The 57,671-nt window shown below is 67.7% G+C and carries 47 protein-coding genes (2 of these 47 cut by a window edge); 5 read left to right on the top strand and 42 right to left on the bottom strand.

Annotation, left to right across the window (positions count from 1 at the left end; translation table 11 throughout):
* The 5 genes from ABD687_RS02575 to ABD687_RS02555 all read right to left on the bottom strand — a co-directional run.
* Positions 1 to 124, bottom strand: partial view of a helix-hairpin-helix domain-containing protein gene (locus tag ABD687_RS02575; RefSeq protein WP_310287504.1) — the 5' end (the start) only. The gene continues 659 nt to the left of window position 1, outside the view; only the first 124 of its 783 coding nucleotides appear in the window; the start codon lies at positions 122 to 124; its stop codon lies off the left edge, out of view.
* 102 nt (positions 125 to 226) lie between these two features.
* Positions 227 to 1,417: a DegV family protein gene (locus tag ABD687_RS02570; RefSeq protein ID WP_310287506.1), complete on the bottom strand. Its 1,191-nt coding sequence runs from the start codon at positions 1,415 to 1,417 to the stop codon at positions 227 to 229.
* A gap of 22 nt (positions 1,418 to 1,439) precedes the next feature.
* Positions 1,440 to 3,956, bottom strand: a complete 2,517-nt coding sequence (leuS, locus tag ABD687_RS02565) for a leucine--tRNA ligase (RefSeq protein ID WP_310287510.1) — start codon at positions 3,954 to 3,956, stop codon at positions 1,440 to 1,442.
* Between the two features lie 261 nt (positions 3,957 to 4,217).
* The gene (glpK, locus tag ABD687_RS02560; RefSeq protein ID WP_310287512.1) at positions 4,218 to 5,732 is read right to left on the bottom strand and encodes a glycerol kinase GlpK; all 1,515 of its coding nucleotides are present in this window, start codon (positions 5,730 to 5,732) and stop codon (positions 4,218 to 4,220) included.
* Between the two features lie 74 nt (positions 5,733 to 5,806).
* Positions 5,807 to 7,513 (bottom strand): glycerol-3-phosphate dehydrogenase/oxidase, encoded by a 1,707-nt coding sequence (locus ABD687_RS02555; protein WP_310287515.1) that lies wholly within the window; start codon positions 7,511 to 7,513, stop codon positions 5,807 to 5,809.
* 198 nt (positions 7,514 to 7,711) lie between these two features.
* Here ABD687_RS02555 and ABD687_RS02550 point away from each other — a divergent pair, with 198 nt between their 5' ends.
* Positions 7,712 to 8,716 (top strand): alpha/beta fold hydrolase, encoded by a 1,005-nt coding sequence (locus ABD687_RS02550; RefSeq protein ID WP_310287518.1) that lies wholly within the window; start codon positions 7,712 to 7,714, stop codon positions 8,714 to 8,716.
* A 67-nt stretch (positions 8,717 to 8,783) separates the two neighbouring features.
* Here the strand turns inward: ABD687_RS02550 and ABD687_RS02545 are convergent, their stop codons facing one another.
* The 13 genes from ABD687_RS02545 to pyrR form a co-directional block, all read right to left on the bottom strand.
* Complete coding sequence (locus ABD687_RS02545) at positions 8,784 to 10,832, bottom strand: primosomal protein N' family DNA-binding protein (RefSeq protein ID WP_310287521.1); 2,049 nt, start codon at positions 10,830 to 10,832, stop codon at positions 8,784 to 8,786.
* A gap of 177 nt (positions 10,833 to 11,009) precedes the next feature.
* Complete coding sequence (gene metK, locus ABD687_RS02540; RefSeq protein ID WP_310287524.1) at positions 11,010 to 12,215, bottom strand: methionine adenosyltransferase; 1,206 nt, start codon at positions 12,213 to 12,215, stop codon at positions 11,010 to 11,012.
* Between the two features lie 160 nt (positions 12,216 to 12,375).
* Positions 12,376 to 13,665 (bottom strand): bifunctional phosphopantothenoylcysteine decarboxylase/phosphopantothenate--cysteine ligase CoaBC, encoded by a 1,290-nt coding sequence (coaBC, locus tag ABD687_RS02535; protein ID WP_310287526.1) that lies wholly within the window; start codon positions 13,663 to 13,665, stop codon positions 12,376 to 12,378.
* A 113-nt stretch (positions 13,666 to 13,778) separates the two neighbouring features.
* Complete coding sequence (gene rpoZ, locus ABD687_RS02530) at positions 13,779 to 14,042, bottom strand: DNA-directed RNA polymerase subunit omega (protein WP_217387924.1); 264 nt, start codon at positions 14,040 to 14,042, stop codon at positions 13,779 to 13,781.
* 87 nt (positions 14,043 to 14,129) lie between these two features.
* Positions 14,130 to 14,708 carry a guanylate kinase gene (gene gmk, locus ABD687_RS02525; protein ID WP_310287533.1) on the bottom strand — a complete coding sequence of 193 codons (579 nt, stop codon included), beginning with the start codon at positions 14,706 to 14,708 and terminating at the stop codon, positions 14,130 to 14,132.
* Positions 14,709 to 14,719: 11 nt separating this feature from the next.
* A complete protein-coding gene (gene mihF, locus ABD687_RS02520; RefSeq protein ID WP_264268953.1) occupies positions 14,720 to 15,055 on the bottom strand; it encodes an integration host factor, actinobacterial type in 336 nt (111 codons plus the stop codon).
* Between the two features lie 403 nt (positions 15,056 to 15,458).
* The gene (gene pyrF, locus ABD687_RS02515) at positions 15,459 to 16,322 is read right to left on the bottom strand and encodes an orotidine-5'-phosphate decarboxylase (protein WP_310287537.1); all 864 of its coding nucleotides are present in this window, start codon (positions 16,320 to 16,322) and stop codon (positions 15,459 to 15,461) included.
* A complete protein-coding gene (carB, locus tag ABD687_RS02510; RefSeq protein WP_310287540.1) occupies positions 16,315 to 19,659 on the bottom strand; it encodes a carbamoyl-phosphate synthase large subunit in 3,345 nt (1,114 codons plus the stop codon). Before carB ends, pyrF begins: the two co-directional genes overlap by 8 nt.
* Positions 19,659 to 20,852, bottom strand: a complete 1,194-nt coding sequence (gene carA, locus ABD687_RS02505; RefSeq protein WP_310287541.1) for a glutamine-hydrolyzing carbamoyl-phosphate synthase small subunit — start codon at positions 20,850 to 20,852, stop codon at positions 19,659 to 19,661. The genes carB and carA overlap by 1 nt, the downstream gene beginning before the upstream one ends.
* The gene (locus ABD687_RS02500; RefSeq protein WP_310287545.1) at positions 20,849 to 21,406 is read right to left on the bottom strand and encodes a PH-like domain-containing protein; all 558 of its coding nucleotides are present in this window, start codon (positions 21,404 to 21,406) and stop codon (positions 20,849 to 20,851) included. Before ABD687_RS02500 ends, carA begins: the two co-directional genes overlap by 4 nt.
* A complete protein-coding gene (locus tag ABD687_RS02495) occupies positions 21,407 to 22,741 on the bottom strand; it encodes a dihydroorotase (protein WP_310287548.1) in 1,335 nt (444 codons plus the stop codon). It abuts the gene before it with no gap.
* Positions 22,742 to 22,772: 31 nt separating this feature from the next.
* On the bottom strand, positions 22,773 to 23,753 hold the full coding sequence (locus ABD687_RS02490; RefSeq protein ID WP_310287551.1) for an aspartate carbamoyltransferase catalytic subunit: 981 nt from the start codon (positions 23,751 to 23,753) through the stop codon (positions 22,773 to 22,775).
* Positions 23,750 to 24,340 (bottom strand): bifunctional pyr operon transcriptional regulator/uracil phosphoribosyltransferase PyrR, encoded by a 591-nt coding sequence (gene pyrR, locus ABD687_RS02485; RefSeq protein ID WP_310287554.1) that lies wholly within the window; start codon positions 24,338 to 24,340, stop codon positions 23,750 to 23,752. The genes ABD687_RS02490 and pyrR overlap by 4 nt, the downstream gene beginning before the upstream one ends.
* Positions 24,341 to 24,434: 94 nt before the next feature.
* On the opposite strand from pyrR, the gene ABD687_RS02480 reads away from it, so the two are divergent.
* On the top strand, positions 24,435 to 25,658 hold the full coding sequence (locus ABD687_RS02480; protein ID WP_310287557.1) for a PrsW family intramembrane metalloprotease: 1,224 nt from the start codon (positions 24,435 to 24,437) through the stop codon (positions 25,656 to 25,658).
* A gap of 124 nt (positions 25,659 to 25,782) precedes the next feature.
* Here the strand turns inward: ABD687_RS02480 and ABD687_RS02475 are convergent, their stop codons facing one another.
* From ABD687_RS02475 to ABD687_RS02395, 17 genes are all read right to left on the bottom strand, one after another.
* The gene (locus ABD687_RS02475; protein ID WP_310287558.1) at positions 25,783 to 25,935 is read right to left on the bottom strand and encodes an MFS transporter small subunit; all 153 of its coding nucleotides are present in this window, start codon (positions 25,933 to 25,935) and stop codon (positions 25,783 to 25,785) included.
* Complete coding sequence (locus ABD687_RS02470) at positions 25,936 to 27,333, bottom strand: OFA family MFS transporter (RefSeq protein WP_310287560.1); 1,398 nt, start codon at positions 27,331 to 27,333, stop codon at positions 25,936 to 25,938.
* A 249-nt stretch (positions 27,334 to 27,582) separates the two neighbouring features.
* Positions 27,583 to 27,993 carry a transcription antitermination factor NusB gene (gene nusB / locus ABD687_RS02465; RefSeq protein ID WP_264268964.1) on the bottom strand — a complete coding sequence of 137 codons (411 nt, stop codon included), beginning with the start codon at positions 27,991 to 27,993 and terminating at the stop codon, positions 27,583 to 27,585.
* Positions 27,993 to 28,553 (bottom strand): elongation factor P, encoded by a 561-nt coding sequence (efp, locus tag ABD687_RS02460; RefSeq protein WP_310287564.1) that lies wholly within the window; start codon positions 28,551 to 28,553, stop codon positions 27,993 to 27,995. The genes nusB and efp overlap by 1 nt, the downstream gene beginning before the upstream one ends.
* A gap of 179 nt (positions 28,554 to 28,732) precedes the next feature.
* Positions 28,733 to 29,404: a hypothetical protein gene (locus ABD687_RS02455; RefSeq protein WP_310287566.1), complete on the bottom strand. Its 672-nt coding sequence runs from the start codon at positions 29,402 to 29,404 to the stop codon at positions 28,733 to 28,735.
* Positions 29,401 to 30,492, bottom strand: coding sequence for a 3-dehydroquinate synthase (gene aroB / locus ABD687_RS02450; protein WP_264268967.1), 1,092 nt, complete (start codon positions 30,490 to 30,492; stop codon positions 29,401 to 29,403). The genes ABD687_RS02455 and aroB overlap by 4 nt, the downstream gene beginning before the upstream one ends.
* A gap of 194 nt (positions 30,493 to 30,686) precedes the next feature.
* Positions 30,687 to 31,229: a shikimate kinase gene (locus ABD687_RS02445; RefSeq protein ID WP_310287570.1), complete on the bottom strand. Its 543-nt coding sequence runs from the start codon at positions 31,227 to 31,229 to the stop codon at positions 30,687 to 30,689.
* Complete coding sequence (gene aroC, locus ABD687_RS02440) at positions 31,226 to 32,428, bottom strand: chorismate synthase (protein WP_310287573.1); 1,203 nt, start codon at positions 32,426 to 32,428, stop codon at positions 31,226 to 31,228. The genes ABD687_RS02445 and aroC overlap by 4 nt, the downstream gene beginning before the upstream one ends.
* 32 nt (positions 32,429 to 32,460) lie before the next feature.
* Positions 32,461 to 33,375: a shikimate dehydrogenase family protein gene (locus ABD687_RS02435; protein ID WP_310287575.1), complete on the bottom strand. Its 915-nt coding sequence runs from the start codon at positions 33,373 to 33,375 to the stop codon at positions 32,461 to 32,463.
* Complete coding sequence (gene mltG / locus ABD687_RS02430; RefSeq protein ID WP_310287578.1) at positions 33,372 to 35,480, bottom strand: endolytic transglycosylase MltG; 2,109 nt, start codon at positions 35,478 to 35,480, stop codon at positions 33,372 to 33,374. Before mltG ends, ABD687_RS02435 begins: the two co-directional genes overlap by 4 nt.
* A gap of 172 nt (positions 35,481 to 35,652) precedes the next feature.
* Positions 35,653 to 36,165 (bottom strand): Holliday junction resolvase RuvX, encoded by a 513-nt coding sequence (ruvX, locus tag ABD687_RS02425; protein ID WP_310287580.1) that lies wholly within the window; start codon positions 36,163 to 36,165, stop codon positions 35,653 to 35,655.
* A 17-nt stretch (positions 36,166 to 36,182) separates the two neighbouring features.
* Positions 36,183 to 38,864 carry an alanine--tRNA ligase gene (gene alaS, locus ABD687_RS02420; RefSeq protein ID WP_264268973.1) on the bottom strand — a complete coding sequence of 894 codons (2,682 nt, stop codon included), beginning with the start codon at positions 38,862 to 38,864 and terminating at the stop codon, positions 36,183 to 36,185.
* 150 nt (positions 38,865 to 39,014) lie between these two features.
* A complete protein-coding gene (locus ABD687_RS02415; RefSeq protein WP_264268974.1) occupies positions 39,015 to 39,248 on the bottom strand; it encodes a hypothetical protein in 234 nt (77 codons plus the stop codon).
* Positions 39,249 to 39,358: 110 nt separating this feature from the next.
* Positions 39,359 to 39,730 carry a DUF948 domain-containing protein gene (locus ABD687_RS02410; RefSeq protein WP_264269198.1) on the bottom strand — a complete coding sequence of 124 codons (372 nt, stop codon included), beginning with the start codon at positions 39,728 to 39,730 and terminating at the stop codon, positions 39,359 to 39,361.
* 158 nt (positions 39,731 to 39,888) lie between these two features.
* A complete protein-coding gene (gene rpsD / locus ABD687_RS02405) occupies positions 39,889 to 40,515 on the bottom strand; it encodes a 30S ribosomal protein S4 (RefSeq protein ID WP_264268975.1) in 627 nt (208 codons plus the stop codon).
* Positions 40,516 to 40,757: 242 nt separating this feature from the next.
* The gene (locus ABD687_RS02400; RefSeq protein WP_377700324.1) at positions 40,758 to 42,326 is read right to left on the bottom strand and encodes a replication-associated recombination protein A; all 1,569 of its coding nucleotides are present in this window, start codon (positions 42,324 to 42,326) and stop codon (positions 40,758 to 40,760) included.
* A 263-nt stretch (positions 42,327 to 42,589) separates the two neighbouring features.
* The gene (locus ABD687_RS02395) at positions 42,590 to 44,296 is read right to left on the bottom strand and encodes an HNH endonuclease signature motif containing protein (protein WP_310287583.1); all 1,707 of its coding nucleotides are present in this window, start codon (positions 44,294 to 44,296) and stop codon (positions 42,590 to 42,592) included.
* 190 nt (positions 44,297 to 44,486) lie between these two features.
* On the opposite strand from ABD687_RS02395, the gene dtd reads away from it, so the two are divergent.
* Positions 44,487 to 44,927, top strand: a complete 441-nt coding sequence (dtd, locus tag ABD687_RS02390; protein ID WP_264268977.1) for a D-aminoacyl-tRNA deacylase — start codon at positions 44,487 to 44,489, stop codon at positions 44,925 to 44,927.
* Positions 44,928 to 45,056: 129 nt separating this feature from the next.
* Here the strand turns inward: dtd and ABD687_RS02385 are convergent, their stop codons facing one another.
* The 3 genes from ABD687_RS02385 to hisS form a co-directional block, all read right to left on the bottom strand.
* Complete coding sequence (locus ABD687_RS02385; protein WP_264268978.1) at positions 45,057 to 45,383, bottom strand: PadR family transcriptional regulator; 327 nt, start codon at positions 45,381 to 45,383, stop codon at positions 45,057 to 45,059.
* A gap of 454 nt (positions 45,384 to 45,837) precedes the next feature.
* Positions 45,838 to 47,640: an aspartate--tRNA ligase gene (gene aspS, locus ABD687_RS02380; RefSeq protein WP_264268979.1), complete on the bottom strand. Its 1,803-nt coding sequence runs from the start codon at positions 47,638 to 47,640 to the stop codon at positions 45,838 to 45,840.
* 226 nt (positions 47,641 to 47,866) lie between these two features.
* Positions 47,867 to 49,213, bottom strand: coding sequence for a histidine--tRNA ligase (gene hisS / locus ABD687_RS02375; RefSeq protein WP_264268980.1), 1,347 nt, complete (start codon positions 49,211 to 49,213; stop codon positions 47,867 to 47,869).
* A 264-nt stretch (positions 49,214 to 49,477) separates the two neighbouring features.
* Between hisS and ABD687_RS02370 the strand changes: the two genes are divergently transcribed.
* Positions 49,478 to 51,130: a DUF349 domain-containing protein gene (locus ABD687_RS02370; RefSeq protein ID WP_310287588.1), complete on the top strand. Its 1,653-nt coding sequence runs from the start codon at positions 49,478 to 49,480 to the stop codon at positions 51,128 to 51,130.
* 175 nt (positions 51,131 to 51,305) lie between these two features.
* Positions 51,306 to 51,950 carry a type IV toxin-antitoxin system AbiEi family antitoxin gene (locus tag ABD687_RS02365; protein ID WP_310287590.1) on the top strand — a complete coding sequence of 215 codons (645 nt, stop codon included), beginning with the start codon at positions 51,306 to 51,308 and terminating at the stop codon, positions 51,948 to 51,950.
* 24 nt (positions 51,951 to 51,974) lie between these two features.
* Here the strand turns inward: ABD687_RS02365 and ABD687_RS02360 are convergent, their stop codons facing one another.
* The 4 genes from ABD687_RS02360 to yajC all read right to left on the bottom strand — a co-directional run.
* Positions 51,975 to 54,266 carry a RelA/SpoT family protein gene (locus ABD687_RS02360; protein WP_264268983.1) on the bottom strand — a complete coding sequence of 764 codons (2,292 nt, stop codon included), beginning with the start codon at positions 54,264 to 54,266 and terminating at the stop codon, positions 51,975 to 51,977.
* 243 nt (positions 54,267 to 54,509) lie between these two features.
* Complete coding sequence (gene secF, locus ABD687_RS02355) at positions 54,510 to 55,493, bottom strand: protein translocase subunit SecF (RefSeq protein WP_264268984.1); 984 nt, start codon at positions 55,491 to 55,493, stop codon at positions 54,510 to 54,512.
* Positions 55,486 to 57,219, bottom strand: coding sequence for a protein translocase subunit SecD (gene secD, locus ABD687_RS02350; RefSeq protein WP_264268985.1), 1,734 nt, complete (start codon positions 57,217 to 57,219; stop codon positions 55,486 to 55,488). Before secD ends, secF begins: the two co-directional genes overlap by 8 nt.
* A 228-nt stretch (positions 57,220 to 57,447) precedes the next feature.
* Positions 57,448 to 57,671, bottom strand: partial view of a preprotein translocase subunit YajC gene (gene yajC / locus ABD687_RS02345; protein WP_310287594.1) — the final stretch only. It continues 232 nt past the right edge of the window; 224 of the gene's 456 nt are visible here — the last part of the coding sequence; its start codon lies off the right edge, out of view — the gene reads right to left on this strand; its stop codon occupies positions 57,448 to 57,450.

Raw genomic sequence — 57,671 nt, 5'->3', positions numbered from 1 at the left:
TCCAGGTCAGGGCTCCGAGGATCAGGACAATCGCGGCGGACCTGCCAATGAGCACGCGCAGGCGGCCCGGGACCGGAGCCAGGTTGCTCCGTTCGGCATGATCCACCCACTCGTGAGAGCCCATGTCCTCCAGTGCACACGACCCCCGGTGCCGTGCGGGACGGGAACCGCCGGGTTGTGGAGAACCACGGCCCGCGACAGCCAAAGGTCTGAGGCGGGGAATGCGCTAAGGGGTTCCGGAAGCCTCGGGATTGGCCGGCTCGTCCGGTGACGCCGAGGTTGGCGTGACGGGCGTACCCTGGGCCGAGGGCGAGGCTGTGCGGCGGCGCGATTCCCGACGCGGCTCAATGTTGCGGGGCCTAGCCACCGGTTTCGCTTTTGGTTCGGGCCTTGGTTTCGGTTCCGCTTTTGTCTTGGGTTCGTGCCGTACAGGTCCGGGCACCGGGGGTGCGATGCCTCCGGAAATCGCCACGGCCAGCACGCCGGCCCCGGTGTGGGCGCCAAGCACTGCGGGGACCGGGACCGCCAGCACTTCCAACAGCGAGGCCCCGGCCAGTTCCTGCACGATCTCCTCGGCGGCGTCCTGGTTCCCGAAGTAGTGCACCGCCAGGCGCGCTTCGGGCCCCCGGGCGGCCGCCTCGTCGCGGGCAATGGCCACCAGTCGGGCCAGCGTGCGCGAATGCGTGCGCACCTTTTCGTGGGCGACGATCTGCCCGTCGCGCACCGAAAGGATCGGCTTGACGTTCAGCAGCGTGCCCAGCACCGAGGCCAGGGTGCCGATGCGCCCGCCGCGGCGCAGCTGCTCCAGTGAGGGGACGGCGAAGTACACGTGGTTTTCGGCGGCGCGGTTGGCCACTGCCTCAAGCTCGGCCAGCGGCGCACCCGCGGCGGCAAGTTCCACGACGTCCATCACCGTGAAGCCCTCTGCCAGGGCCACGGTGAGTGAATCGACGACGGTGACGGGTACCGGCGAGGACTCGGCCGCCAGGCGTGCGGCGTCCACCGTCCCGGAGAGCGCCGAGGAGAGGTGGATGGAAATGATTTCCTTCACCCCGGCATCGGCGAGTTCCCGGTAGGCGCGCAGCATCTGTCCCGGCGCCGGGCGCGAGGTGCGCACCGCCTTGCCCATCGCCAGGCCCAGGGCCAGTTCGGTGGGCACATCGTCGGTGCCCTCGGAGAAGATCTGCTCGTCGACCATCACCGGCATGGGCACCACGCGCAGGAAGCGCGCGTGCTGCCGCACCCAGTCCTCCGGCAGCGCCGCGGCGGAGTCGCTGACCACGCCCACCGGAACCAGGCCCCGGGCGGGGCGGGCACGGTGGGCGGGATCCGCAACGCGCTGCTTCCAGAGCCGCCCCATCCAACCGCCGGTGCGGGTGGGCCGCTGCGGATTGGGGGGTGGCTGGGAGGCGTCCATATCTGTAGGCTACCTGCCGCCCCTAGGAGGCAGGAACCACGTTCACCAGTTTCGGCGCACGCACGATGACCTTGTTGATGGCGGCGCCGTCAAGGTAGCGGACGACCGCCTCGTCGGCCAGGGCCAGGGCCTCGAGTTCCTCGGCGGTGATGTCGACCGAGACCTCCAAGCGTGCCCGGACCTTGCCCTTGATCTGCACGACGGCGGTGACGGTGTCCTGGACCAGTAGGGCCTCGTCGACCGTCGGCCAGCCGGCGTTGGCGACCGAGGGCTCGTGGCCCAGCGCCGCCCACATGTCCTCGGCCGTGTACGGGGCGAAGAGCGAGAGGATGACGGCCACGGCCTCCGCTGCTTCGCGGACCGCCGGATCCGACGCGCCGGCGCCGGAGTCGATGGTCTTGCGGGTCGCGTTGACCAGCTCCATCAGCTTGGCGACGACGACGTTGAACTTGCCCCCCTCGAGCATGCCGGCCGCCTCGTGCACCGCCTTGTGGGTAACCTGGCGCAGCGCCTTGTCGCCGCTGGCCGGATCGGTTCCCGGGGTGCTGTCGACGTCCTGGGCCATGCGCCAGGCTCGGGCCAGGAACTTCGCCGATCCGCCCGGGGAGACATCGGCCCAGTCCACGTCGTCCTCCGGCGGGGATGCGAAGATCATGGTCAGGCGCACGGCGTCGACGCCGAACTTGTCCAGCTGCTCGCCCAGGTCCACGCCGTTGCCCAGCGACTTGCTCATGGCCTTGCCGCCGTTGAGCACCTGGCCCTGGTTCAGCAGCGCGCTGAAGGGTTCCTTCACGTCGATCAGCCCCAGGTCGAAGATGACCTTGGTGAAGAAGCGCGAGTAGAGCAGGTGCAGGATGGCGTGCTCGACCCCGCCGACGTACTGGCCCACCGGCATCCAGTCGCGCACGGCCTTCGGGTCGAACGGTCCCTCGGTGTAGTGCGGGGAGACGAAGCGCAGGAAGTACCAGGAGGAGTCCACGAAGGTGTCCATGGTGTCGGTGTCGCGCTTGGCGGCGGCCCCGCACTTCGGGCAGGGAACGTTGACCCAGTCCTCGGCCGCGGCCAGGGGGGAGGTGCCCTTCGGGGCGAGCTGTTCGCCGCGCAGGTCATCGGGCAGGCGCACCGGCAGCTGGTCGTCGGGAACCGGGACCTCGCCGCAGTGTGCGCAGTGGATGATCGGGATCGGGGTGCCCCAGAAGCGCTGGCGGCTCAGCAGCCAGTCGCGCAGTCGGAAGTTGACGAACTTCTCGCCGGTTCCGGCAGCCTCGACGATCTCGATGGCGCGGGCGATGCCCTCGGCCTTGGGCAGGCCGTCCAGCTCGCCGGAGTTCACCAGGGTTCCCTCGCCGGCGGTGGCGACACCGGTCTCGGCCGGGTCCTCTTCGCCGGTGTCAAGCACCACGCGCACCGGCAGGTCGAAGGTGCGGGCGAAGTCAAGGTCGCGCTGGTCGTGTGCCGGGACGGCCATGATCGCGCCGGTTCCGTAGTCGGCCAGCACGTAGTCCGCGGCCCAGACCGGCAGCTTCTCGCCGTTGAGCGGGTTGGTGGCGTAGCGGCCGGTGAACACGCCGGTCTTCTCGCGCTCGGTGGCCTGGCGCTCGATCTCGCTCAGCGCCTTGACCTGCTCCTGGTAGGCTTCCAGGACTTCGCGGTGTTCCTCGGTGACCAGTTCGTTCGCCAGCTCGGCGTCGGCGGCGACCACGAAGAACGTGGCGCCGTGCAGGGTGTCCGGGCGGGTGGTGAAGACCGTGGTCTTGTGGGCTTCCTTGCCGCCGGCGGCCTCGATGACAAAGTCGACGTGGGCACCCTCCGAGCGGCCGATCCAGTTCTTCTGCATGGCCAGCACGCGCTCGGGCCAGTGGCCCTTGAGCTCTTCCATGTCATCGAGCAGGCGGTCGGCGTAGTCGGTGATCTTGAAGTACCACTGGTTCAGCGACTTCTTGGTGACGACGGTTCCGCAGCGTTCGCAGGCGCCGTTGACGACCTGCTCGTTGGCCAGCACGGTCTGGTCGGTGGGGCACCAGTTCACCGGGTGGTTCTTGCGGTAGGCCAGGCCCTTTTCGTAGAAGCGGGTAAACAGCCACTGGGTCCAGCGGTAGTATTCCGGGTCCGAGGTGTGGATGCGGCGGTCCCAGTCGGCGGAGATCGCATAGCGCTTGAAGCTGGCGGCCTGCGTGTCGATGTTCTTGTAGGTCCACTCGGCGGGGTGGGCGTTGCGCTTGATGGCAGCGTTCTCGGCCGGGAGCCCGAAGGAGTCCCAGCCGATCGGGTGCATCACGTCATAGCCCTGCTGGCGCCAGTAGCGGGAGACGACATCTCCCATGGCGAAGGCCTCGGCGTGGCCCATGTGCAGGTCGCCGGAGGGGTAGGGAAACATGTCAAGCACATAGCGGCGTTCGGCGCTGCCGTCGTCCTTGGGCGTGAAGACCCCGAGTTTGTCCCACACCGGGGCCCACTTGGCTTCCATCTCCTGGAAGCTGTAGGCCGCTGCGGCGGACTCGTTGTCAGCGGTTTCGGTGCCGGTCGGCTGGGTGCTCACTATCGGGTTTCGCCTTCTTCTGTTCATGCGCCTGTGGGTGGAACGTGGCTGTCCTGCTGGTTGCTGGCGTGCATCGGCGGCGTAGGCCCCCTGACACACAAAAGCCCCTTGCATGCAAGGGGCGGCCGCATGGGGGGTGTTTATCCCATGCGGCTAACTTAGCAAGAGCACTGCGTTCATGCCCCATATTCTACCCCACAAGGCGCCGGCCCCGCGGGCGCGCCGGATGCACGCCCGCCCCCGGGGGCCAGCCGCAGTGGCCTACAGCACGTCCTGATCGACCCAGTCGAAGGTGCGGGTGACGGCCTTCTTCCACAGGCGCAACTGCCGATCGCGCTCCGCCGGTTCCATGGCCGGTTCCCATCTCTTGTCCTCGGACCAGTTGGCGCCCAGCTCCCCGAGGTCCTTCCAGAAGCCGACGGCCAGCCCGGCGGCGTAGGCGGCCCCCAGCGCGGTGGTCTCGGTGACCTTGGGGCGGATCACCGGAACCCCGAGCAGGTCCGCCTGGAATTGCATCAGCCCGTCGTTGGCGACCATGCCGCCGTCGACCTTGAGTTCGGTGAGCGGGACCCCGGAGTCGGCGTTCACGGCATCCAGCACTTCCCGGGTCTGGAAGGCGGTGGATTCCAGCGCCGCACGGGCAATGTGGTTCTTGTTCGCGTAGCGGGTCAACCCCACGATGGCCCCGCGCGCGTCCGCACGCCAGTAGGGGGCGAAGAGCCCGGAGAATGCGGGCACGATGTACACCCCGCCGTTGTCCTCCACGCTGGCTGCCAGCTCCTCGACCTCCGCAGCGGTGGAGATCATCCCGATGTTGTCGCGCAGCCACTGCACCAGCGAACCGGCCACGGCGATCGACCCTTCCAGCGCATAGACCGGTGCGGCGTCGCCCAGCTTGTAGCCCAGGGTGGTCAGCAGGCCGTTCCTGGAGCGGACGATTTCCGTCCCGGTGTTGAAGATCAGGAAGCAGCCGGTGCCGTAGGTGTTCTTGGCCTCCCCGGCCTCGAAGGCAGCCTGCCCGAACGTGGCCGCCTGCTGGTCGCCCAGGATCCCGGCGATCGGCACCTCGCGTAGAAGCTGCGAGGTGTGCACGGTTCCGTAGACCTCGGAGGAGGACTTGATGGCGGGCATCATGGAGACCGGCACCCCGAAGTCGGCCAGGATCCCCTGGTCCCACTCCAGCTTCTCCAGGTCCATGAACAGCGTGCGCGAGGCGTTGGTGACGTCGGTGATGTGCACCCCGCCATCGGTGCCGCCGGTCAGGTTCCAGGTCACCCAGGTGTCGGTGGTGCCAAAGAGCAGGTTCCCCGCCTCGGCCTCCTGGCGTGCGCCCTCCACGTTGTCCAGGATCCATTTGACCTTGGTGCCGGAGAAGTAGGGTGCCAGCGGCAGGCCCACGCGTTCCTTATACCGGTCGACTCCCCCGTCGGCGGCCAGCTCCTCGACGATGCCCTGGGTGCGGGTGTCCTGCCAGACGATGGCGTGGTGGATGGGCTTGCCGGTGCGCCTGTCCCACACCACGGTGGTTTCGCGCTGGTTGGTGATGCCCACGGCGGCAATGTCGTGCCGGGTGAGGTTGGCTTCGGCCAGTGCGATGCCGATGACCTTGCGGACGTTGTTCCAGATCTCCACGGCATCGTGCTCAACCCATCCCGCATGCGGGAAGATCTGCTCGTGTTCCATCTGTCCCGTGGAGACCACGGTGCCGGCATGGTCGAAGACGATGGCCCGGGAACTGGTGGTGCCCTGGTCGATCGCGATGACGTACTTGTTCATGTCGGTGCCTTTCAAAGGTGCCGTTCAGAGGGGGGTGGCGCTCGACGGCGGAAAGCGTCGTGCGGTGCGCGGTGTCAGGCGTTGCTCAGGGCCACATGCGCCCCGTGCTCCTCGGTGAGCACGCGCCGGCAGTCATCGACCTGCGCTGCGGTTTCGGCCGCGTCCCAGCCGAGCACGGGTGCCAGCGCTTCGGCCACCTGGGCCAGCAGCGACTCGGTGACCCGTCCCCGGAAGGCCAGCGAGGTGCGGCGGATGAACACGTCGGCCAGCGTCCCGACCTGCTCGTGCGTGCCCAGGTAGCGCACCTCGGCCGCGGAGAGTTCCGGACACCCGGGCAGCGTCGGGTCGTGGGGGCCAATGTGTTCCAGCACGGCGTCGGCGCGGGTGCCGTAGCGCTGCAGCAGCACCTCGAGCCGCGCCCGCGGCGCCAGTGCGGCGCGCTGGGCGAACCAGGCCTCCAGTTCCGCCGGGGTCTTGGGGTAGTCCCGTCCCCCGCCGATGGGAAGCATGCGGGTGCCGGGGGCCGGGGAGACCCCGAGTTCGGCCAGCACCTTGTTGCCCAGCGTCTTGCCCAGCGCGCGGAACGTCGTCCACTTCCCGCCGACCAGACAAAGCATCGGGGTGCCCCCGGCCAGCCGCGAGTGCTCGATCCGGTAGTCCCGTGAGACGAATCCGGGGGCGGTGTTCTCATGGCTCGGCAGCGGGCGCACCCCGGAGAACCTGTAGACGATCTGCTCCTCACCGACCTTGATGGAGGGGAAGACGTGGCCGATCAGCTCGAAGAAGTACGCGACTTCCGCATCGGTGCAGCGCGCCGGTTCCCCCATGTCCGCGTCGATGTCCGTGGTGCCCACCAGCACCCGGTCCCCCAGCGGGTAGATCAACACGATGCGCCCGTCGGAGTGCTCGAAGAAGATCTCCCGCCCGTCGCAGGCGGCCAGCAGCTCGGGATGATCCAGCACGATGTGGCTGCCCTTGGTCCCGCCCATGAAGCGGCTCGGGGTGCCGATCACCGCATTGGTCTCATCCACCCAGGCCCCGGTGGCGTTGACGATGACCTGGGCGTCGAAGTCGAACTCCTCCCCGGTGAGCTCGTCGCGCAAGTGTGCCCCGCGCTCGCCGTGCCCGATGAGGGACACATAGTTGCTGGCCCTCGCGTGCGGGTTTGCCTCCAGCCCGTCGCGCAGCACGTCCAGGGTGAGCCGCTCGGGATTGTGCACCGAGGCGTCGAAGTAGGTGGCGGTGTACTTCACGTCGGTCCGCAGCTTCGGGAGCACCGCGAGGGAGGCCTTGGCCCCGCGGAACCGGTGCCAGGGGGTGTTGCGGCCGATGGCCCCGGCGAACAAGTCGTACATGACCAAGCCGATCTTGATCAGCAGCGCCCCGCGTTCGGCCCGCAGCCCGGGTCTGTGGGTCACGAAGCGCAACGGGGCGGCCAGGAGCCCGGAGAAGGTGGAGAAGATCGGGACGGTGGTGCGCAGCGGCTTGACGTAGTGCGGCGCGATCTCCAGCAGCGTGTTGCGTTCCCGTACCGCCTCGTGGACCAGGCGGAATTCGCCGTTTTCCAGGTAGCGGATGCCGCCGTGGATCATGTGCGAGGAGGCGCCCGAGGCACCTTGGCAATAGTCGCCGCGTTCCACCAGCGCCACGTCGACCCCCTGCAGCGCCAGGTAGCGGAAGGTCGCCACGCCGTTGATGCCACCGCCCACGATGAGCACCTTGGCTCCGGGCCGGGCGCGCAGTGCCGCCAGTTGGGATCGGTGGGTCGCTGCGGCTTCCACGGTGGGGCCATCCTTCGGTGTTGCAGTGGGCGTAAAGCGTGCTTCACATGGTCTTGTCGACATTACCGGGGCACCGCCGCGACCGCATAGCCCCGCGGGTGAAGCGTAGGCGAATCGTTGCCGAACCGGAGCCGCATGTGTGCCCGTTTCCGCGCGCATTCACCCGTTCAGCCCCCGCGCAGCGGATAGGCTGGAGGCATGCTCCCGATCCCGCCGCATGCCTCGCGCCGCGCCCTGAAAAGCATCCACCACATCCACGGCTCGGAGGTTTCCAGCTGGATGTACCCGGCCCTGGGCCCCTGCCGCGGCGTCATCCTGGCGGTTCACGGCTTCCGCGGCGACCACCACGGCCTGGCCCGCATCATCGGCCAGCTGCCGGACTACGCGATCATCGTGCCTGACCTGCCCGGCTTCGGCGCCTCGACGCCCTTCACCGGGGATCCAAACGCAGGTTCCCCCGCGGCGGCCCCGCGCCACGACGTGGCAGGCTACGGCGAGGTCATCGGCGCGCTGCGCGGGCAGTTGGGACTGGGCCCGGAGACCATCCTGCTGGGGCACTCCTTCGGCACCATCGTCGCCGCAACGTACCTGGCGCGGCACCCGGGTTCCTTTGCACAATTGGTGCTCATCAACCCGATCTGCGAGCCCGCGCTGGAGGGCAGCCAGGCGGCGATGTCCCGGGCTGCGGGGGCGTACTACGCCGCCGGGGAAAGGCTGCCTGCCGCAGCGGGCGAGGCGCTGCTGCGCTCGCGCCTGGTCACCGACGTGATGTCGCTGGCCATGCTCAAGTCCAGGGACCCGGCGATGCGCTCCTATGTCGTTGACCAGCACCGGCGCTACTTCTCCGGTTTCACCTCACGCAGCACCCTGCGCGAGGCCTATGGCGCCTCGATCACCGCGACGGTGCGCGACGTCGCGGCCCGCATCAACGAGCCCACGCTGCTGGTGGTCGGCGAGCACGACGAACTGGGATCGATCCGCGCCCAGCGCGCCCTCGCCCGCAGCTTCCCGCGGGCCCGGATGCGGGTCATTGGCGATGTCGGGCACTTGATCCACTACGAAAAGGCGGCCGAGGCCGCATCGCTCATCGAGGACTTCCTGGCCTCCGAGCATCCCTGGGTGCCGCAAGGCATGCCGCGCACCACGTACCGTGACCGGACCGCGGGTGTGGCGACAGGCAACCACGCACAGCACAACAACTAGGGCCCGGGCGAACGTCGCGGCACGCCGGCATCAACCGCCGGCATCTGCCACCGGATCGGCCACGGGATCAGAGGATCCCGTCCGGATCGATGCGAATGGAGACGACGGGCTCCTTCGCCGCGCTGAAGGTGGCGCGCAGCGCGCGCAGGGCAGCGGTGACCGCGGGACCCTGGGCGTAGGAGAAGAACAGCAGCCAACGGTGCTCTCCCTCCCCCAGCAGCACCGGCCCGTGCCGGCGCACCTCATCGCCCACCTCCAGCGCCGCCATGAACTTGTCGGCGGTCGCCGCGGGTCCCTTGACCATGGCGGTGCGCACGGCCGGGGGCAGGCCCAGGGTGCGCCGTTCATCGAGTTCGGCCTCCGCGTAGGCCGCGGCGTCGAAGCGCACCAGGGCGCGCATCGGCTCGCCCGGTTCCCCGGCAACCACCACGGTGCCGCCGCCCGGACGGCCGTCGGCCGCATCGCGCCCGCGGGCCAGGTGCGCGGCACCCATCCAGCGGTTGAGTACTTCCTCGCCGGTGCGCAGCCCTTCGCGGGCCATCATCCGGTCCCCGTCCAGCAGCAGCACCGCCGCGTACCCGTCCTGGGCCACCGGCTCGGCACCCGGGGTTGCCACGACCAGCGCCGGGGTCGCAGGCACGGTGTACAGCGGCTTGGCCCCGGTGGCGGCGACGACCTTGACATGGGGAAAGGCGCGGCCCAGTTCCTCGGCGGTGCGGTCCGCGCCGATGGATGCGGCGCGCAGGCGCATGAATCCGCACTCGACGCAGTTCCAGGGGTTTGCCACCAGTCCGCACCAGCCACAGGCCGGCGCCCCGCGGGCATCGTCAAGGGCCAGCGGGCCGTTGCAGGCGGTGCAGCGGGCGGGGGTGCGGCAACGTTCGCAGCGCAGCGCGGGCATGAACCCGGTCCGTGCCACCTGCACCAGCACCGGCCCGTGGGCCAGCGCCGCCTTGGCCTCGCGCCAGGCGGCCGCGGGGAGCCGGGCCGCGTGCAGCATCGGGTCCCGGTCGGCCTCGAATTCGTCGGAGGCGGCGATGACCCGCGGCGCGTGGGCGCGCAGCAGCTTCCGCTCCGCGACCAGTTCGGCGGCCCAGCCGCTGCGGATCAGCCGCTGGGCCTCGGCGCTTCGCCCTGGAGCAGCAAGCAATAGGCCGGCGTCCTCGATCCCGCACCGCAGCAGCAGCACCTCGCGGGCGTGGTGGTACGGGGCGCGCGGCTCGGCGTGGGAATTGTCGGCATCGTCCCAGATGATCGCCAGGCCCAGGTCCTTCACCGGGGCGAAGGCGGCATTGCGGGTGCCGACCACCAGCCGCGCGTTTCCGCGGGCGACACGCAGGAAGTTGCGGTAGCGGGGGGTCGCGCCGTCCTCGGCGCTGAGCCGGGCGTAGCCGTGCTCGCCGATGCGCTCATCGAGGGTGGCGCAAAGCCGGGTGAGGTCGCGGGCGTCGGGGACAACGATGAGCACGCCGCGTCCGGAGGCCAGGGTCAGTTCGGCGGCCTCGAGCAGCAGCGCCGGCCAGTCCCCGGGCCTGTTGGGCACCGCCGAGAGCACCGCGCGCGGCGCTCCTCCGGTCCGCAGCGCCTGGGCGTAGTCCGCACCGCCGTGGTACTCCGAGAGCAAGGCGGCGGAGGGTTCGACGGGCCCGTGCGGCGAGGGTTCCTCCGCCGGGGATTCGCCGACGGCGTCCTTCTCGGTCTCGACCCTGGCCATGCGGGCAGGGACGGCCGAGCGCAGCACGTCCCAGACCCCGCCGGCATAGCGTTCGGCCACGGCGCGGGCCACTGCAAGCACCGGGGCGGAGAGGACAACCTCCGGTGACACCACGGTGCGCAGCGGCTGCAGCTTGATCCCGGGATCGGAGTGTTCGAGTCTTTCGGCGAGGAGACCTGCCAGTTCCTGCCCGCCAAAGCGAACCTTGACCCGGACCCCGGGTTGCGCCGCCTCGTCGAGCTCGGCCGGCACCAGGTAGTCGAAGGGGCGGTCCAGGTGCGGGACGGGGGAATCGATCACGACCCGGGCGACGGGCAGTTCCTCGGCCATGTTGGGGATGCCGGGCAGCGGGGATGACAGGTCAAAGCCCGCCAACAACGATGGTTGGGCCGAGCGCTCCATGCACCGCACCTCCCCTTTATCCGCCTTGAGAATTACCCTACCGTCGGCATCCGGCCAACCTTGGCCAGCCCGGCCGAACCGCGCTTAACCGCGCTTAACCGCGAATCGGGTGCCGCATCGCCTTGCGGGCGCGACACCCGATTCCCGCCAAACGTCTTCCGGCCGGAGAATCGCCCCTTAGGCGTTGAAGTACGCCTTGAGGGCGTCGACGCGGTCCAGGTTTTCCCAGGTGAAGTCGGCCTCCTCACGGCCGAAGTGGCCGTGCGCGGCGGTCTTCTGGTAGATCGGACGCTTGAGGTCAAGGTCCTCGATGATGCCCAGCGGGCGCAGGTCGAAGATCTCATTGATCGCGGCGGTGATCTTGGCCGGGTCGACGGTCTCGGTGCCGAAGGTCTCCACGTACAGGCCCACCGGGCGAGCCACGCCGATGGCGTAGGCGACCTGGACCTCGACGCGTCGTGCCAGGCCGGCCGCGACCACGTTCTTGGCCACCCAGCGCATGGCGTAGGCGGCCGAGCGGTCGACCTTCGAGGGATCCTTCCCGGAGAAGGCGCCGCCGCCGTGGCGGGCGTAGCCGCCGTAGGTGTCGACGATGATCTTGCGGCCGGTCAACCCGGCGTCGCCCACCGGTCCGCCGATGATGAAGGGGCCCGAGGGGTTCAGGATGATGCGGGTCTCGGAGGTGTCGAGCTGGGTGCCGGCAAGCACCGGGTTGACGACCTCTGCCAACAGGCCGTCCTTCAGGTCCTCCAGCGAGAACTCGGAGGCGTGCTGCGAAGAGACCACGATGGTCTGCACGGAGACCGGCTGGTCCCCGTCGTAGCCGATGGTGACCTGGGTCTTGCCGTCGGGGCGCAGCAGCGACAGCGTGCCGTCCTTGCGGACCTGGGTCAGCCGCTCGGAAAGGCGGTGCGCCAGGTGGATCGGGGTGGGCATCAACGTCGCGGTCTCATCCGACGCGTAGCCGAACATCAGGCCCTGGTCGCCGGCGCCCTGCGCATCGCGCGGGTCAACGGCGGTGCCCTCGCGGACCTCCAGGGAGTTGAACACGCCGTCGGAGATTTCCTGCGACTGCTGCCCGATGGACACCGAGACGCCGCAGCGCGCTCCATCGAAGCCGTTGGCCGAGGAGTCGTAGCCGATGTCCAGGATGGTGCGGCGCACGATCTCCGGGATCTCCACATAGCCGTCGGTGGTCACCTCGCCAGCCACGTGCACCAGTCCGGTGGTGGTCAAGGTCTCCACGGCGACCCGGGAGTTGGGGTCCTGGGCCAGCATGGCGTCGAGGATGGCATCGGAGATCTGGTCACAGATCTTGTCCGGGTGGCCCTCCGTAACCGATTCGGAGGTGAAGAGGCGTAGCTGCGGGGATTCTAAAGTCACTGTGCCACTCTACCGGTAACAGCACACACCGGTCAGATCCGCGGATCGTCGAGGTCATGTGGAAGTGGCCACACCGTCATGATGACAATTCGTGGCGCACCGCGGCGCTTCATGACGCCGCGCGGAAGTGGACTGGCTCTTCTCCCCGCCGCCGGGGCCGTCAGTGCCGCCGGGCCGGGGCCAGCGCCCGTCCAACCGCATCGATGACGGAGGCGGCCACTTCGTCCTTGGACCCGGAGGCGTGCACCGCGGCGGCGCCGTCGGCGAAGAGGATGGTCACCGAGTTCTCGTCGGTCCCGAAGGTCAGGTTCTCCCCCACCTCGTTGACGACGAGCATTTCACAGCCCTTGCGCTTCAGCTTCGCCGCCCCGTATTCGAGCACTCCCGCCTCCGCGTCGCCGGTCTCCGCGGCAAAGCCCACGATCAGCGGCGGCAGTTCGCCCGCGCTGCCCGCGGCGGTGCGGTCGGCAACCAGCGTTGCCAGGATGTCCGGGTTGCGCACCAGGGTGATCACCGGGTCGGCGTGGTCGTCGGATTTCTTGATCTTCGAATCCACGTATTCGGCAGGCCGGAAGTCGGCGACCGCTGCGCTCATGATCAGCGCATCTGCGCCTCGGGCGGCCTCGGTGACGGCCACCTGCAGCTGTCGGGCGGTGGAGGCCGTGCTGAGTTCGACGCCCGCAGGTGCAGGCACATCCATGTGGGCGGCGATGAAGCGGACGGTGGCGCCGGCGGCAAGTGCTGCCTTGGCCAGGGCGATGCCCTGCCGGCCCGAGGAGCGGTTGCCCAGGTAGCGCACGGGGTCCAGCGGCTCCCGGGTGCCTCCGGCGGAAATCGCGACGATCTTCCCGGCCAGCGGAACGGTGGCCCCTGCAGCCGAGTCCACCGCACCCGCCGCGTCGGGAAGGGACGCACCCGGCGTTCCTTCCAGATACGGCGCGAGGGCCGCGAAGATGTCCTCGGGCTCGGGGAACCGGCCGGCACCGGAGTCCTTGCCCGTCAGGCGTCCGACGGCGGGCTCGATCACGTGCACGCCGCGGCTGCGCAGCAGCGCCACGTTGGCGACGGTGGCGGGGTGCTCCCACATTTCGGTGTGCATGGCCGGGGCCATGACCACCGGGGCGCCAGTGGCCAGCAGCGTGCCGGTGAGCAGGTCGTTGGCCATCCCGGCGGCGGCCCGGGCCATGACGTCGGCCGTGGCGGGTGCGATGACCACCAGGTCCGCTTCCTGCCCGAGGCGGACATGGTTGACGGTGTCCACCGCTTCGAAGACGCTGGTGCGCACCGGGCGTCCGCTCAGTGCCTCCCAGGTCGCAAGGCCGACAAATTCGAGCGAGGCTGCCGTGGGGATGACGTCGACCTGGTGGCCGGCCTCCTTAAACAGCCGTAGCAGCAAAGCTGCCTTGTAGGCGGCGATCCCTGCGGATACACCTAGGACAATGCGCTTCACTGCTACCACCGATGCGTTAGTGCGTCGCGCCGGCCCGGGGGCTGTGGCCCGTTACGGCCGCACCTCCCAGGTGCGCCGGCACCCACGCGTTGTAATCGTTTGCGGCCGAGTGGCTACTCGGCGGCTTCCTCGATCTTCGAGACGTTGAGCATGCCCTCGTTGATTTCGCGCAGGGCGATGGACAGCGGCTTTTCGTTCAGGCGGGTGTCGACCAGCGGGCCGACGTACTCGAAGAGGCCCTCGTGCAGCTGGGCGTAGTACGCGTTGATCTGGCGTGCGCGCTTGGCGGAGTTGATCACCAAGGCGTACTTCGAATCGGTGGTGGTCAGCAGCGAGTCGATGGACGGGCTGATGATGCCTTCAAGGTTCGTGTTCACGAAGCCTCCAAATAACTAGATGGTGGATCAAGACGTAAGGGGGTACTGCATCCGCCGGGACGCGGCGGATCTTGCACAAAAGTTTTTTTAGCGTGCGTGCGGGGTCAGCCCCATGAGGGTCACCAGCTCGTCTGCTGCCCGCGAAATGTCGTCGTTGACGATGGTCACGTCAAATTCCGATTCCGCGGCAAGTTCCAGTTTAGCGGTTTCCAGCCGGCGCTGCTGCTCCTCGGGGGTTTCGGTGCCGCGGCCCACAAGTCGGCGCACCAATTCCTCCCAGCTGGGAGGGGCCAGGAACACGAATGTCGCGTCCGGCAAATTCTCTTTCACCTGGCGTGCGCCCTGCAGGTCGATCTCCAGTAGCACCCGCTTCCCCGCGGCCACCGCCTCCTGGACCTTGGTGCGGATGGTGCCGTAGCTGTTCTGGCCGTGCACGACTGCCCACTCGAGCATTTCCCCGCCTTCGACCAGTTCGCCGAACTTCTCCGGACCCACGAAGAAGTAGTGCACACCGTCGACTTCGCCCGGGCGCGGGTTGCGCGTCGTGGCGGAAACCGAGAGCCACACCTGGGGATAGTTGTCGCGAATGTAGGTGGAGATCGTTCCCTTCCCTACGGCCGTGGGACCGGCGAGGACTGTGACCGCGGGGTGGGGGCTAACCGTCATGGTGTGCTTCGTTACTCTTTCGTTTTGGGTGGCGATTGCTGGAAATGATCCACCAATGCGATGCGCTGTTTGCGCCCCAGCCCGCGCAGGCGTCGGCTGGGTGAGATGCCTAGTCTATCGATAAGCGTGTGGGCGCGGATTTCGCCGACGCCCGGGACCGACTCCAGCAGGTCCATGACCCGCAGTCGTCCGATGGCCTCGTCGTGGGGAACCAGGTCCAGGAGTTCATTGATGCCCAGCTTGCCGGCGCCGAACTGGTTCTTGATTTCGGCCCGGCGCGTGCGGGCCGCCAACGCCTTTGCCCGTGCGCGAATACGGTCCTCGTCTGAGAGTTCTCGCAGTACCATGCCTTTTGCCGCCGTTCCATCTATTGGGTCAAGCACCAGGGCAACAAGCCCTGAACTGAAGATAACTAATGATGGGCCTCGATGCAATGGTTAATCGCGCTGTGGCTACCGCTAATGCGTGAACGGGTGGCAAATTCCGGTCGTGGGGCGGGTTACCGGGACAGGGGTGTAAGCAAGATCATCCCGCATTCTTCTCCCGGGGTCCGATGCGCGCCCCACATGCACCGATGTGCCACTCGCCCGGCGCCGGGACGGATCAGGCCATCGCCTGGTTCCGCCTGGCCGATTCGTCCGTCCCCGAGGTGCCAGGGAGGGGACGTCAATGCCCCCGGCGCGACCCACTGGGTGGGTGCGCCGGGGGCATTGACATGGAACCGATACCGGTTGCACGGGGATCCCGTGGCTAGAGCAGCGAATCCCGGGTTGCCGCGGCGGCGTCGCGCAGGGCCCCGGCGTCGGGACCGGCCTTGAGCACGTCGCGGCTGGAGGTGCCGAGCACCTGCGGCCAGAACGCGCCGAACGACGCCTTCATGTCCGCACCCGTTGCGCCCTGGGCGCCGAGGCCCGGTGCCAGGATCGGGGCGTTGGAGGCGGCCAGGTCGATGCCCAGCTCCTCCAATGCCGCGCCCACGGTGGCGCCGATGACCAGTCCGGTGGACCCGAACGGGGTCGCACCGGCATTCTCGGCGGCCACCTGTCCGATGATGCCCTTGGCCACGGAGTCGGCGCCGCCGACGTGCTGCACGGACTTGCCTTCCGGGTTGGAGGTCAGGCCCAGGACGAACACTCCGCGGCCGGTGGCCGCAGCGAGGTCAAGGGCGGGGCGCAGCGACCCGTAGCCCAGGTACGGGCTCAGCGTCACGGCATCGGCGGCCAGCGGGCTGCCCTCCCCCAGCCAGGCATCCGCGTAGGCGGCCATGGTGGAGCCGATGTCCCCGCGCTTGGCGTCGGCGATGGACAGGACGTGGCCCTGGGCGCACAGCGCCAGGGTTTCCTCCAGCACCGCCAGGCCGCGCGAGCCGTGGCGTTCGTAGAGTGCCACCTGCGGCTTGAGTGCCGCTACCTGGCCGACCAGGGCCTCGACGACAGAAAGCGAGAAGCTGCGCAACCCGTGCACGTCGTCCCCCAGCCCCCAGGCCGCCAGCAGCGACGGGTGCGGGTCGATGCCCACGCACAGCGGACCGTGCTCGGCCATGGCAGCCGCAAGCCGCTGCCCGAAGGGGGCGCGGGCGGCCGCCGCCGCCGCCCGCGCTTCGGCGCTAGGCATTGGCGCCGTCCCGATTCACCGCGGCAGCTGCGGCGTTGGCCTCGGCAACGCCGGCGGCCTGAAGGGTCTTGGCGTGCTCCTGCAGCGAGGTGACGGTCCACTCGAAGTGGCGCATCGCATCGATCGCCTGGATCGCGGCGCCGAATTCTGCGACGGTGGTGATGATCGGGGTGCCCACCGAGACGGCCGCGGCGCGGATCTCGTAGCCGTCCCCGCGTGCCTCGCCGCCCGAGGGGGTGTTCAGGATCATTGCGATCTCCCCCTCGGTGATCAAGTCGACGATGTTGGACTCGCCCTCGACCGAACCCTCGCGGACCTTGCGGACCACGGTGGAGGGGATGCCGTTGCGGCGCAGCACCTCGGCGGTGCCGCCGGTGGAGATGATCTCGAACCCGATGTCGGCCAGGTGCTTGACCGGGATCACGATGGAGCGCTTGTCGCGGTTGGCGACCGAGACAAAGACCTTGCCCTTGGTCGGCAGCGGGTTGTTGGCAGCGGCCTGGGACTTGGCGAAGGCCGTGTCGAAGTACTTGTCGATGCCCATGACCTCGCCGGTGGAGCGCATTTCCGGGCCGAGCAGCGAGTCGACGACCTTGCCCTCCGGGGTGCGGAAGCGGGCGAAGGGAAGCACGGCTTCCTTCACCGAGACCGGTGCGCCCTCGGGCAGGTTGGCACCGTCGCCGGATTCGGGCAGCATCTTGTGCACCGAGCGCAGGTGGGCGATGGACACGCCGACCCCGATCATCGCCGCGGCCTTGGCCAGCTGCACGCCGGTGGCCTTGGAGGTGAACGGCACGGTGCGCGAGGCGCGCGGGTTGGCCTCGATCACGTAGAGCACATCGGACGCCAACGCGAACTGGATGTTGATCAGCCCGCGCACGCCCACGCCCTCGGCGATGGCGCGGGTGGCTTCGACCACGCGGTCGCGCACGTCCCGGCCCAGGGTGATGGGGGGCAGCACGCAGGCGGAGTCGCCGGAGTGGATGCCGGCCTCCTCGATGTGCTCCATGATGCCGCCGACGTAGAGGTCCTTGCCGTCGAACAGGGCGTCGACGTCGATCTCGATGGCGTCCTCGAGGAACCTGTCCACCAGCACCGGGTGGTCCTCGGTGATCTCGGTGGCGTTCTTGATGTAGCGGGCGAGGTTGGCCTCGTCGTACACGATCTCCATGCCGCGCCCGCCCAAAACGTAGGAGGGGCGGACCAGGACCGGGTAGCCGATCTCGTCGGCGATGCGCTTGGCTTCCTCGAAGGAGACGGCGGTGCCGTTCTTCGGGGCGATGAGCCCGCCGGCATCCAGCACGCGCTGGAAGGCGCCGCGGTGCTCGGCCAGGTCGATGGCCTCCGGGGACGTGCCCAGGATCGGCACGCCAGCGTCTGCCAGTTCCTGCGCGAGCTTCAGCGGGGTCTGCCCGCCGAGCTGCACGAACACGCCCAGCACCCCGCCGGTGGATTCCTCCGCGTGGATGACCTCCAGCACGTCCTCGAGCGTCAGCGGCTCGAAGTACAGGCGGGTGGAGACGTCGTAGTCGGTGGAGACGGTTTCCGGGTTGCAGTTGACCATCACGGTCTCGTAGCCGGCATTGCGCAGCGCCATGGTGGCGTGCACGCAGGAGTAGTCGAACTCGATGCCCTGGCCGATGCGGTTCGGGCCCGAGCCCAGGATGATGACCGAGGGCTTCTCGTGCAGCGCGACCTCGGTCTCCTCGTCGTAGGAGGAGTAGTGGTACGGGGTGAAGGCCTCGAACTCGGCGGCGCAGGTGTCGACGGTCTTGAACACCGGGCGGATGCCCAGGGCATGGCGGATCCCGCGGACCACGGCCTCGGTCTTGTTGGTGAGCTTGGCGATCTGCGCGTCGGAGAAGCCGTGGCGCTTGGCCTCGCGCAGCACGTCCTCGTTGAGGTCCGGGTTGGAACCGATCATCGCGGCGGTCTCGTTGATCAGCGCGAGCTGGTCAAGGTACCACGGGTCGATCGCCGTCTTCTCAAAGACCTGCTCGATGGTGGCCCCGCCCAGCAGGGCGCGCTGCACGTTGTACAGGCGCTTGGTGGAACCCTTGACCGAGTCCTCGAGAAGCTGTTCGATCTCGAAGTCCATCGGCTTGTTGAACTCGATTTCGCTGCCCTTCTGCTCCAGGGAGCGCAGGGCCTTCTGCAGGGCCTCGGTGAAGTTGCGGCCGATGGCCATGGCCTCGCCGACCGACTTCATCGTGGTGGTCAGCGTGGCGTCGGCCGCGGGGAACTTCTCGAAGGCGAAGCGCGGGACCTTCACCACGACGTAGTCAAGGGCCGGCTCGAAGGCCGCGGGGGTCTTGAGCGTGATGTCGTTGGGGATCTCGTCCAGGGTGTAGCCCAGCGAGAGCTTGGTCGCGATCTTCGCGATGGCGAAGCCGGTGGCCTTGGAGGCCAGCGCGGAGGAACGCGAAACGCGCGGGTTCATCTCGATGACCACGATGCGCCCGGTGTCCGGCTCGATGGCGAACTGGATGTTGCAGCCGCCGGTGTCCACGCCAACCTCGCGGATGACCGCGATGGAGATGTCGCGCAGCTTCTGGTACTCGCGGTCGGTCAGGGTCATGGCCGGGGCCACGGTGATCGAGTCGCCGGTGTGCACGCCCACGGGGTCGAAGTTCTCGATGGAGCAGATGACCACGACGTTGTCGTTCTTGTCGCGCATCATTTCCAGCTCGTACTCCTTCCAGCCGAGGATCGACTCCTCCAGGAGCACCTCGGTGGTCGGCGAGTACTGCAGGCCGGCGCCGGCGATGCGGCGCAGGTCCTCGGCGTTGTACGCCATGCCCGAGCCCAGGCCGCCCATGGTGAAGGAGGGACGCACCACGACGGGGTAGTTCAGTTCCTCGACCGCGGCGAAGGCCTGGTCCATGGTGTGCACAATGACGGACTTGGCCGACTCGGCGCCGCAGCGCTCCACGACGCCCTTGAACTTCTCGCGGTCCTCGCCGAGTTCGATGGCCTCGATGTTGGCACCGATGAGCTCGACGTTGTACTTTTCCAGCACGCCCGCCTTGTCAAGGGCGATGGCGGTGTTCAGTGCGGTCTGTCCGCCCAGGGTCGGCAGGATCGCGTCGGGGCGCTCCTTGGCGATGATCTTCTCCACGACCTCCGGGGTGATCGGCTCGACGTAGGTGGCGTCGGCGAACTCCGGGTCGGTCATGATGGTGGCGGGGTTCGAGTTGACCAGGATGACCCGCAGGCCCTCCTCCTTGAGCACCCGCAGCGCCTGGGTGCCGGAGTAGTCGAACTCGGCTGCCTGGCCGATGACGATCGGCCCGGAGCCGATGACCAGGACTGACTTGAGGTCTTCGCGCTTCGGCATTACTTCTCTCCCTGGGTGGATGCGGTGGCGGCGGTGTTCTTGGCCGCGCGCATGTTGGTGATGAACCTGTCGAACAGGTGGCTGGCGTCGTGGGGCCCGGAGGCCGCCTCGGGGTGGTACTGCACCGAGAAGGCGGGAATGTCCAGGCAGGCCAGGCCCTCGACGACGGAGTCGTTGAGCGAGATGTGGGACACCTCTACGCGGCCGAAGCGCTCCAGCGGGGCGTTTGCTGCGCCCTCGCGGGGTGCGTCGACGGCGAAGCCGTGGTTCTGGCTGGTGATCTCCACCTTGCCGGTGGCCTTGTCCAGCACCGGCTGGTTGATGCCGCGGTGGCCGAAGCGCAGCTTGTAGGTGCCGTAGCCCAGGGCGCGGCCCAGGATCTGGTTGCCGAAGCAGATGCCGAAGTACGGGATCTTCGCGTCGAGCACCTGGCGGACCAGTTCCACCTGGGTGGCTGCCGTTGCGGGGTCACCGGGGCCGTTGGAGATGAACACGCCGTCGGCGCCGAGGGCCGCCACGTCCTCGAAGGTGGCGTTGTGCGGCAGCACGTGGACGCGCACCCCGCGCTCGGCGAAGCGCTGCGGGGTCATCGACTTGATGCCCAGGTCGATCGCGGCGATGGAGAACAGCGGCTCTCCGGCGAAACCGTGGTCCTTGGGCTCGACGGTGTATGCCTCCTTGGTGGAGACCAGTGCGGAGAGGTTCTGTCCCTCCATGGACGGCTGGGCGTTCACTGCCGCCACCAGCTCTTCCACGGACGCCTTGGCGGCGTCGCCGGAGAAGATCCCGGACTTCATGGCGCCGCGGTCACGCAGGTGGCGGGTCAGGGCGCGGGTGTCGACCTGCTGGATGCCCACGACGTCGTAGGCCCGCAGTTCCTCGTCGAGGCTGCGCTGGGCGCGCCAGTTCGAGGGGCGTCGCGCGGCGTCGCGGACCACGTAGCCGGCGGCCCAGATGCGGTTCGATTCGGCGTCGTCGTCGTTGACCCCGGTGTTGCCGATGTGCGGGAAGGTCTGCACGATGATCTGGCGGGCGTAGGAGGGGTCGGTGAGGGTCTCCTGATAGCCGGACATGCCGGTGGAGAAGACCGCTTCGCCCAAGGCGGTGCCGATGGCGCCGTAGCTACGGCCGCGGAAAACCCGTCCGTCTTCGAGCACCAAGAGGGCTTGCTCGGTTCCCTGTACTGCTGTCACTGGTTTTCCTTTGTTTCGGCGGGTGGTTGCGTGTCGTTGGTTCCGGTGCCTGCCAGCGCGGCGATCCGCGCGGCGAGGTCCGGGAGTTCTTGGTGGTAGCGGGGGCGGAAGCCGGTGTCCACGGCCATGGTGCCCAGCATCCAGCTGATGACCAGCAGGCCGTCCTTCTCCACGAATTTCCCTGCCATGCCGCTGGCCCGGGAAACCCCGGTCAGGTCGTGGGCGGGGATGAAGAGGTCGGCTGCCCCGCGGCGGGCCAGCAGCACGCCGGCAGCGTGGATGGACAGGTCCGCGTTGGTGCGGATGCCCAGCCGGTGCGCGGCGATGCGGTCAAGCCAGTCCCCGGCCGTGGTGGTGCACACGTAGATGCCCTCGGCACTGTCCCCGAGTTGCGCGCCCAGGGCGGGGGCGCCGTCGGCGTCCTCGGGAACCGGGCTCGGGGCCGGCACCGATGCCTGGCGGCGCAGGCGGTTGCGCCAACCCAGCAGGATCAGCGCCACCATCAGCACCACGATCGCCAGGGTGATGACCACGGCTGCCGTGTACTGGCCCATTTAGGCGGCCTCGGTGGGCCGCGGGGTGTTCAACGCTCCGCCCAGCACCGTGGGGTGGCCGTGGAAGAACACCGCGGTGACCTTGCCCGGCAGCGTGAGCCCCTTGAACGGGGAGTTCCGGCCCTTGGTGGCCATCGCGAACGGGTCCACAACCCAGCGCGCGTCGGCATCCACGATGGTGATGTTGGCGGGTTCGCCCACGGCCAGCTCGCGGCCCTGGTCCTCAACCCGACCGATGGCCGCCGGGGCGGTGGAGGTGATGCGCGCGAAGTCGGCCCAGGTGATCATGCCCGTTTCGATCATGGTGTGCTGCACCACCGAGAGCGCTGTTTCCAGCCCGGTCATGCCCATGGCCGCGGCGGCCCACTCGCATTCCTTCGCCTCGGAGGGGTGCGGTGCGTGGTCGGTGCCGATGACGTCGATGGTCCCGTCGGCCAGACCGGCGCGCAGCGCCATGACGTCCGCCTCGCGGCGCAGCGGCGGGTTGACCTTGTAGACCGGGTCGTAGCTCTTGACCAGTTCGTCGGTGAGCAGCAGGTGGTGCGGGGTGACCTCGGCGGTGACGTTCACGCCGCGGGACTTGGCCCAGCGGATGATTTCCACGCTCCCGGCGGTGGAGACGTGGCAGACGTGCAGGCGGGAGCCCACGTGTTCGGCCAACAGCACGTCGCGGGCGATGATCGATTCCTCGGCGACGGCCGGCCATCCGGTTAGGCCGAGTACCGCGGAGACCTCGCCCTCGTTCATCTGGGACCCCTCGGTGAGGCGCGGTTCCTGGGCGTGCTGGGCGACGACGCCGTCGAAGGCCTTCACGTATTCCAGGGCGCGGCGCATGATCAGCGGGTCGAAGACGCAGATGCCGTCGTCGGAGAAGACGCGGACCTGCGCGCGGGAGTCGGCCATCGCGCCGATTTCCGAGAGTTGGTCACCGGCCAGGCCCACGGTGACCGCACCGACCGGGCGCACATCGACCCAGCCCGAGCGCTTGCCCAGCGACCAGACCTGCTCGACGACCCCGGCGGTGTCCGCCACGGGGTTGGAGTTGGCCATGGCGTGCACGGCGGTGAAGCCGCCCAGTGCGGCGGCACGCGTGCCGGTTTCCACGGTCTCAGCGTCCTCGCGGCCGGGTTCGCGCAGGTGCGTGTGCACATCGACCAGGCCGGGCAGTGCGATCTGGCCGGCGGCCTCGATGACCGTGGCGGTGGCGGCCGCTGCGTGCGTTGCGGCGTCGGTGCCGAGGGCGACGATGACGCCGTCCTGGATGAGGATGTCGCTGGCTTCGTGGCCCAGCGGCTTGGCGCCGCGGATGAGATAGGCGTTGTTGGTGGTGCTCATGAGGATTTACTCCCGTTTCTTGACAAGTTCTTTAGAGGCCGGCGGGACGCTGCTGGTCCCCCGATAGCAATAGGTACAGCACGGCCATGCGCACCGCGACGCCGTTGGCCACCTGGGCCAGCACGGTGGAGCGGGGCGAGTCGGCTGCGGCCGAGGAGATTTCCAGGCCGCGGTTCATCGGGCCCGGGTGCATGATGATGGTTTCGGTCCCGGGCTGCGCGTCGAGCGCCGCCAGCCGGGCGTCGTCGAAGCCCCAGAGGCGCGAGTACTCGCGGGTGTTGGGGAAGAAGGAGTCGTGCATGCGCTCGCCCTGCACGCGCAGCATCATCACGGCATCGACGCCGGTGGCCAGCGTGGCGTCCAGGTCGTAGCTGATGGTGCACGGCCAGGCGTGGGAGCCGTGCGGCAGCAGGGTCGGCGGGGCCACCATGGTGACCTCGGCGCCCAGGGTGCGCAGCAGCCAGAGGTTGGAGCGGGCGACCCGGGAGTGCAGGATGTCCCCGACGATGGCGACCTTCATGCCGGAAAGATCGGCCCCGAGCGAGCCCTCCCCGCGGACCTTGGACCAGTGGGCGCGCAACGTGAACGCGTCGAGCAGTGCCTGGGTGGGGTGTTCGTGGGTGCCGTCCCCGGCGTTGACCACCGGGGCGTCGATCCAGTCGGTGGCGGCCAGTCGGGCCGGGGCCCCGGAGGCGCCGTGGCGGATGACCACCGCGTCCGCGCCGATGGCCTGCAGCGTCTGGGCGGTGTCCTTGAGCGATTCGCCCTTGGAGACCGAGGAGCCCTTCGCGGAGAAGTTGATCACGTCGGCGCTCAGGCGCTTGGCCGCGGCTTCGAAGGAGATGCGGGTGCGGGTGGAGTCCTCGAAGAAGAGGTTGACCACGGTGCGGCCGCGCAGCGCCGGAAGCTTCTTGACCTCGCGGGTGCCCACGGCGGCCATTTCCTCGGCAATGTCGAGGATGCGGATGGCGTCGGCGCGCGAGAGATCAAGGGTGGAGAGCAGGTGTTTCATGCGTGGGCCTCGATGACGACCTCGTTGTTGTTCTCCCCGTCGACCTCGGAAAGGTGCACGCGCACCTTTTCGGTGGTCGCGGTGGGAAGGTTCTTGCCGACGTGGTCGGCGCGGATGGGAAGTTCGCGGTGGCCGCGGTCAACCAGCACCGCCAGGCGGACGATGCGCGGGCGGCCCAGGTCGGCGATGGCGTCCAGGGCGGCGCGGATGGTGCGCCCGGAGTAGAGCACGTCGTCGACCAGCACCACGACCTTGTCGTCGATGCCGCCGGCCGGAAGGCGCGTGGGCACCGGGGTGCGGGTGGTGGAGTGGCGGAGGTCGTCGCGGTACATCGTGACGTCGAGTTGCCCGGTGATGGCCCGGGCGTCCAGGCCCGGCTCGGTGGCGGCGATGCGCTGCGCCAACCGCTGGGCCAAGGGGAAGCCGCGGGAGGGAATGCCCAGGAGCACCAGGTCTGCCGTTCCCTTGTTCGCCTCGATGATTTCGTGGGCGATGCGGGTGATGACCCGATCGATGTCTTCGCTGGAGAGGACAATCCGGGCACTGACGGGCGCCGTGGCACGGGCATGGTTCTGCTCGTTGCTCATGTGCGGCCTCCTTCCCCGCCTCACTGGACGGAATTTAAAGGTTGCTTGCTCCATCAAAATTAGCACAGCGGGTGCTCCACGTAGGATTTGAGACATGCGCGTTACCTCACAGCCCCCGGAGCCCTCCCCCAATCCCGCACTGCACGATCCGTGGACGGGCAGCACCGCCCCGGGCTCCATGCCCGCGCAGGCGACGCCCGGCGGTGCCCCGCCAACCCGCCCCGGGGGCGTCGTCACGCTGGCCCTGGTGGTGTGCACGGCAGTGCTGCTGGCCGTTGCCTGGTTCCTCTCCGGGGTCTTCGGATCCGGCACGGTGCTGTGGCTCGGCGCCCTGGCGATGGTCCCCTTGGCACTGTGCCTGTTGGGGCTGCGCTGGGTGGATCGCTGGGACCCGGAACCGCGCTCACTGTTGGCCCTGGGGCTGCTGTGGGGCGCGGGCGCCTCGGTGGCCGGATCGCTGCTGGTGGGAGACGTGTTCATGGAGCTGTTCTTCGACCCGGCCGGACGGCTTGAGATGGACCTCTTCGGCGCGGTGGTGCAGGCGCCGATCGTGGAGGAGCTGGCCAAGGGCGCCGGTGTGCTGCTGATCTTCTGGATCAACCGCGCGCATTTCGACGGGCCCATTGACGGGATCGTCTACGGAGGCATCGTCGGCGCCGGCTTCGCGTTCACCGAGAACATCCTGTACTTCGGTTCCAGCTATGCCGACCCAGGGACGCCGGGCGAACTGGCCACGGTCTTTGTGTTGCGCGGGCTCTTCTCCCCCTTCGCCCACGTGATGTTCACCGCCTGGACGGGTTTTGCCCTGGGGCTGTGCGCCGAACGCGGCAGGCGGGGCAGGTGGCCGCTGTATCTGCTCATGGGCCTTGTCCCGGCGATGATCGGGCACTTCCTCTGGAACGGCGGGGTCGGCATCTTCTTCACCGACTTCCTGAGCTTCTATTTCCTGTTGCAGGTTCCCCTGTTCATGGCCGCCGTGATCGCCGTGGTGCTGTTGCAGCGGGCCGAGCGGAAGCTGACGCAGCGGCGCCTTGCCGACTACCGGGATGCCGGGTGGTTCACCGACGCGGAGGTGGCGATGTTTGCCACGCCCGCGGGCCGGCGCCGGGCCAGGCAATGGGCGGCAGGAATCGGCCGGAGCCGCCACATGAAGCAGTTCACCACCACCGCCATGAACCTTGCCGCGGTCCGCCAGCGGATCGTTGCAGGCCACGGCTCCGGGACGGACCTGGCCCGGGAGACCGCGCTGCTGCACCAATCCCACCGGCAACGGGCACAGCTGCTCATCGGCCCAAAGCCCGGGTCCGCGGGACGGTAACCGGGCGGGTGAACGGGAACGGCGGTGGATGCCCGGGCATCCACCGCCGCCATTCCCCGGCCCACCCGGCTCCTTCCACGCCTCTGGCCGTCCGGCATGCGGCGTATGTCTATTGGAAGAGTGTCTATTGGAAGAGCTGTCCCACCCGCGAGAGGGTGGTGATCACCCCGTAGGCCAGCGGCACGCCGACCAATAGCCAGCCGAAGACCAGCCGGCCCACGGCCGGGTTCACCGGAACGTCCGCTGCATCGATGGGATCGGGCTGTTGCGTCGACATCTAGGCTCCCTTGGTGGTGGCGGGGGCGAGTTCTTCGCCCGGCTCGTGGAATTTCGGATCCACCGGCTTGATGAGCGTGGTGGCGATGAAGCCGATGACCAGCAGCACCACCATGGTCAGCAGCACCGGAAGATAGTTGTGGGCACTCATGGTGCCCGGTTTGCCCTGCAGGTCCAGCAACCCGTTGACGATCAGCGGCCCGGCGATGCCGGCTGCCGACCAGGCGGTGAGCAGGCGCCCGTGGATCGCGCCGACCTGAAAGGTGCCGAAGAGGTCCTTGAGGTAGGCGGGAGCGGTGGCGAAGGAGCCGCCGTAGAAGCTGATGATCACCACCGCCATGGCCACGAAGAGCAGCATCGAGCTGCCGCCGAAGAAGGCGAGCACCACGTAGAAGAGTGCGCCGATGCCCAGGTAGACCATGTAGATGCGCTTGCGGCCGATCACATCCGAGGTGCTGGACCAGATAAAGCGCCCGGCCATGTTGCCGATGGAAAGCATCCCCACGAATCCGGCGGCGACCGCCGCATTGACAGCGGAGTTCCCATCGGCGCCGCGGAAGAAGTCCTGGATCATCGGGGAAGCCTGCTCCAGGATCCCGATGCCGGCGGTGACGTTGAGGAACAGCGCCGTCCAGACCAGCCAGAAGCTGCGCGTCTTGATGGCGTTTGCAGCAGAGACGTGGCCGCGGGTGACCATGGCAGAAGACTTGGTCTTGGAGGCGTCCCAGCCGCGCGGCTTCCAGCCCGGTGCCGGGACGCGGATGTTGGCGACCCCGTACATCATCACCACGAAGTAGACCAGGCCCAGGGTCAGGAAGAGCTTGCCGACCGAGGCGCCCGAGGCGATCCAGTCGGCACCGTCGCTGACCGGGTCGAAGCCGTCGAAGGCCTTGAGCAGCGCGGTGGACATGGGCGAGGCGATCAGCGCCCCGCCGCCGAAGCCCATGATCGCCATGCCGGTGGCCATGCCCGGGCGGTCGGGGAACCACTTCATGAGCGTGGAGACCGGAGAGATGTAGCCGATGCCCAGCCCGATGCCGCCGATGACGCCGTAGCCCAGGTAGAGCAGCCAGAGCTGCCCGGTGAAGATGCCGGCCGCGCCGACCAGAAAGCCTGCACCCCAGAAGGAGGCGGCAACGAACATCGACTTGCGCGGTCCGCTGCGCTCCACCCAGGTGCCCATGAAGGCAGCCGAGAGGCCCAGCATCACGATGGCGATCGAGAAGATGACGCCGATGGCGGTTTGCGAGACCTCGAAGTGGCCGATGAGTGCAGATTTGTACACGCTGGTGGCGTAGGCCTGGCCGATGCACAGGTGCACCGCCAGGGCCGCAGGCGGGATCAGCCAGCGGTTGAAGCCCTCAGGTGCGAGGGAACGGGAGCGGTCAAGCCAATTCAACGGTTTCTCCTCTGGACGCGGTGGATGCGGGGGTGATGCCGGGGACCGAACCAAGCAGTTGCCGGTTTCCGTGGCCCAAGCACACAGTGTGGCACATTTCACCTCGCCCGTGTCGTTGCCCACGCCGTGCGCCCTGCGCTGCAGGCTATCCGTTGACGTGGCGCATTGCCGCTTAACGGCGGCGGCCGGCGGGATGCCCGAATGGTTCGGGATCCCGCCGGCCGGCGGTGCTGGAGAAGAGTTGGGCGACTAGGCCAGCAGCGTTGGCTTCATCTGCTGGATGCGTCCGAGCAGGCCATTGACGAACTCCGGGGACTCGTCGGTGGACAACTCGCGGACCAGGGCAACGGCCTCGGCCACGGCAACGCCGTCGGGCACGTCGTCGTTGTACAACAACTCCCAGGTGCCGATGCGCAGCGCGGTGCGGTCCACCGTGGGCATGCGTTCCAGGGTCCAGCCCTTGGAGTAGGAGGAAAGGACCTCGTCGATCCTATCCAGCTCGCTCATGACGCCCTCGATGAGGGTGACGGTGTACTCGTTGATGGTGATGTCCGTGGCTTCACGGCGCAAACGCATGGCTGCCAGTGGCGAGACATCGCGTTGTTCGGCTTCGAAAAGGATGTCAAGTGCCCGGCGGCGGGCCTTGGCGCGTGCGCTCACTAGGAGACACGCCCCAGGTAATCGCCGGTGCGGGTGTCGACCTTGACCTTGGTGTTCTGCTCAACGAAGAGCGGCACCTGGATCTCGACACCGGTCTCCAGCGTTGCGGGCTTGGTGCCTGCCGAGGAGCGGTCGCCCTGCAGGCCCGGTTCGGTGTAGGTGATCTCGAGGACGACCGAGGCTGGTAGCTCGATGTACAGCGGAAGGCCCTCGTGCATGGCGATGGTGGCGGTCTGGCTTTCCAGCATGTAGCCGGCCTGGTCGCCCACGACGGTGCCCGGAACGGTGATCTGGTCATAGTCGCTCAGGTCCATGAACACGAAGTCTTCGCCGTCCTGGTACAGGTACTGGTAGTCGCGGCGGTCAACGGTCGCGGTCTCGATCTTGGCGCCGGCGTTGTACGTCTTGTCGACGACCTTGCCGGTGAGCACGTTGCGCATCTTGGTGCGCACGAAGGCGCCGCCCTTGCCCGGCTTCACGTGCTGGAAGTCAATGATGGTCCAGAGCTGGCCCTCGATCTTGAGGACCTGTCCGTTCTTGATGTCAGTGGTTGATGCCACGATCTACTCTTCTTCCGTATGTCGCCCGGGGCCCGCGATGCGCACGAGGCGCTGGGCGGACGGAGGTCGCCGCCAGGCGGCGACCTCAGGCGTGTTGTCAAAAATCCAAGATTAAGCTTAGCGCACGACTTGGCGCTGCGGGTTTCCCCGCGGTAGTGATTTTCCGGACGCCGCGCGTCCTAGCCTGCCGCGGGGGGCTGCAGCGCAATCGCTGCGGTGGCCGGTGCCGGGTGTTGGGCGGCTGCATTCACCGCCGCCGGATGCGGGGCATCGGCGCTTCCGGCGGTTTTCGCGGTGTGTTCCAGCACCGATTCCAGGCAGGCGCGCGAGGACTCGATGAGGTGCGCATCGGCATCCGCTGCGGTGCGCAGGTCCAGGGCCTTGCGGAAGCGGTTGGCCGCTGCCAGCACGTCCCCGCTCTCGACGTAGGCGAAGCCCAGGTGCTGCTGCAGGATCGACTCGTGCTCGGTGTCCTTGAACTCGGTCAGCAGGGCGCGCAGCCGGTTCACGGCCCGGGGCGCGTCGCCTGCAGCGCGGGTCAGCGAGGTGTCAAGCACGCGCATGGCGAAGTTCTGCGGGTCGATGAACCGCGTCTCGGCAACCAGTTCGCTCGCGGCGCGCAGCTCGCCCTTGGCCAGCAGCACCACCACCTGGGAGCTGGGGGCACCGGTTCGCAGGACTTCCTCGGCAAGCTCGGCGTCGAAGATCTCGTGGCGCATCAGGGTGGGGTTCAGCCGCACCCCGGGGATCCCGGATTCGATGTTTTGCCGCGGGGCGCTGGCCAGTCCGCCCTCGGGCACCTGCAGCAGTGCCTCGGTGTGGGTCAGGTCCATGTGCGTGGCGGTGCTCATTCTGCAATCTCCTGGTAGGCGGCGAACAAGAGGGAGGTGTCGGGGACATCGAGCATGCGCGGGCGGCCGATGCCGTCGAGCACCACGAAGCGCAACAGGTCCCCGCGGGTCTTCTTGTCCCGGCGCATCCCGTCGAGCAGGGTCTGCCAGCGGTCCCCGCGGTAGGTGGTGGGCAGGCCCAGGGTCCTGAGGATGGACAGGTGGCGGTCCGCAACCGCGTCGGAGGTGCGTCCCACGCTGCGGCCCAGCTCGGCAGCGAAGGCCATGCCGATGGACACCGCAGCGCCGTGGCGCATCGAGTAGCGTTCGGCCAGCTCGATGGCGTGGGCCAGGGTGTGCCCGTAGTTCAGGTATTCGCGCTCCCCGGATTCGCGCAGGTCGTTGGAGACGACCTTGGCCTTCACCGCGATGGCACGCTCGATGAGTTCGCGCAGGCGCGGCGAGGTGGCGTCGGTGGCGTCGGCCGGGTCCTCCTCGATGAGCTCGAGGATGCGCTCATCGGCGATGAAGCCGCACTTCACGACCTCGGCCAAGCCGGTAACGAGCTCGTTCTTGGGCAACGTGGACAGCGTGTCCAGGTCCACCAGCACCCCGGCCGGCGGGTGGAAGGCGCCGACGAGGTTCTTGCCCTCGGCGGTGTTGATCCCGGTCTTGCCGCCCACCGCGGCATCGACCATGCCCAGCAGGGAGGTCGGGATGTGGATGACCTTGGTGCCGCGCAGCCAGGTGGCGGCCACGAAGCCGGCCAGGTCGGTGACCGCGCCGCCGCCGACGGCGACGATGGCATCCGAGCGGGTGAAGTCGTTCTTGCCCAGCACCTGCCAGCAGAAGGAGGCGACCTCGATGTGCTTGCCCTCTTCGGCGTCGGGGATCTCGGCGCTCATCGCGCCGTAGCCGGCGGCCTCGAGCTCGTCCTTGACGATGTCGCCGGTGGCACGCAGGGCGCGCGGGTGGATGATGAGGACCTTCTTGACACGTTCGCCCAGCAGGCCGGGCAGGCGGCCCAGCAGGCCGTTGCCCACGATCACCTCGTAGTTCTCGGCAGGAGCCGATCCGGTGACCTGAATCGTCGTGGGTGCTGGGTTCATCGTTGGATCCTCCAAAGTGCTGCGTAGCGCGCCGGGGCCGAACTCCGCTTGCGCGGTGCTGCTGCGGGCCGTCGGCGCGAGAGTGAAAACGCGTCACCCCGTCATCGCGGGTGACTGGCTAGCCGTGCTCGGGGCGCGTCTTTGCGTCCGTTGCCAAACTTAAGCGTACGTGTTGAGGCCTGCCAGATGGGGTTTCAGTGTCCGGCATCACGGTAGGCAGTGAGGATGGACTCGGCGATTTCCTCCGTCGTCCGCCCCCTGGTGTCGATGCACAAGGTCGCCGTGGCCTCGTAGAGTCCGCTGCGCTGGGCAAAGATCCGGATCCATGATTCCAGCGGCGAGTCGCCGAGCAGCGGCCGGGTCATGTCGGCCCCGATGCGCGGGGCGACCGTGGCGGCGTCGGTGAGCAGGTACACGCTGAATCCCGTGGCGATGACCGCCCGGTTCCGGGCCGAAAGCACTGCACCTCCCCCGGTGGCCACGACGGCCGGCGCGGCGCCGTCCGCCGCGCAGTTGCCACGCGGGGCGGGGGGCACGGCATCGGCCAGTGCCTGGGTCTCGAAGCGGCGGAAGCCCGCCTCGCCGTGGGCGGCGAAGATGTCGGGGATCGGGCCGTGGGCGGCGATGACGCGCGCGTCGGTGTCGACCAGGGTGCCGCCCAGAAGACGGGCGAGGATCGCCCCGATGGCGCTCTTGCCACTGGCCATCGGCCCGATCAGGAAGATCGGGGTGCTCATGGAAGGCGGACCGACCCCAGGTTCTGCGGGATGGCCCCGAGGTAGTTTTCCAGGTTTCGCTTGACCTCGGTGAGCGAGTCGCCGCCGAACTTTTCCAGCATGGCCTGGGCCAGCACCAGGGCGACCATGGCCTCGGCGACAACGCCGGCGGCCGGGACAGCACAGACATCCGAGCGCTGGTGGTGCGCGGTGGTTGCCTCGCCGGTGGCGGTGTCGATGGTGCGCAGCGCGCGCGGGACGGTGGCGATCGGCTTCATGGCCGCGCGCACGCGCAGCACGTCGCCGATGCTCATGCCTCCCTCGATGCCGCCGGCCTTGTTGCCCGAGCGGTCGATGACGCCGTCTTCCCCGCGCACGATCTCGTCGTGGGCGGCCGAGCCGCGGCGGGAGGCGGTGAGGAAGCCGTCGCCGACCTCCACGCCCTTGATGGCCTGGATGCCCATGAGCGCTCCTGCAAGGCGCGCGTCCAGGCGGCGGTCCCAGTGCACGTAGGAACCCAGGCCCGGGGGCAGGTTGTAGGCCAGCACCTCGACGATGCCGCCGAGGGTCTCGCCCTCCTTGTGGGCGGCGTCGACCTCCGCGACCATGGCCTCGGAGGTGTCGGTGTCAAAGCAGCGCAGCGGATCCGCATCCAGGGCGCGCACGTCGGCCGCACGCGGCAGCCGGGCACCTTCCGGGGAGGCGACGGTGCCGACCGAGACGGTGTGGGAGACCAGTTCGACGCCCAGCTGGGCCAGGAAGTTCGCGGCCACCGAGCCCAGCGCCACGCGGGCGGCGGTCTCGCGGGCCGAGGCGCGCTCGAGGACCGGGCGGGCGTCGTCGAATCCGTACTTCTGCATGCCGGTGAAGTCGGCGTGTCCGGGGCGCGGGCGGGTCAGCGGCGCGTTGCGCGCCATCGAGGCCAACTCCTCGGGATCGACTGCGTCCGGGTTCATGACCTTTTCCCACTTGGGCCACTCGGTGTTTCCCACCTCGATGGCCACCGGGCCGCCCTGGGTCACGCCGTGGCGCACCCCGCCCATGAAGGAGACCTGGTCCTGCTCAAACTTCATCCGGGCGCCGCGGCCGTAGCCCAGGCGCCGGCGCGCGAGGGCATCGCGCACATCCTGTGAAGAGATGGCAATGCCCGCGGGCAGTCCCTCGATAATTCCAACCAATGCGGGGCCGTGTGATTCGCCCGCCGTCAACCAACGCAACATGTACTCCATCCTGCCATGTCCCCGCGCTCCGATTAGGGCCGGGATAGGCCCACTGCGTCGCACATCACATTTGTGACGTGGCGCCAGTCGGCGTCCTGAATTCCTGAAAAGTACTTGACCTGCTCCACGCCCTGGTGCACCAGCATCGACATTCCGGACACGACGGTGCCGCCGGCGGCCTCCCAGGCGGCCGCGATCTCCGAGGGCCACGGGTCGTAGGCGACATCCAGCAATACGGCACCGGGGGCCAGCACGCCTGACCGGGCAGGTGTCAGGCCAAGTCCCAGCGGGGCGATAAGCGAGTCCGCGGCATGGGCGGGAAGTGTGGAGATGACGGACCCGTAGTCAGCCAGCCGGGCCGCGGCAGCTGCAACATCGACCGTGGCGCAGGCCAGGCCGAGCGTTTCGGCCAGGACCAGTGCGGCGGCGGCGCGCTGCGGGTTGCGGACCACCAGGTCCACGTGGGTGTACCCGAGCAGGGCACAGGCCTCCAGCGCCGCCAATGCGGTGTTGCCGGCGCCCAGGATCGCAGCGCGGGGATTCTCCCGGGGCGCGTCGTCGCCACGGCGTGCGGGAAGCACTTCCTCCATCGCACGCACGATCCCGTCGACGTCGGTGTTGTGCCCGGTCAGCCGGACGGAACCGGCAAGGTGTTCGACCACCACGGTGTTCAGCGCACCCAGGCGCAGCACGCGCTCCGAGAGCACGTCCAGGTGCGGGATCAGCGCAGCCTTCAGCGGCATGGTGACCGAGACGCCGACCCATCCGGGCTCCGTGCGCAGCCGGGCAGCAAAGGACCCGGCTTCCTGCGGGAGCATGTCGATCGCGGTGTAGTCGATGTCCACTCCCAGCGCCCGGTAGGCCGCCGAATGCAGCAGCGGGGATCGGGAGTGCCCGATCGGGTGGCCGAGCACCGCCGCACGGCACGCGGCCGCGGCGGAACTCACTTGCAAACGTCCGTGTTGGCGGCGCACCAGGCGCGGAATTCGTTCTGGTTGACGCGGTGTTCGGCGTAGGTCTTCGCGAACTTCGTCTCTCCGCTGTTGGTGTCCACCGTGACCCAGTAGTAGAAGTCGTTCGGGGTCGGGTGCGCCGCGGCCTTGATGGCCGAGTCTCCCGGGGAACCGATCGGCGTCGGCGGCAGGCCCTTGTGGATGTAGGTGTTGTAGGCGTTGCCCGCATCCTTCTTTTCCGCTTCGGTCATTTGCAGGCTGTACCTGTCCAGCCCGTAGATCACCGTCGAGTCGACCTGAAGCAGGCCGTTGGTCTCGGTGTTGTTGGTGTGCAGGCGGTTCTCCAGTGCCCCGGCCACGGTGCCGTAGTCGTTTGGCCGCGCCTCGGCCTGCAGGATCGAGGCGACTTGCAGCACGTGGTATTGCTGGGCGGCGTCGGTGATTCCGTTGTCAATCAGCGTCTTGGCCGTCGCATCGACCATCGCCTTGAGCACCGTCTTGGAATCGGTATCCAGCGGGAACCGGTATTCACCGGGGTGCAGGTATCCTTCCAGGTTGGGGACATCGGCACTGATGCCGAAGGCCGCGGGGTCCTCGGCGAGTCGCCGCAGTTCGTTGAGCGGCAGGTCGGTGGCCTCGGAAATATCCTCCAGCACCTGGTTCATGCGCGTGTTCTGCTTGATGGCCACGTAGGAGACCTTCGCGGCAGGTTCGCCGATCAGGATCTCGGCTGCTGACAGTGCCGGCATTTCGCGACGCAGCTCGTAGGTGCCCGGGTGGATCTCGCGGCTCTCGGCCTCCACCAGTTGGATGGCCTCGAGGAAGAGCTTGTCGCTGGCCACGATCTCCCGGCTTTCGAGTTCACGGCCGATTTGCTGGGCCCCCCAGCCGGATTTCACCTCGAAGGTGACTGCCTCGCCACCGGGCGCCGGAAAGTCCGGGGGACTCAGCCGGTCCAGGACTCCCTGAAGGAAGATCACGACGCCGAAGATGGCTGCGAAGAAGCCCAGGAGCACCGAGAACACGATCCAGTTGCGGCGGCGGCGGCGGGCCTTGCGGACCTGGGGGTCTGTCGCGGTGGAGGTCAGGAACAGGTTTTGGCGAGCGAACGGCTCGGCGGGGTCGACGGAGTTGTACCCCGGTTGAACGTGCCGGTCCACGGGTGCCTCGTCGACTCCGTCGTGGCGGGATTCGCCGGTGTGGTCGGCCTGCTCGGAGTGGGGTTCCGGATCCTCGTGGGAGGGATCCGCCACGGCGGCGTTTTCCGGCCTGCCCGCTGGCGCGGTCATTGTCGCGCCCATTGTCGCTGGCCGGTTTTCCCTGGCGGCAGGATCCGTTTTCACGACGGGGGGCTTGGAAGGGGGCGGGGGCGGAACCAGGGAACCGGCCGGGGCAGGAACCTTGGCCGGGGATAAATCGGGGACCTCTGCGACGTTCCGGCTCGCGGGCGGCTCCCGCCGCTCGGTTTGGTCAAAGGGCGTGTTCCGGGCGGGGTTGGCCTGATTACCGTCTTCCGCCGGCGGCGCGGCGGCAGCCGAGGCGGGGGTGATGGCACTTCGGGCGGCTGCCGACCTGTCGCGCAGCGGCGCCGCGTTGGCGCGAAGAGTCTGGCGGACGCGTTCTGCGGCGGCGCGCTGGGCCTCGATGGCCTCCTTGCGCGCACGCTGGGCACTCTGGGTCCGTGCCCGTTGGGCGGCGTCAAGAGCCTTGGTCCGCTCCCCCTCGGCCAGCACCCGGGCTTCCTCAAGTACCTGGAGTCGGGTTTCCTCCGCTTGCACCGCGTCCGTGGCCGCCTTGGATTCGGCTTGGGCCTTGGCGGCCTCACCGGCAGTGGTCGCCGCCCGGGATTCCGGATCAGGGGCCGCGCCGTGGTGGTGGGCCGAGCCATGGCGGTCGGGTTCCCGGGAGACGCTTCCGGCACCAGCCGTCGGGCCCGTGGCGGGCTCCGTGGATTTCCGCCGGCCAGTTTCCTGCTCCGGGACGGGGGGCTTAGCCGCACTGCGAGTGCGATCTTCCTCTTCGCGCGCGGCACGTGCTGCACGCCGGGGCGATACCCCGGATTCGCGGCGCGGAGAATCGTTGAACGATTCGTTAGTCATGCGGTATTCTCCCATGCCCGCAGGCAACGTAGTAGCCGAGGGGCGACGCAGGCCCACTTCTTCAGCCGATTGAGATCTCATGCGATCGTAACCCAAAGCGGGGTTTTCGGGCAGTCCATCGCGGTCGTCGGGCCTTGCCGGCCCCTGGCCGGGGGCGGCGCCTCGTCCCGGCTCAGTCGTCATCGCCGGTCCCCTGGACGTCGGGCGCCGCCAGCTGCCCCGGAGAGTGCTGGCCGTTGCGGCGCATTTCGAGGACCTGCTGGAGGATCTCCACCGCGGCGACCTGGTCAACGACTGCGCGGTGCTTGCGCCCGTCGAGTCCGGCTTCGTGCAGGGAACGGTGCGCACTGACGGTGGTCAGGCGTTCATCCACCAGTCGCACGTCCACGCTAGAACCGGAACGCATAAGCGCATTCGCCAAATCACGGGCATAATCACGCGCCATCGTGGTGGAAGCGGTTTCCCCGCCCGACATCGAGCGCGGCAGGCCCACAAAGATTTGTGCGACCTCCCGCTCGGCGGCCAGCTTCACCAGTACGTAGATGTCACTGGACTTCTTCACGTCGCGTTTCAGCGTCTTGACCGGGGTGGCGAGCATCCCGTCGCGGTCACTGGCCGCGACGCCGACGCGGGCCATGCCAACGTCGACGCCAAGCAGCACCCCGGGACGCGGGGTCGGTGCCAAGGGGCCGGGCGCCGAGGCTATGACAGCTCCTGGATCGAGCGGACCATGGCGTCAAGCGCCTCGGCGATCTTGGCCACGTCCTGGCCGCCACCCTGTGCCACATCGTCCTTGCCGCCGCCTCCGCCGCCAAGGATCTTGGCCGCGGTGCGCACCAGGGCACCGGCCTTGGCACCCTTGGTGCGGGCCTCGTCGTTGGTTGCGACCAGTACCAGCGGGCGGCCGTTGGCCGCGCCGGCCAGCGCCACGGTGGACGCCTCCGAGCCAAGGCGGTCCCGCAGGTCGAGGGCCAAGGTGCGCAGGGCTTCGGCCGAGGGGACCTCTCCGGCATCGTGGGCCAGGACCTTGATCCCGTTGATCTCCCGTGCCTTGGCCACCAGGGCGCCCGCCTGGGCTGCAAGTTGCGCGCCGCGGAGCTTCTCGATTTCCTTTTCGGCGGTGCGCAGTTTCGCAACCGTGTCGGAAATGCGCTCGTTGAGCTGTGCGGCGGGGACCTTGAACATCGAGGAAAGCTCGGACACCAGGGCGCGCTCGGCAGCACCGTGGCGGAAGGCCTCCATGCCCACCAGTGCCTCGACACGCCGGTTGCCCGAACCCACGGAGGCTTCGCCCAACAGCGTCAGCGTGCCGATCTGCGCCGTCGCACCCACGTGGGTGCCACCGCAAAGCTCACGGCTCCATGCGTCGTTGATTTCCACCATGCGCACGGTGTTGCCGTACTTCTCGCCGAACAGGCTCATGGCACCCATGGCGCGGGCCTCTGCCAGCGGCATGACGTTGGTGTTCACCTGGTGGTTGTTGCGGATGGCCAGGTTCACGACCTCTTCGATCTCGTTGCGGGCAGCTGTGGAGAGCGCCTCGGTCCAGGAGAAGTCAAAGCGGAGGTAGCCGGCCTTGTTGAAGGAACCGGACTGCAGGGCGTCGGGGCCCAGGATCTCGTGCAGTGCAGCATGGACCAGGTGGGTGGCGGAGTGCGCCTGTTCCCCGGAGTGGCGGCGTTGGCGGTCGACCTCGGCCAGCACGCTGGCGTTGGCGGGCAGTTCGCCCTCGCGCACGATCGCCTGGTGCACGTTCAGCCCGCGGATCGGGGCCTGCACGTCGAGCACCTCGAGCACGAAGCCGTCTCCGGTGATCAGTCCGACGTCGCCGGCCTGTCCGCCGGCCTCGGCGTAGAACGGGGTCTCGTTGAGAACCAGTTCGATTTGCTGGCCCTGTTCGGCCACCTCCACCAGGGAGCCGTTGTGCACGATGCCGCGCACGGTGGATTCGCTGGTCAGTTCCTCGTAGCCGGTGAAGATGACGTCGCCCGCATCGTGCAGTTGGGTGAAGACGGTCAGGTCGGCGTGGCCGGCCTTCTTTGCCTTGGCGTCCTTCTGCGCGCGGGTGCGCTGTTCGTTCATCAGCTCGCGGAACCTTGGCTCGTCAACGGCCAAGCCCGCCTCGGCTGCGATTTCCAGGGTGAGGTCGATCGGGAAACCGTAGGTGTCGTGCAGTGAAAACGCGTCCTCACCGGAGAGCGAGCCGCCCTTGGACTTGGAGACCTCCAGTGCCTCTTCCAGGCGCGTGGTGCCGGAGGCGATGGTGCGCAGGAAGGCACGCTCCTCGGCGTACGCGATGCGGGCGATGCGCTCGAAGTCGGTTTCGACGATCGGGTAGACGCCCTTCATGGCGTCGCGGGAGACCGGCAGCAGCTCGGGGAGCACCGCGGTTTCCACGCCCATCAGGCGCATGGCGCGAACGGCGCGGCGGATCAGGCGGCGCAGCACGTAGCCGCGGCCCTCGTTGCCCGGGGAGACGCCATCGGAAATCAGCATCAGCGAGGAACGGATGTGGTCGGCGACCATGCGCATGCGCACGTCGTCGGCGTGGTGCGGGTCTGCGGGATCCTCGGTTGAGGTGTATGCCTTGCCCGAGAGCTCAGCTGCCTTGTCGAGCACCGGACGGACCTGGTCGGTCTCGTACATGTTCTCGACGCCCTGCAGGATGAGCGCGAGGCGCTCGAGTCCCAGGCCGGTGTCGATGTTTTTCTTGGGCAGTTCGCCCAGGATCTCGAAGCTGTCCTTGCCGGTGCCCTCGCCGCGCTGGTACTGCATGAACACGAGGTTCCAGATCTCGATGTAGCGGGTATCGTCGGCCTCCGGGCCGCCCTCGATGCCGTACTCGGGTCCGCGGTCATAGAAGATCTCCGAGCAGGGACCGGCGGGGCCTGGCTGGCCGGTGGACCAGTAGTTGTCGGCCTTGCCCATTTTCTGGATGCGCTCTTCCGGGATGCCGATCTTGTCGCGCCAGATTTCCAGCGCCTCGGTGTCCTCGTGGTAGACGGTGATCCACAGCTTCTCGGCAGGCAAGCCGTAGCCGCCGTCCGCGACGGAGCTGGTCAGCAGCTCCCAGGCGTAGGAAATCGCGCCTTCCTTGAAGTAGTCCCCGAAGGAGAAGTTGCCGCACATCTGGAAGAAGGTGCCGTGGCGCACCGTCTTGCCGACCTCTTCGATGTCGCCGGTGCGGATGCACTTCTGCACCGAGGTGGCCCGGTTGAAGGGCGGCTCCTCGCGGGCGGTCAGGTACGGGATGAACGGCACCATGCCGGCGACGGTGAACAGCAACGACGGGTCGGAGGAGACCAGCGAGGCGCTGGGAACCGCGGTGTGGCCCTTCGACTCAAAGTAGTCGACCCACCGGCGTGCAATTTCCTGCGATTTCATCGTTCCTCTTCGATCCCTTCGTGCTTACGGGCGCTGTGCTCGGGTGTGGCATACACGTGCCGCTCCCCCGGGGCCTATCGGCCAGGGAACTGCGTGGTGCCGGGAACCCCCATGGCGGAGGCGACCGGCACGCGTGCCACGAAAATAAGTCTAGTGGTGGCTTGGGCCGGGTGTTTCATCCAGGCCCAGGGCCTGGCGCAATTCCGTTTCGCGTTCATTCATGCCGGTGCGGAAGGCCTCGGCCAGTTCCTGCAGCGAATCGCCGATGCGCCCAACGGTGCGGTTCAGTCCGTCGGAGCTGGCAAGATCCCTGGCTTGGCCGAGCTTGCGGGCGGTCAGGACGCCGACGCCGATTCCGATGCCGACCCAGAATAGTTTCTTCATCTGCGGTTTCCTCGTTTCGTGGATGGTTGGTTCGTGCCCTGCCTGGTGCTGCTGCATGGCACGTACCGGCAGGCGGCCGCGACCGGTGCCCTCGTTGCCGCGGGCAGGAATCAGCGCGAGCGTCGTCCCTTGCCGCTCGGCTTGGTGTCGAGGACCGAACGGACCCCGGCGGTAAATGCCGCGACCTTGATCAGCGGCCTCCCGACGGTGGCTGCGGTCAAGGAGGACAAGGCGCTGATGTTCGCCGATGCGTCGGAGACGTGCGAGGTGATGCCGTCGACCTTGCGCAGCTGGTCGTTGGTGGTGGCCACGGTACTGGTGACCTCGGTCAGCAGCGGGGTGGTGCCGTCGGAGACGTCCTTCACTGCGGCGCGGAGCTCATCGAACACCTTGCCGAGCTTCCAGATGGGGATGGCAAGCAGTGCCACCAGCACGGCAAAAACGCCTGCCGCGATGAGTCCGGCGATATCCGACCCTGTCATGTGCTTTTCCTCTACGGTTGGTGACATGTGCTTTTCCACCTTACCGAAAGGTTGGCGATAGCACGGAACCGAAACGTCTTGGATAACACGAAGCCCGCGGCGCGTGGCCACGGGCTTCGTGTTGCAAGCTCAATTCGTTGGGCGTGAACCCGACGGATTTAGCGTGCGTAGTACTCGACGACGAGGTTCTCTTCGCAGGTTACGGGAACCTCGGAGCGCTTCGGCTTGCGGACGAGCTTGGCCTGAAGGGCTTCAAGCTTGACGTCCAGGTAGGCCGGAACGGCGGGGAGAACATCGCGGTGGGCGCCTGCAGCGGCGATCTGGAACGGGCCCATCTTTTCGCTACGCTCATGAACGTGGATCAGCTGACCCTCGGACACGCGGTACGACGGACGGTCCACGCGCTGGCCGTTGACCATGATGTGGCGGTGCACAACCAGCTGACGGGCCTGGGCGATGGTGCGGGCGAAGCCTGCACGCAGAACCAAGGCATCCAGACGCATTTCCAGAAGGGCAACCAGGTTCTCACCGGTCAGGCCCGCAGTGCGCTTGGCTTCTTCGAAGGCACGGGTCATCTGTGCTTCGCGGATGCCGTACTGGGCGCGCAAACGCTGCTTTTCGCGAAGACGCACTGCGTAGTCGCTGTCCTGCTTCTTGCGGGCACGGCCGTGCTGGCCCGGACCGTAGGGACGACGCTCCATGTACTTTTCAGCTTTGGGAGTCAGGGCAAGGCCGAGGGCTCGCGAGAGGCGAACCTTGCGGCGGGCACGAGTGTTGTTAGCCACGAGTGTCCTTATCTTTTGTGAGCGGCTGTCATTGGGTCTGGCCTCCATGATGGAGAGTTGTGGGAAGCCGCTTCCCTATTCACTACAACTGCCACATTGCGCACCGTCCGAGACCGGGGTTTCGGATGGTGTGCAGTTGGACAGCTTGCCAGCCAAGGATCAATCCTACCACCGCCGCCAAACCCAAAGTTAACCTTCGGAGGGTGGCGGGCATGTGAGATCTGTCCGCTGCCCACGATCGATTACTTCGTCCGGCGGTCCTTGGCCCGGATGATTCCGCGGATGCGTTCAACTCGCTCACCGATGGAACGTTCGGCCCCGTTGGCGGTGGGCTTGTAGTAATCGACCCCCAGCAGGTCATCGGGTGCATATTGCTGGGTGGCCACCGAATGCGGGGCGTCATGTGAATACTGGTAGCCCTTGCCGTGACCCAGCCCTTGGGCGCCGGCATAGTGGGCGTCGCGCAAGTGCATGGGTACTCCCCTGCCGCGGCCGGCCCTGACATCCGCGACGGCGGCGTTGATGGCGTTGTAGGCGGCGTTGGACTTCGGAGCCGTGGCAAGGTGCACGACGGCGTGTCCCAGGATGAGCCGGGCCTCGGGCATGCCGATGAGCTGAACGGCCTGGGCCGCGGCGACGGCCGTCTGAAGGGCGCTGGGATCGGCCATGCCGATATCCTCCGACGCGCTGATCATGATGCGCCTGCCGATGAAGCGCGGGTCTTCCCCGGCCTCCAACATCTTTGCCAGGTAGTGCAGGGCCGCATCCACGTCCGAACCGCGGATGGACTTGATGAAGGCACTGATGATGTCGTAGTGCTGGTCCCCCGCCTTGTCGTAGCGCTGCACCGCTGCGTCCATGGCGCGTTCGGTGTGCTCGATGGTGATGATGATCTGGCCGGTGGGACTCAGTCCACGGGCGTCACGGTCTCCGTCGCTGGTCTCGGCTTCCAGGCCACTGGCAGTGTCAGGATCCAGCGGTGCTCCGGGTGGTTCCTCCGCCGGGCCCTTCCCCGGCTGTGCGTCCGAAGGTTCCCCGGCGGATTCCGCCTCCGACTTCTGCGCGGTGCGGCGGGCCAGCAGTCCGTGTGACTCGGCGGCGCTCCAGGCCACTGCGGCGGCGGCCTCAAGGGCGGTCAACGCCCGGCGCGCATCCCCTCCGGCCATGCGCACCAAATGGTCAAGTGCCGCCGGGTCCAGAACCAGCTCGTCGTTGAATCCGCGTTCGTCGGCCAGGGCGCGAGTGATGAGCGCGGCAATGTCACCCTCCACCAGGGGGCGCAGCGTGAGCAGCAATGAGCGCGAGAGCAACGGGGAGACGACGGAGAACGACGGGTTTTCCGTCGTTGCCGCGACAAGTACGACCCAGCGGTTTTCCACCCCCGGCAACAGGGCGTCCTGCTGTGCCTTGTTGAAGCGGTGGATCTCGTCAAGGAACAGGACGGTGGTGAAGCCGCGCAAGTCGCGGTCCTCCAACGCCTGGTCCATGACGCGACGGACGTCCTTGACTCCGGCGGTGATGGCGCTGAGCTCGACGAAACGGCGGCCCGGGGCACGGGCAATCACGTGGGCGATGGTGGTCTTTCCGGTGCCGGGCGGACCCCAGAGGATAATGCTTGAGGGCCCGGAGGGGCCCGGCCCGTCGATGCCTGCCAGTTGGCGCAACGGGGAGCCGGCCTTGAGCAAGTGCTGCTGGCCAACCAGTTCCTCGACCGAGCGCGGGCGCATGCGTACCGCCAAGGGCGCGCGCGGGCGCACATGTTCTTCGTCGTTTTCCTCGTCGTCACCCAAGGCACTGAGCAGATCGTTCACTCCACCAGCCTAGTTCAGCATTGCCGCCGACGATTCCCCGCCCCCGATTAGGGTGGTTTTCCCCCTCGGCGGGGCTTGACGGGACCGTGGATGCATCGGTGCGCCCCAAAGCGTCTGACGGCGCTTCGTCGGCGGTAGGGCCCGGGTGCTGTCACATCAGTCCCAACGGCGGTGCTGGGGACAACCCCACCAGCAGGAAAGACAACACCCGGGAGTTTGGTGCGGCACGACCGGCGTGCCGCCGTCGCGAATCGCTGGCGGCCCTAGTCGAACAGGGGCGCCGTGAATCCGACGGTGCGAAGCTCGGGGTGCCAGTAAAGGTTCCGCTGCGGTGCGCCGCGAGGTTGTCCGTCGATGGCGATGACATAGGGAACACCATCGATCGACTTAAGCGTAATGAGTCCCGCATGCACCTGGACATAGTGGTATTCACACAGGAGTGCCGAATTTCCCACATTCGTTTCGCCGCCTTCGAGCCAGGGTATGACGTGGTGGCATTCGGAGGTCGAGGCGGGCCGCGTGCAGCCGGGCATGATGCACCCGCGATCCCTGATGGCGATGGCCTTGCGCTGAGCCTTGGAGAAGCCGCGGACTTCGCGGCCCAGGTCGAGGACCTCCCCGTTTTCTCCGAGGACAGCCGGCAGGATGTCGCCATTGCAGGCGAGTCTCCTGATGTTGGCCGCGGAGATGGGACGGTTGTGTGCGGTCAATCCCGCTTCTTCACACTGGCCCAGCAGGCTGCGGTAGCCGATCAGAACGCCGATCTTGACTCGCATGCCGCCGGTTTCGCATATGTCGGTGCCGTTCAATGCTCCGGAGCATACGGCAACGAGGGCATCGAGGAGCAGCTGCGGGCTGGTGCGTGGGTCCTGTGCCGTCAGGGCCGCGAGCCCCGGGCCTTCCGGGGGAAGTCCGCAGGCCATTCCACTCAGCGGGATGTCCTCGTCCCCGGCATCTGCTGGCACGGCCCACCCCGGTGCGGGTGCGCCCGCCGGGGAAAAGCGCGGGGTCCCGGTGGCGGCCCCACCGGCGGGGGCGGCAGTGTCGTCATCCGGGGCGGACGTGGCAGGACCGGGGTTCGTGGAGGCGGAGTACGGCGGGGCCTTCAGCGAGCGGGGATTGGTCCAAGCCTCGCCAAAGGCGACGATGGTTTCCGAGTCGAGGGGATCGCAACGCAGCAGGTATTCGTCGGTGCCGTCACGGAATCCCCGGTAGAAGCAGCCCCGCCTGGCGCGGATTTCCTCATCGCTGAGGGGAGTCCCGTTCTCGGCCAGGAAGCCGCCCCAGTCCTGCAGTGCCTTGCCGCACATCTTGGGCTCGCCGTTGCGTGCCTCATGGACCAGGGATTCCTCGATGGCGTTGTTGACCTTGCCGGCGTCGGGCCGCGGCTTGATGCGCGGCTGCATGGAGTCGAGCCGGCCGGCGACGGAAGCGAGGTTGCCGACGTCGGCGCTGCCGTCGGCGGCGGCCCTGGCCAGAATAGGGTAGCTGGGTGCCGCCGGGGGTCCGTCGTCGTTCACTGGTTTGGCCGGGGCCACCAGGAGCTTGGCGCCGGTGATGCGGCGTCGGCCATCGGAACTGGAAATATGCAGGTGCGCCTGCATGTAGGCCAGGATGTTGCGGTGCGGCGCCATCCCGGGGCGCAATTGTTCGGTCGGGATGGCGGCGGTGCCCCTGGCCAGCTCCTCGGGGTGGGCCACGAGTTCGTCGATCTCCTGGGCGATGACAGGTTCAAGTCTGTGAACCTCGGCGGCTGCGGCGCGCTGGACGACCACGAGCTGGCCATAGGCGATGGCGCGGTGGCTGCGCTCGAGCAGGCCCATCATCGCCGCACCGGAGGCCGCATCGAGCGCGACCTGTCCCAGCTGCGCGGTGACCTCGGACAGGGCAAGTGCCACGGCGGCCATCTTCCGGCCAAGCTCCGCGGTCAACTCCTGCGCCGAAAGTGGCGCAGCTAGAGGTGTGCCCATGTCCACCAGTGTCCGCCTTCCGGCCCGCGCCTGCCCCGGGATCGTCCCGGTTGTGCGGGGAAGTGGGGCGGTGTCCCTGCGTCGCCCGAATGGGCCCGGGCCCGGGCAAAACGGTAGGCTCGCTACGTTCGGCGGCACTTGCGCGGCGAAAGTGCGCCGCGGCGATGGACAACGATGAGAAGGCGGATGAATGAAGGCTGTGTTGCAGGTGGTTTCCCGGGCCTCGGTCGAGGTTGGAGGTTTGGTGGTCGGGAAGATCGACGGACCCGGACTGGTGGTGTTGCTGGGCGTGACCCACGGCGACACCCCGGCGTTGGCGGCCAAGCTCGCGGCCAAGGTGTGGCGTCTGCGCATGCTGGAGAACGAGAAATCGTGCGAGGACCTGGGGGCACCGTTGTTGGTCATCAGCCAGTTCACGCTGTATGGGGACGTGCGCAAGGGTCGGCGTCCCGGCTGGACCGCCGCGGCTCCCGGCGCGGTGAGCGAGCCGTTGTATGAGGAGTTCATGGATCAGCTCCGCAAGCTCGGGGCGCACGTAGAGTCCGGCGTTTTCGGCGCGATGATGGAGGTGTCGCTGGTGAATTCAGGACCGTACACCCTCATCGTCGACACCGACGACCTGCCCGGCTGAGCCGGTCACACCCCACCCGGCACCCTGGTCAATCCTGCTGAAGTACAAGGGGATCCCGGGCATCGGCAACGCGGAGGGCCGGCCGGACTCGCCGGCACAACTGATGGACATCGACATTGGGGCACGTGATCATTCCCGCAGCACCGCGTCCTGGAAGAAGGCCCATAGTTCGCGTTGGGCGGCCAGGTGGCCACGGCCGGTGCCGGTGAGCGTGTAGACCTTGCGGCCCGGTGCCCCGTCGCCGTCTTCCCAGATGCTGTCCATGAGTCCCGCAGCCTCCAGCTTGACCAGGGCCGGGTACAGCGTCGATCCCTTGATGGGAGAGAACCCGCGCGCTTCGAGCATCCGCTCCAATGCATAGCCGTGGTTGGGTCCTGCCTCCAGCGCATCGAGCAGGCTCAAGGGCAGCAGCGCCCGTTGCCACGCACCGGGAAACGCCTTGTCGTTGCTCAGCATGACTGCTCCCCCGCCCTGCGGCGTTGTTCGGCACCATGATTCGGGGCGAAACGGCGTGAGGACGCCGGGATCAAGGGGTTCATGTCGTGGCCTTTCTGTGGGGGTGAGGTACCGTCATGACGCACGCCGACAAAAGACGGACTAAGTCAAAAATTTATCTAGATAATTAATATTACTAAGGTTGTCCACTTTTCGCACCTGTTTTCCACGCCTTCCTTCACATGTCGTCAGCGCACGGCAAGGATGCGACAGCACAGCAAGCGCCGGGCACAACAAATCGGTCGCCGACAAGGCGACGTTTCCATTCCCAAGACCCCCGCCACGCCCGCCGGATTTGCCCTGGCCTGCCGCTTGACACCCTGCCGCTCCCCCGCGCAAAACCCCGCTGGCAAACAAGAGGGCGCCCACCGTGATGGTGGACGCCCTCCCGGCAACCGCTTAAGCGCGGTGCGGACTACTTGGCTTCGGCCGGGGCAGGCTCGTTGGAGTCGGCCTTCTTGGCCTCCGGCTTCGAGTCGACGCCGGCCTCCTTGCGCTGCTGGGCCGTGATCGGAGCCGGAGCGGAGGTGAGCGGATCAAATCCACCACCGGTCTTCGGGAAGGCGATGACGTCGCGGATCGAGTCCGAGCCGGTGAGCAGCTGCAGCACGCGGTCCCAGCCGAAGGCGATTCCTCCGTGCGGCGGGGCGCCGTACTTGAAGCCCTCGAGCAGGAACCCGAACTTCGTCTGTGCCGCTTCCTGGTCCAGGCCCATCATCTTGAACACGCGCTCCTGCAGGTCGCGCTGGTGGATACGGATCGAGCCGCCACCGATTTCGTTGCCGTTGCAGACAATGTCGTAGGCGTAGGAGAGTGCATTCTCCGGGTCGGTGTCGAAGGTGTCCATGAATTCTGGCTTCGGGGAGGTGAAGGCGTGGTGAACGGCAGTCCAGGCGCCGGACCCGACGGCCACGTCGCCCGAGGCGACAGCTGCAGCGGCGGGCTCGAACATCGGTGCGTCGACGACCCAGACGAATGCCCAGTCGCCTTCCTTGATCAAACCGGTGCGGTGGCCGATTTCCACGCGGGCGGCGCCGAGCAATGCGCGTGCCTCGTTCTTGGAACCGGCGGCGAAGAAGATGCAGTCGCCGGGCTTGGCTCCGGTGGCCTCGGCCAGGCCGGCGCGCTCAACGTCGGTCAGGTTCTTGGCAACGGGGCCGGCAAGTTCGCCGTCCTCCTTGTAGAGCACGTAGGCAAGGCCCTTGGCGCCGCGCTGCTTGGCGAATTCCTGCCAGCCATCCAGGGTGCGGCGGGGCTGGGAGGCGCCGCCGGGCATGACCACGGCACCGACGTGCGGGGCCTTGAAGACGCCGAACTCGGTGTCCTTGAAGAACTCCGTCATGTCGGTCAGCTCGAGGCCGAAGCGCAGGTCCGGCTTGTCCGAACCGTACTTGGCCATGGCCTCGTGGTAGGTGATGCGGGCGATCGGCGTCGGGATCTCGACGTCGATCAGCTTCCACAGTTCCTTCACCAGGGCCTCGCCCACGGCGATGATGTCGTCCTGCTCGACGAAGGAGGCCTCGATGTCCAGCTGGGTGAACTCCGGCTGGCGGTCCGCGCGGAAGTCCTCGTCGCGGTAGCAGCGGGCGATCTGGTAGTACTTCTCAAAGCCACCGACCTGCAAGAGTTGCTTGAACAGCTGCGGGGACTGCGGCAGGGCGTACCACGATCCGGGGGCCAGGCGGGCCGGGACCAGGAAGTCGCGGGCGCCCTCGGGGGTGGAACGGGTCAGCGTCGGGGTCTCGATTTCCACGAAGCCGTCGTCGTGCAGCAGGTTGCGGGCAATCCGGTTGGCCTCGGAGCGCAGGCGGATGTTGCGGTTCGGGGTGGGGCGGCGCAGATCCAGGTAGCGGTGGCGCAAGCGCGCCTCCTCGCCGACCTCGACGTGCTCGTCGATCTGGAACGGCAGCGGCGCGGCGGTGTTCAGCACGACGACGGATTCAGCGATGACTTCGATCTCTCCGGTGGCCAGCGCCGGGTTCTCGTTGCCCTCGGGGCGGCGCTCGACCTTGCCGGTGATCTGCAGGACGAATTCGTTGCGCAGCGGGTGGAAAACCTCTTCCTCGCGCACCACGACCTGGGCGAAGCCCGAGGCGTCGCGCAGGTCAAGGAAGGCGACCCCGCCGTGGTCGCGGCGGCGGGCCACCCAACCGGTGAGGGTGACGGTTTCTCCGATGTGCTCGGCGGTCAAGGTGCCGAGCTGATGAGTGCGTAGCACTGCATTCCTTTCTACAAAGGTGCAAATTTCCGCGTGGGTTTCCGGTCACGGGCGGGCGCCCGCGGCACGGGCGCACCCCCCATGGGGAGCGCGGAATTGGGAAGAATCTATGTGCGAGTTTACCGGCATGCGGTCGGTGGCAACCACGGAACCGGGAAAGGTGTGTGCCGAGTCACGAAAGCGGTGGCAGGCGGCACCCGCTTTCGTGACTCGGCAGAGGGGTTTGCTAGGCCACGGCCGGGGCCGGCGCGCCAACCAGGTTGTTGAGGTCTTCGGCCGCAGGGGTCCACAGGGCCGGGTCCGCCGTTTCCTGGGCACCGGTGCGGATGTCCTTGACCTCGTGGGTGCCCTCGGCGGTGGTGAACCAGACGAAGGGGATGCCGCGCTTGTCCGCGTACTTGATCTGCTTGCCGAACTTCTCCGCCTTGGCGGCAACTTCGCAGGCAATGCCGCGGGAGCGCAGCTCGGCGGCCACGTCCTGGGCATCGTTCCAGGAATCGTCGTTGGCCAGGGTGACATACACGGCGCTGGGCACCGAACGTGCAGCTACGGCGGTGTTCTCGGCGAGCATGCGCGAGACCAGGCGGGTCACCCCGATGGACAGCCCGACGCCCGGGTAGTTCTTCTTGCCGGTGGAGGCCAGGGATTCGTAGCGCCCGCCGGAGCAGATCGAGCCGAGCGATTCGTGGCCGACCAGGACCGTCTCGTAGACGGTGCCGGTGTAGTAGTCCAGGCCGCGGGCGATGGACAGGTCGGCGACGACCTTGCCCGGGGCGCGCAACACGGCTGCCTCGATCACCTGGGTGAGCTCGTCAAGGCCTTCTTCCATGAGCGGGTGGGTGACACCCAGTGCGCGGACCTGCCCGACGAAGGAGACATCTGCGGTGCAGATCTGCGCCAGTGCCAGGGCAGCGGCAGCCTGCTCGTCGTTGGCGCCGAGCTCGGTCTTGAGCAGCTCGGCCACCTTCTCGGCACCGATCTTCTCCAGCTTGTCGATGGAGCGCAACACGCCGGCGGTGTCCTCGAGCCCCAGGCCAAGGTAGAAGCCCTCGGCGAGCTTGCGGTTGTTCACGCGCAGGCGGAAGTCCCCGATGGGCAGGGCGGAAAGTGCCTCGGCGATGACCAGGGCCAGTTCCACGTCGTAGCGGAAGGGCAGTTCGCCGTCGCCCACCACGTCGATGTCGGCCTGGGTGAATTCGCGAAATCGGCCGTCCTGCGGGCGTTCGCCGCGCCAGACCTTCTGCATCTGGTAGCGGCGGAACGGGAAGGCCAGGTGTCCGGCGTTTTCCACCACATAGCGGGCGAAGGGGACCGTCAGGTCGAAGTGCAGGGCCAGCGCGTTGGGGTCGTGCTTGGCGGATTCCTCGGCGGCCAGGCGGGAAAGGCCGTAGACCTCCTTGTCGATCTCGCCCTTGCGCAGCAGCTGTCCAACGGTTTCCACGGCGCGGGTCTCGATGTTGCCGAACCCATGCAGCTCGAAGATCCGACGCAGCGTGTCCAATACATGCTGCTCCACCGCACGCTCCTGCGGGAGCCATTCGGGGAAGCCGGATAGTGAGGCCTTGCGTGCCATGAAGTCTGTACTCCTAGTGAGGGGGAAAACTGGTTGGTTGCCACGGTCCGCGGGCCGCCGGTCCGAGGGATTCGGCCATCGGCGGCGGGCACGTAGGGAACCAAGTCTAATGGCGCGCCACTGCGCCGATGGCGAAACGACGCGAATGCGTCAGGGTTTTGCGGCGCAGGAGTACCGGCGGTTGGGACATGGCGGGTAAAGTGGCGGAGACAGTTGTGTCCCGGCGCATAACCGGGGCCGAACCTTAGCGAAAGAGTTTCAGCGGTGACCACCAGTCAGCAATCCGACGACAATCTCCAGCCAGCAGCAGCGGCCGAGGAGCAGCAAACCGAAAGCACGGTAGAGGCAACCCCGGTTGCCGAGCCCGAAGCTGCAGTGGAGGCACCGGAAACGGAAGCCCCGGCAGCGCAGGAAGCACCCGTTGCCGCGGCAACCCCGGTTGCAGAACCCGAAGCGGCAGCGGAGGCACCCGAAACGGAAGCCCCGGCAGTTGAGGAAGAAGCGGCCCAGGAAGCACCCGCCGCCGAGGCAACGCCGGCAGCAGCCAAGCCCGCTGCACATGCCGTGCCGACTCCGGCGGCCATGGCCCCGTCCGCGCGCCCATCGGGCAAGCACGCCGCGAAGGTCGCCACCCCCGTGGCCGCTCCCCCGACGTTTACCACCCCGCCGGAGGAAGCCGCCAAGTTCGGCCGTGTTTCCGAGGACGGCCATGTCTTCCTTCTCGTCGACGGCGCCGAGCACCCGGTCGGCCAGTACCCGGATGCCACCGCCGAAGAGGCCCTGGCCTACTTCGTGCGCAAGCACGACGAGGTCGTCTCCTCGCTCATGCTCCTGGAGCAGCGCGTCGCCGCCAAGGCCCCGAGCTCTGACATGAACAAGACCTTGGACCACCTCGCCGCCACGGTGGCCGAGCGTGCCATGGTCGGGGACATCCCGGCACTGGAAGCGCGCATCGAGACCGCCCGCGCCGCCGTCGCCGAACTGGTTGCCACCGAGCGCAAGGCCAATGAGGAGTTGCGCGCCACCGAGCTCGCCGCCCGCGAGGCCATCGTCGCCGAGGCCGAGGCGCTGGCCGCCACGGATCCGACGACCGTGCAGTGGAAGCAAGGCTCCAACCGCATGAACGACCTCTTCGACGCCTGGAAGACCGCCCAGAAGTCAGGCGTTCGCTTGGGACGATCCACCGAGGATTCCTTGTGGAAGCGCTTCCGCGGCGCCCGCACCACCTTCGACCGCCACCGCCGGGCCTACTTCTCGCAGCTCGATGCGACCAACTCCGAGGCCAAGGCCGCCAAGGAAGCATTGATCGCACGCGCCGAGGAACTCTCGCGTTCGACCGACTGGGGACCGACCGCCGGCGAATACCGTCGCCTGATGGACGAGTGGAAGGCCTCCAAGCGCGCTTCGCGCAAGGACGACGACGCCCTGTGGGCACGTTTCCGCGCCGCGCAGGACGTGTTCTTCGAGGCCCGCCAGTCCGCGAACGCCGCCATCGACGAGGAGTTCGGCGCGAACCTCATCGTCAAGGAGGCCCTGCTGGTCGAGGCCAAGGCCCTGTTGCCGATCAAGGACCTGGCCGCGACCAAGAAGTCGCTGGATTCGATCCGTGACCGCTGGGAGGCGGCGGGCAAGGTTCCGCGTGCCGACATGCAGCGCGTGGAGTCCTCGCTGCGTCAAGTCGAAGAGGCCGTTCGCTCGGCCGAGGACGAGCAGTGGCGCCGGTCCAACCCGGAGACCAAGGCACGCTCGAACTCCATGCTGACCCAGCTCGAGGAGGCCATCGCCGGCCTCGAGGAGGACCTGGCCAAGGCAAAGGCCAAGGGCGTCGAGTCCAAGGTCAAGGCCGCCCAGGAAGCCCTGGATGCGCGTCGCCTGTGGCTCGAGACCCTGCAGAAGTCCTCCGCGGACTTCCAGTAACGGCACACACGCACTGCTCCGCCGGGCGGGTACGGTTCCTTCGAACCGCACCCGCCCTGCGGCGTTTAATCCCCCCCCGGAAGCGGATGCCCGCGGCATCGGGGGTGCTCGAAGGTTATCCACAGTTTCCGCCACTCCCCTGCCACCTGGCACCCTCGCCTGTGAGAGTGGGGGAATGGAACGTACAATCCCCCGGAGCGAACCGGCCGAACCACAACTCCTGCACCCGGCCCCGGTCCTCGGCGCCCTGCAGGTCATCCTCGTCGATGCGCCGTTCACCCTCAACGAGCTGCAGGCGCTGAGGCTGCGCGGTTCCCTGCGCGAGATGCTTCCCGGAGCCTACGTCTCCGCCGCCCACCCGGACAATTCAGTGACCCGCGCGCGGGTGGCCGCCGCGGTGGCCGGGGAGCAACTGGTGCCCGGCCGTGCCCTGTGCAAGTGCACGGCGGCATGGGTCTATGGCTGCGCGCCGATGCCGCGCGAACTGGACATCGTGGTGCCGCGCTACCACCGGCCCTGCGCGCCAACGCCGCGGATGGTGCTGCGCCTGAGCGAAGGGGCCATGGACGAAGACCAGATCTGCACGGTGGGAGGCATCGCCGTCACCTCGCCCTTGCGCACGGCGATGGACATTGCCTTCAATTCCGAGCTGCGCGAATCGTTGCCGGTGCTGGCCGCCATCAACGACTCGGCCCGCCTGCGCTGCGGGTACCGGGAGATGTTCGAGCAGATCAACGCGCAGGTGCGCCGGCCGGGTCGGCGTCGCGCGCTGATGGCCATCACCCGCCTGATGGACACCGAGCTGCCCGCAGCGGGCTGAAGGCGTTCGAGCCGGGACCGGCGGCTAGGAGCGGCGGGTCCCGCCAGAGGTGCGGTACACGTCGTACACACCGTCGATCCGACGCACGGCATTGAGCACGTGGCTGAGGTACTTCGGGTCACCCATCTCGAAGGCAAAGCGGGAGAACGCAACGCGGTCGCGCGAGGTGGAGACGCTGGCGGCCAGGATGTTCACGTGGTTCTCGGAGAGCACACGCGTCACATCGGAGAGCAGCGACTTGCGGTCCAGCGCCTCGACCAGGATCTCCACCAGGAAGACGCTGGACTTGGTCGGCGCCCACTGCACCTCTACCAGCCGGTCGGGCTGTTCCTCGAGCTGCTTGAGGTTCACGCAGTCGGTCCGGTGCACCGACACCCCGGAGCCTCGGGTGACGAACCCGCGGATCGGGTCCGGCGGCACGGGCGTGCAACAACGTGCCAGCTTGGCCAGCACCTCTCCGGCGCCCGGGACGATGACCCCGGCGTCGGAATCGATCGACCGGCCCGGCACCGCGTAGATGGGGGTTTCCTCCAGAACCTCCGCGACGCCGCCGTTTTCCCCGCCGACCAGTGCGGTGAGGTGCTCGATGACGTTCTGCGCGGAGGTGTGCCCGTCGCCGACTGCCGCATAGAGCGCGGAAATGTCGTGGTGGCGCAGCTCCTGGGCGACGGCGGAAAGCACGTCGTGGGTCATCAGCTTCTGCAGCGGAAGGTTGTTCTTCCGCAGCGCCTTCGTCAGCTGTTCCTTGCCCTTCTCAATGGCTTCCTCGCGGCGTTCCTTGGTGAACCACTGGCGGATCTTGTTTCGCGCTCGGGCGCTCTTGACGAAGCCCTGCCAGTCCTGGGACGGTCCGGCGTTTTCTGCCTTGGAGGTGAAGACCTCCACCATGTCACCGTGGTGGAGCTCGGAATTCAGCGGCACCAGCTTGCCGTTCACACGCGCGCCGATGGTGCGGTGGCCGACGTCCGTGTGCACCGAGTATGCGAAGTCCACCGGCGTGGATCCCACGGGAAGGGACATGATCTGTCCCTTGGGGGTGAAGACGAAGACCTCGGCGGTGTTGATCTCGTAGCGCAACGAGTCCAGGAACTCGTTGGAGTCGGAAGTTTCCTTCTGCCAGTCCATGAGGCTGCGCAGCCAGTCCATGTCCTGTTCCTCGACCGAGCGGCCGTCGGAAGCGGCGCCGTGCTTGTACTTGAAGTGCGCCGCCACACCGTATTCGGCGCGCTGGTGCATGTCGTGGGTGCGGATCTGGATCTCCACCGGCTTGCCGTCGGGCCCGATCACGGTGGTGTGCAGCGACTGGTACAGGTTGAACTTGGGCAGTGCGATGTAGTCCTTGAACCGCCCCGGCAGCGGGGTCCAGCGCGCGTGCATCAACCCCAGCACCGCGTAGCAGTCCTTGACCGTGTCAACGAGCACCCGCACGCCCATCAGGTCGTGGATGTCATCGAAGTCCTTGCCGCGCACGATCATCTTCTGGTAGATCGAGTAGTAGTGCTTGGGCCGGCCGCTGATGGCGGCCTTGAGCCGGGCGGCGGCGATGTCCTCGGCGATGGCGCTGCGCACCGTGCCCAGGTACTTCTCGCGTTCGGGGGTCCGTTCCCCGACCATGCGCACGATCTCCTCGTACACCTTGGGGTGCAGGGCGGCGAAGGACAGGTCCTCAAGTTCCCACTTGACGGTGTTCATGCCCAGGCGGTGGGCCAGCGGTGCGAAGATCTCCAGGGTCTCGCGCGCCTTCTTGGCGCTGGACTCCGGGGAGACGTAGCGCCAGGTGCGCGCGTTGTGCAGGCGGTCGGCCAGCTTGATCAGCAGCACGCGGATGTCCTTGGACATCGCGATGACCATCTTGCGCACGGTCTCCGCCTGCGCGGCCTCCCCGAACTGCACCTTGTCCAGCTTGGTGACCCCGTCCACCAGCTTGGCGATCTCCTCGCCGAACTCGCGGGTGAGGGTCTCCAGGGAGTAGTCGGTGTCCTCGACGGTGTCGTGCAGCAGGGCCGCGGCAAGGATCGCCCCGTTCATGCCCATTTCCGCCAGGATCGTGGCCACCGCCACGGGGTGGGTGATGTACGGATCACCGCTCTTGCGCTTCTGGCCCTCGTGGCAGCGTTCGGCCACGGCGTAGGCGCGGGCCAGCAGGTCGAGGTCCGCCTTGGGGTTCTGGGCACGCACAGTGCGCAGCAACGGCTCCAGGGTCGGGGGCTGGGCACTGGGCCCGCGTCCGGCCAGGCGGACCAGCCGGGAGATCGTCCCGCGCCTGGGTGCGGGATTCGGGGCCCCTGGCATCATGACACCGTGGTTCTCGGCCATCGGGTGCCTCCTTTTCGATCAGGGTCCGTCGCCGTGGCGCTGCCGCCGCAATAAGTTCACGGGAAGTCGAAACAGGCCCTCGTTCCGGGTGCCGCTGCGGGCGGTGCCGGCGAAGGCCACTCCAACTTCCTCTTGCTAGGTTATAGCACTTCCGGGCCAACGGCGGACGGCGGGGCCACCGGAGTCATCCTCCGGGGGCCCCGCCGTCCAATGCACCGGTTCAACCCGGTGTGCAGGCAAAGACTAGACGTTCGCCAGTCGGCTTGCCTCGATCTTCTTGTTGTGGCGTTCGATCTCCGGTTCGCCGTCGCGCAGCAGCGAGTAGAGCGGAGCCTGGACAAAGAGCGTCGAGAGAGCCGAGACGATGATGCCGATGAACAGCGCCAGCGACAGGTCCTTCAGCGTGCCGGCACCCAGCAGGTAGGAACCGATGAACAGGATCGAGGCCACCGGCAGCACTGCAACCACCGAGGTGTTGATGGAACGCACCAGGGTCTGGTTGATGCCCAGGTTCACCAGTTCCTCGAAGTTTCGCTTGGACTGCCCCTCAAACCCCGCGGTGTTTTCGCGCACCTTGTCGAAGACCACCACGGTGTCATAGAGCGAATAGCTCAGGATCGTCAGGAAGCCGATGATCGCCGAGGGCGTGACCTCGAAGCCGGAGAGCGAGTAGATCCCGGCGGTGATCACCACGACCTGGAGCAGCCCGATGATTGCCGCGAGCGACATTTTCCAGGTGCGGAAGTAGGCTGCCATGAGCAACGCCACCAGCACCACGAACACGATGAGGCCGATGATTGCCTGCTTCGAGATGTCCGCGCCCCAGGTGGGGCCGACGAAGGTCGAGGTCACTTCCGCCTTGGTGACGCCGTAGGCGCCGGCCAGTGCCTCGGCGACGTCCAGGGTCTGGTCGTCGGTGAGCTTGTCGGTCTGCACGCGCATGGTGTTCGGGGCGATGTTGGTGACCCGCGGGTGGTGGTCCGGGGCGATCGCCACGACGGCGGACTCCCCGGCGGGCACCTCGGTGTGTTCCACCTTCGAGATGGTGAACTCGGACCCGCCGCGGAACTCGATGCCCAGGTTGAATCCGCCCTTGGCGACGGGGACCAGGATGGCCAGCAGCACCAGGACCGCGGAGAGCACCAGCCAGAGCTTGCGCCGTCCGGTGAACGGGTATGACCGCTTGCCGGTGTAGAGCTCGTTGCCCCATGTTGCGAGATTAGCCATTTGAAGAATCCTTACCGGCTGGTTCGTCCTGCTTGGTGGGCGCCGAGACGCTGGTAGCGGCCTTGCGCCGTTCGGCGATGGTCTGCCGGCGCCCGGCTTCGGAAGCCGCATTGGCGTTCTTCTTGCCGCGCGCCGCCTCGGCCTCGGGGCTGAAGCTCCGGACGCGTCCGGCACCGCGGTACAGCGGCACCGCTCCCAGCAGTGACGGGTCGAGCCCGGAGAGGCGGTGCCCCTCGCCGAAGAACTTGGTCTTGGCCAGCAGCTGCAGGGTCGGGTGGGTGAGCAGGAAGACCACGACGATATCGACAATTGCGGTCAGGCCCAGGGTGAAGGCGAAGCCCCGCACGTTGCCCACGGCAACGATGTACAACACCACCGCGGCCAGGATGTTCACGGCCTTGGAGGCCAGGATGGTCCGCTTGGCGCGTTTCCAGCCGATCTCCACCGCCGAGGTCAGCGGACGTCCGTCGCGCAGTTCGTCGCGGATGCGTTCGAAGTACACGATGAAGGAGTCGGCGATCAGGCCAATGGCCACCACCAGGCCCGCAACGCCTGCCAGCGAGAGCCGGTAGTTCATGGACCAGCCCAGCAGCACCAGCGCCAGATAGGTCAGCAGTCCTGAAACAATCAGCGACACGATGGTCACCATGCCCAGCAGTCGGTACTGGAAGAGCGAGTAGATGGCCACCAGCCCCATGCCGATCAGGCCCGCGATGAGGCCGCTGCGCAGCTGGTCCGAACCAAGGGTCGCGGAGATCTGCTGCTCGGACTGGATGTCGAAGCTGATCGGCAGGGCGCCGAACTTCAGCTGGTCGGCCAGGGCCTTGGAGGATTGCTCGGTGAAGTTGCCGGTGATCTGGGCGCGCCCGTCGGGGATCACCGCGTTTGCAGTCGGGGCGGAGATCACGGTGCCGTCAAGCACGATCGCAAACTGGTTCTGCGCGCCCTGCATGCCAACCAGTCGCTGGGTGACTTCGGCGAACTTCGTCTTGCCCTCGTTGTTGAATTCCAGGTTCACGCCCCACTGGCCGGTGACCGCGCCCTGCTGGCCGCGGACCATGCCGAAGGAGGCATCGGCAATGTCGGCGCCGGGAACCTCGACCGGACCCAGGATGTACTTCTGTCCCATGTCCGGGTCGCAGGAGATCATCGGCTTGGACGGGTCGTGCGATTCCTCGGATCCCTGGCCGAGCTCGGCGGGGCAATCGTAGGCCTCGAACTGCTGGTACAGGGCCGCGTCGATCCAGTTCAGGTCCGAACCGTTCTCCGGCTCGGCAGACGGCTTGGGAAGCTCCGCCTCCGGCAGTCGCTGGTCCTCGGGAACGGCCGTGAAGGGCCCGGCCAGGATGACCGGACGGAACTCCATGTTGGCCGAGGCCTGGATCAGTTCGCGGGTGCGGGTGTCCGGAACGCCCGGCATGGAGACCACGACGTTGCGCCCGGACTGGGTGGTGATCTCGGCTTCTGACACACCGGTGCCGTCCACACGCTGGCGGATGATTTCCACCGCCTGGTCCAGTTGCTCCTGCGTTGCCGCGGCACCGCCCTCAACTCGCGGGGCCAAGATCATTTGGGTGCCGCCCTCAAGGTCGAGGGCAAGTTTGGGGGCAAATGCTGCCTTCCCGCTCAGCACGCCGGTAATGAGGATGGCTGCCGAAATAAGGAAGATCACGCCGAGCCACAGCAGGGATTTACGCGCCTGCTTGATCGGACCAGTAGATGACATCGTGGGGCTTTCTGGTTGTTCCGTCGCCCTCGCGGGGACGAAGATTCCGCGGAAAACCCGAAGCCGGCCGCAACTCCCCCCTCAGAGGGATCCGGGGCGGCTCCGGGCCGCTTGGTGAAGTTCGGTCGAGGCCGGGTTGCTCACCTGTGGGCCCTTGGCCCACAGAAATCCGGCCACCGTTCACTGCTACGGGGGTGAGGGGGGGTGCCCGGGGGGGGCACGGCCCCGTTAGGCCTTGGGGCCCTTGTCGTCGTTGTTGAGGCGACGCAGGGTCTCCTCGGGGCTTTCGACGTCGGCGGCTTCGGTGTTCCCGGCCTGCTCGGAGGTCAGCGATGATGCATCGTTCGGGACCTCAACGGCGTCGGCTTCGGCCGCTTCGGGGGCGACAACCTTGGCAACGACCTGGGAGTGCACGGTGACGAAGCTGCCCGGGGATACCTCCAGGACGATCT

The sequence above is a fragment of the Paeniglutamicibacter sulfureus genome (assembly GCF_039535115.1).
In the GTDB taxonomy this organism is placed as follows: domain Bacteria; phylum Actinomycetota; class Actinomycetes; order Actinomycetales; family Micrococcaceae; genus Paeniglutamicibacter; species Paeniglutamicibacter sulfureus.
The sequence above is the reverse complement of the archived record's forward strand: the minus strand, read 5'-3'. Positions and strand labels throughout refer to the sequence as shown.

What these genes read in the sequence shown, in the direction of transcription:
- dtd (WP_264268977.1), top strand. Translation starts at nt 44,487, where the DNA reads ATGAAGGCTGTGTTGCAGGTGGTTTCCCGGGCCTCGGTCGAGGTTGGA.
- ABD687_RS02410 (WP_264269198.1), bottom strand. Translation starts at nt 39,730, where the DNA reads ATGACAGGGTCGGATATCGCCGGACTCATCGCGGCAGGCGTTTTTGCC.
- ABD687_RS02475 (WP_310287558.1), bottom strand. Translation starts at nt 25,935, where the DNA reads ATGTCGACGCAACAGCCCGATCCCATCGATGCAGCGGACGTTCCGGTG.
- pyrR (WP_310287554.1), bottom strand. Translation starts at nt 24,340, where the DNA reads ATGAGCAACGAGCAGAACCATGCCCGTGCCACGGCGCCCGTCAGTGCC.
- ABD687_RS02545 (WP_310287521.1), bottom strand. Translation starts at nt 10,832, where the DNA reads ATGGAGCGCTCGGCCCAACCATCGTTGTTGGCGGGCTTTGACCTGTCA.
- glpK (WP_310287512.1), bottom strand. Translation starts at nt 5,732, where the DNA reads ATGAACAAGTACGTCATCGCGATCGACCAGGGCACCACCAGTTCCCGG.
- pyrF (WP_310287537.1), bottom strand. Translation starts at nt 16,322, where the DNA reads ATGCCTAGCGCCGAAGCGCGGGCGGCGGCGGCGGCCGCCCGCGCCCCC.
- aroB (WP_264268967.1), bottom strand. Translation starts at nt 30,492, where the DNA reads ATGAACCCAGCACCCACGACGATTCAGGTCACCGGATCGGCTCCTGCC.
- gmk (WP_310287533.1), bottom strand. Translation starts at nt 14,708, where the DNA reads ATGACGGTTAGCCCCCACCCCGCGGTCACAGTCCTCGCCGGTCCCACG.
- ABD687_RS02570 (WP_310287506.1), bottom strand. Translation starts at nt 1,417, where the DNA reads ATGGACGCCTCCCAGCCACCCCCCAATCCGCAGCGGCCCACCCGCACC.
- ABD687_RS02500 (WP_310287545.1), bottom strand. Translation starts at nt 21,406, where the DNA reads ATGGGCCAGTACACGGCAGCCGTGGTCATCACCCTGGCGATCGTGGTG.
- ABD687_RS02445 (WP_310287570.1), bottom strand. Translation starts at nt 31,229, where the DNA reads ATGAGCACCCCGATCTTCCTGATCGGGCCGATGGCCAGTGGCAAGAGC.
- ABD687_RS02385 (WP_264268978.1), bottom strand. Translation starts at nt 45,383, where the DNA reads ATGCTGAGCAACGACAAGGCGTTTCCCGGTGCGTGGCAACGGGCGCTG.
- secD (WP_264268985.1), bottom strand. Translation starts at nt 57,219, where the DNA reads ATGTCATCTACTGGTCCGATCAAGCAGGCGCGTAAATCCCTGCTGTGG.
- ABD687_RS02455 (WP_310287566.1), bottom strand. Translation starts at nt 29,404, where the DNA reads ATGAGCACCGCCACGCACATGGACCTGACCCACACCGAGGCACTGCTG.
- ABD687_RS02395 (WP_310287583.1), bottom strand. Translation starts at nt 44,296, where the DNA reads ATGGGCACACCTCTAGCTGCGCCACTTTCGGCGCAGGAGTTGACCGCG.
- aroC (WP_310287573.1), bottom strand. Translation starts at nt 32,428, where the DNA reads ATGTTGCGTTGGTTGACGGCGGGCGAATCACACGGCCCCGCATTGGTT.
- ABD687_RS02415 (WP_264268974.1), bottom strand. Translation starts at nt 39,248, where the DNA reads ATGAAGAAACTATTCTGGGTCGGCATCGGAATCGGCGTCGGCGTCCTG.
- ABD687_RS02480 (WP_310287557.1), top strand. Translation starts at nt 24,435, where the DNA reads ATGCGCGTTACCTCACAGCCCCCGGAGCCCTCCCCCAATCCCGCACTG.
- ABD687_RS02360 (WP_264268983.1), bottom strand. Translation starts at nt 54,266, where the DNA reads ATGGCCGAGAACCACGGTGTCATGATGCCAGGGGCCCCGAATCCCGCA.
- carB (WP_310287540.1), bottom strand. Translation starts at nt 19,659, where the DNA reads ATGCCGAAGCGCGAAGACCTCAAGTCAGTCCTGGTCATCGGCTCCGGG.
- ABD687_RS02365 (WP_310287590.1), top strand. Translation starts at nt 51,306, where the DNA reads ATGGAACGTACAATCCCCCGGAGCGAACCGGCCGAACCACAACTCCTG.
- ABD687_RS02550 (WP_310287518.1), top strand. Translation starts at nt 7,712, where the DNA reads ATGCTCCCGATCCCGCCGCATGCCTCGCGCCGCGCCCTGAAAAGCATC.
- secF (WP_264268984.1), bottom strand. Translation starts at nt 55,493, where the DNA reads ATGGCTAATCTCGCAACATGGGGCAACGAGCTCTACACCGGCAAGCGG.
- ABD687_RS02490 (WP_310287551.1), bottom strand. Translation starts at nt 23,753, where the DNA reads ATGAAACACCTGCTCTCCACCCTTGATCTCTCGCGCGCCGACGCCATC.
- mltG (WP_310287578.1), bottom strand. Translation starts at nt 35,480, where the DNA reads ATGACTAACGAATCGTTCAACGATTCTCCGCGCCGCGAATCCGGGGTA.
- alaS (WP_264268973.1), bottom strand. Translation starts at nt 38,864, where the DNA reads ATGAAATCGCAGGAAATTGCACGCCGGTGGGTCGACTACTTTGAGTCG.
- mihF (WP_264268953.1), bottom strand. Translation starts at nt 15,055, where the DNA reads ATGGTACTGCGAGAACTCTCAGACGAGGACCGTATTCGCGCACGGGCA.
- hisS (WP_264268980.1), bottom strand. Translation starts at nt 49,213, where the DNA reads ATGGCACGCAAGGCCTCACTATCCGGCTTCCCCGAATGGCTCCCGCAG.
- ABD687_RS02495 (WP_310287548.1), bottom strand. Translation starts at nt 22,741, where the DNA reads ATGAGCACCACCAACAACGCCTATCTCATCCGCGGCGCCAAGCCGCTG.